The organism is Salinactinospora qingdaonensis, from assembly GCF_039539445.1.
GTDB lineage: Bacteria > Actinomycetota > Actinomycetes > Streptosporangiales > Streptosporangiaceae > Salinactinospora > Salinactinospora qingdaonensis.
Genome location: NZ_BAABDD010000002.1, coordinates 57,672 through 114,411, shown reverse-complemented (window position 1 = coordinate 114,411; position 56,740 = coordinate 57,672). Strand labels below are relative to the sequence as shown.

The window sequence follows — 56,740 nt, the reverse complement described above, 5'->3', positions numbered from 1 at the left end:
ACGAGTGCACCACCATCGGGCCGTCGCTGAAGTAGTGGATCTCGCTCAGGCACGCCAGATCCAACTGCATCCGGTACAGCGCCTCCGCGGGGGCGAGCATGGCGTTGCGCAGCAGCGACTTGATGGGGGTGACATGGCTGACGATGAGGATCGTCGCGCCGGCGTGGCGGGACAGGATGCGCTGCCGGGCCGCCTCGACCCGCCGCTCCACCGCCGCGAAACTCTCACCGTCCACGGGCGCGCTGCTGGGATCGCTCAGCCACTGGTCGAGCTGGCCGGGCCAGCGCTGCTGCACTTCAGCGAAAGTGAGCCCTTCCCACTGGCCGAAGTCGGCCTCACGCAGGTCCTCCTCGATCTCCACCGGCACCGACAGCGCCTCGGCGACCACCGCCGCGGTATCGCGCGCGCGCCGCAACGGCGAGCAGACGACAACCTGGACGGGGTCGCCGGCGCGGGCGGCGACCCGACGTGCCGCGGCTCGGGCCTGCTCGGTGCCGACCTCGGTGAGCGCAACATCGCCGCTGCCGGAAAACCGGCGCTGTATAGACAACGGGGTCTGGCCGTGGCGCAGCAGCAGCACCCGGGTGGGCTGGGTGTCGGGGGGTGCGGGCTGGGGCGCGGCGCGCGCGGGCGCGGCCGAGGCGGGTTCGTGGGAGGCGCTCGATATCGGCCGCCCCTGGGCGGCGGCGTCCATCGCGCGGTTGGCCAACTCGTCGGCGTGGGTGTTCTCGGCGCGCGGCACCCAGACGTAGCTCACCTTGCCCAAGCCGGCCGCGATGTCGTGGGCCTTGCGGGCCAGCGGGCGCATGTCGGGGTGTTTGATGCGCCAGCGCCCCGACATCTGCTCCACGACGAGCTTAGAGTCCAGCCGCGCTTCGACCAGCGCTTCCGGGTCGACGTCGGCGGCGGCGCCCAACCCTGCGATCAGGCCCTGGTACTCGGCCACGTTGTTGGTCGCACGCCCGATCGACTCGGCGATCTCAGCGAGGACCTCGCCCGTGTCGGCATCGCGCACGACCGCGCCAAAGCCCGCCGGCCCCGGGTTGCCGCGCGAGCCGCCGTCGGCTTCGACGACCAGTCGCCGGCTCATAGGCCCGACTCGGGGGTGCGGACGAGGATGCGGCGGCACTGCTCACAGCGCACGACCTCGTCGGAGAGCGCGGTGCGGATCTCGCTGAGCTCGGCGGTGCTCAAGGCGAGCTTGCAGCCCTCGCAGCGGCCCTGGCGCAGCGCCGCGGCCCCCACGCCGGCGTACTGGTCGCGGAGTTTGGTGTAGAGAGCGAGCAGGTCGTCGGGGATCTCGGCGGCGGCCTGCTCGCGCTGCTGCTGAAGCTCGGACTCCTCGGCCTTGAGCTCGGCCAGGGCTGCGGCCCGGCGTTCCTCGGCGGTGGCGCGGGTCGCGGTGGCCTCCTCCAGCTCGCGTTGCAGCCCCGAGCGGCGCTCCTCGGCCGCCTCCCGGCGCTCCATGATCTCCAAGACGATCTCCTCAAGCTCGCTCTGGCGCCGCCGCAGCGAGTCGATCTCGGACTGTAGGCTCTCCAGTTCCTTGGGAGAGGAGACCTGCCCGGCGTCGAGGCGCCGGCTGTCGCGGTCGGTCCGAGTCCGGACCTGCTCGACGTCGGACTCGGCCTTGCGCTGCTCGCGGTCGATGTCGGCAAGGGCCGTGTCGGCTGCGGCCAGCGCGTCGCGCAATTCGCTCAGCCGCGCGTCCAACTCCTGGACCTGGGTGGCCTCGGGCATGGTGCGCCGGCGGTGGGCGACGCGGCCCAATGCGGTGTCGAGATCCTGCACGTCGAGCAGGCGCCGCTGGTGAACGGGTTCGGCTTTCACGAGATCCTCAAGTTTTCTTTCGTAACGGGATCGACTACAGCAGCGGAGGCCAGGAACGTCACAACGCCTGCGACCAGGCGTCGGTGACGATCGTGGAGACGCGCGTCTCCACGTTAGTCGCTTGGCTGGCCAACACGTGGGTGAGTTGCTTGGCCGCCTCGGTCAGCCACGGCCATTCGCTGGCCCAGTGGGCGGTGTCGATGAGAGCGATGTCGCCATGCTCGACGAACTCCGAGGACGGGTGGTGCCGTAGATCCGAGGTGAGGTAGACGTCAACTCCGGCGGCGCGGGCGGTCTCAAGCAGCGAGTCGCCTGCACCGCCGGAAACAGCGACAGTGGCGACCCTGCGCTCGGGGTCTCCCGCGGCACGGACACCGGTAGCCGTGGCGGGGAGCCCGGCTCTGACCTGCTCGACGAAGGCACGCAGCGGCATCGGCTGGGGCAGCGTCCCGATGCGGCCGATGCCGCGTCGGCCCGTGGGGTCGGTGGGATCGGGGGCGAGCGGACGCAGGGAGGTCGGTTCGAGCCCGACGGCGGCGGCCAGGGCGTCCGAGACTCCGGGAGCGGCAGTGTCGGCGTTGGTGTGGGCGGTGTAGAGGGCAGTGCCGGCGCTGATCAACCGGTGGATCAATCGGCCTTTGGGGGTGGTCGCGGCCACGCTGCTGACACCGCGCAACAGCAGCGGATGGTGGGTGACGATCAGGTCGGCGCCCCAGTGGAGCGCCTCATCGACGACGTCGGCCACCGGATCGACCGCGAACACGATCCTGCGCACTCGTTGGGTGGGCTCGCCACACACCAGCCCCACCGCATCCCAGGAGGCGGCCCACGCGGGATCGTAGCTGCCCTCGAACGCCTCGATCACGTCGTGCAGTGTCAGGGGTTCCGGTGCGGTACTCACGCAGGGCAGGTTAGCGGTTCCCGACGATTCCGGCAGCGCGGACACGGGCCGATGGGCCAACGCGCGGTGCCCCGGCCGACACGGCACGGTTCGACAGTTAACGGCTACGTCCAGCAGCGGTGACGGCGCCGCAATACCCGCCCTTCACGATCAGGAACGAGCTTGGGAGGGAGATGCGCTGTGAAGGACGGAGAAACGATGACGGAGTCGACGGCCGTGGCGTCGGCGTCGGCCGCGTGGCCACCGGGGGTGCAGCGTCGGCAGCGGGTCGCTGTGGTGGGGGGCGGGGCGATCGGGACGATCGTGGCCCACGCGGCCCACCGGGCAGGGCACAAGGTGACGCTGTGCGTGCGCTCGCCTCTGGCAGAGGTGACGGTGGAACGCGAAGGCGCGCAGGAGAGGCTGTCGCTGCCCGCGGTGACGCGGCCCGACCGGCTGACCGCGCCAGTGGATTGGCTGTTCCTGGCCACCAAGACCTACGACACCCAGCAGGCGCTGGGCTGGATTCGGGCGTTGACTGGCCCGGCCACCCGGGTGGTGGCGTTGCAGAACGGGGTCGATCACCAGGAGCGTATCGGGCCGTTGTTGGTGGTGGGTGAGTTGCTGCCCGCGCTGGTTTACATCTCGGCGGAGCGGGTCTCGCGTACCCACGTGGTGCACCGGTGGGGGCGGCGGCTGGTGGTGCCCGACACCGCGGCGGGGTCGGCGTTGGCGGCCCTGTTCGCCGCAGGTGGCTCTGGCGGAGTGGACGTGGTGACAGCACAGGACTTCACAACCGCGGCGTGGCGCAAGTTCTTGACCAATGTGGCCGCCAATCCGCTGACCGCGCTCACGCTGCGGCGCATCGGCGCGCTGCAAGAGCCACGGCTGCGAGAATTGGCGCGGGGGCTGCTGCGGGAGGCGGTGACGGTGGGTGTGGCCGAGGGGGCGTCGCTGTCGGGCGACGACGTGGAGCAGACCTTGGATCTCTATGCTGCGATGCATCCGCACAGCGGCACGTCGATGCTGCACGACCGGCTTGCCCGCCGGCGCTTGGAGCATGACCTGATCACCGGTTCCGTGGTGCGTGCGGCCGAACGCCACGGTCTTGCCGTGCCGCTCAACCAAGCAATGCTGGCGCTGCTACAGACGGTGGAAGCCCAAAACGCGGTCGAGGCGTTGGAACGGCGCCCGGCCGTGGCCTAGCTCGCTGCTGCGGTGGCGGCTCTTGAGGGCTGCGGCGTCACGAAGACAGAAGGCGGGTTGGGCGCTCCCCCGTCGACAGCCCTGCCGGGAAAGGATGCTCTTGCTGGGCGGGCCGACATGGCGGGGACCGCTAGTGGTTTCGGGACAGGCGCATGGCAACGTAGCAGCCTCCCGCTCCGGCGAGGGCTCCCTGGAGGCATTGGGCGAGCAACACGGCGGGCGGGGCGAGGTCCATGGGGTTGAGCCAGGCGAGGAGCAGGTAGAGGACGACAGCCACGAGCGTGGCTGTGCCGGGACGGGGGATGCCCACCCGGCGCGCCAACCACCAGCCGAGGGCCGGAGTGGCGACGAGACGCAGGGCGAACAGGGCCAACCCCAGCCCGATGTTGGCGCCGATGACGGTCTCCCCCGTCCACGCGCTGATCGCCCAGGCCAGGCCGAAGGCGAGCAGTGAGACCGCCACGGTACAGCCGGCACCGATGACCGCTGCCTGGATCAGGTGTCCCAGCCCCGCGGCGAAGCGACTCCTCGTCATAGGACCATCCTGACAAACCCGGCCGGAGGGACGCTTGAGTCGGAATACTCAGCCCTACCTAGGTGCCATCCCCCAAGGCTGCAACAGCGGCCCCAGCGGCCGGGGAGAGAACCGCACCGGGCGGTGGAAACGCGCGGAGAGGCCCTAGGCTGGGGTGGTCATGTTCACCTCTCCCCCTCCCTCTTCGCCTGTCGGGGCGCACGTGCCGGTCTCGGGCGGGTTGGCGACCCGCGGACTCAGCTACGCCGACGAAATCGCAGCCGAGACGATCCAGGTGTGTGTCACCAACCCGCGCCAGTGGGCTCGGCCAGCCGGTGTGGCTGCTGAGGACGCACTGCTGCGCGAGCGCAGCCAGGCTCTGCCGGTGTTCGTCCATGCGCCGTACCTGGTGAATCTGGGGTCCTCCCACGCCCAGGTGCGGGAGAAATCGGTGGCCGCCGTGGCGCATGCGCTGCGGCGCGGGCAAGAGATCGGCGCGCGCGGCGTCGTGGTGCACACCGGTTCGGCGGTCGCCGGCACGCGGGCGCAAGGGCTGCGACGGATGCGCGAGGGGCTGCTGCCGATCCTGGACGGGCTAGGCGAGGACGCGCCGATGGTGCTGCTGGAGCCGATGGCGGGCCAAGGGCAGGTGCTGTGTGCCACCGTGGACGAGCTGGACCCTTATCTCGACGCGCTGGAGCGCCACCCCAAGGCCGGTGTGTGCTTGGACACCGCGCACGCTTTCGCCGCGGGACACGACATCGCGACTGTGACGGGGATGGCGGCGATGCTGGACCTGCTCGGCGAGGTGATCGGCCCGCAGCGACTACGGCTGATCCACGCCAACGACTCCAAGGTGGGCTGCGGGGCGAACAAGGACCGCCATGAAAACATCGGGGCAGGGTATATCGGTACCGATCCGTTCACCGCGCTGTTTGACCATCCGGTGAGCGCGGGAGTGCCGATAACGGTGGAAACCCCTGGTCTCTTGGGGCCCCACGCCGCCGATGTGGCAACGCTGAAGCGGCTGCGGGAGCGAGCCCGGCGTCGGGGACAAGGGGGCGTGACCGTTGTGGCCGACGAGCACTGCCCCGCTGCAAAGACTGCGGAGACGGATTTGTCGGCGATGGTGGGCGAGGGCGCGCGCCGCGCGGGTAGGCCACAATAAAGGAGTCACGGGCATGGAAGGGCGGTGCTATGGATGGAGCCGGTCAGTCTGGTTGTCGGCGCCTGTATCGCGCTGGGAGGCGTGGCCGTCGGGCGGATGATGTCCAACCGATCCGGGCGCAAGCAGGCGCAGCAAGCGGCAGTGGAACCCCCGCGCCAGCACACTCCGCAGCCCATCTGCGGGTGTGGGCACCATCTGGTCTTTCACGACACCGAGAACAAGGTCTGCCAGGCCCAGGTCGTGATCCCCGGCCGCTGGACCGGCCAGTCGAGCAACAGCTACCGCAAGTGCATGTGCCAGGGCTACCGTGGGCCGATGCCGGTGGACGAGTACTACGCTCCCGACCTGTTGGGTGGTGATTCCTAAGCGGGCCTTCGCGGTGGTGCCCGCCGCGGTGCCGGCAATTACCTCCCACCACCTTTACGCCGTAGATCATTGTAGTCGCCGATGCGGGAAGGCAACGGTGGCGGTGCGCTGGTACGCGCCGAACGGAAAGGGTGACGACGTGCCTCCAGCAGCCACCCCGGCGCCCGTGTGGGTCGTGGCCGGCGCACCCGGCGCGGGCAAGTCCACGGTCGCCGACCGCCTCCTGGCTCACGTGCGCCCCGTTCCGGCGCTGCTGGACAAAGACACCCTCTACAGCGGTTTCGTGGCGGCGATGCTGGCGGCCTACGGCCGCTCCGGCGGAGAGCGCGAAGGCGCCTGGTACGACGAGCACATCAAGCCTCACGAGTACGAGGGGATGACCGCGACCGCTCGACAGATCCGCTCCGGTGGGTGTCCGGTGCTGCTCGTGGCCCCCTTCACGGGACAGATTCGCTGCCCGCGCCGCTGGCACGCCTGGGTCACGGAGCTGGGCGGCGAGCCGGTGCGCCTGGTATGGGTGCGCTGCGACGAGGCCACACTGCGCGGGCGACTGACCGACCGGGGCCGCGCCCGCGACACCGGCAAGCTCGACGGTTTCGCCGAATTCATCCGGCGTACCCGCCCCGACGCCGCACCGCCGGTGCCCCACGTCGAGATCGACAACCGCGCTGGGGCAACCGCGCTGGAGCGCCAGATCCGCTCCGCCGTCGCCACGATCGGCTGACGCCAGCGCCCCGAGCGCGTTGTCACCAAGCCGTTCAGCTTCGAGGAGGCCATCGCCCACATCCGCGCGGCACTGCGGCGGATCGGCTTCCCCCACCCCGGCCGCCTGGCAGTCAGCGGCCTGGCACTGGACGAGGACAGCCACGAAGTGTGGCGGCTACGGCCGGTAGGGCACGTCCGATACCGGGTGCCCAGCGACAGTTCGGCGAGCAGGTGCCCACACGCCGAACACATCCTGCTGCTGGGGAAAAGCCAGGCGAGCACCACGGTGCGCCCGGCCCGGTGGGCCTTGTACTCCAACTGGCGGCGAAACTCGCCCAGGGCGGCGTCCAGGAACGCCCGGTTGAGCCCGGCCTTCGGGCACACCAGCCCGCCCGGGGCCTCGGCCGTACCGCTCGCCAAGGCGATCACGCCGGAGGCGTTGCGGTCTTCGATGGCGATCGTGGCGTGCTCGCCCACCAGTCGAGTCGTGGTCGTGTGCAGGAAGTCCCGCCTGGCGTGGCCGACCTTGCACCGGGCCACGGCGACCGTGCGTTTGGCCTTGCTCTGGTGGTTCGACCCGCGCTGCCTGCGCGCCATCAACAGCCGACGTCTCGCGCCGCGGGGCGCCGCGGGATCGACGGATACCGAGAGAACCGAACGTGGAAGCGGTTCGTTCGTCGCACTCCCGGCCCCAGCCACACCCCCAGCATGCGGCGAACTTCGCCGTAAAACCGTGTTGAGCTGCTGGAATGCGATAGATTCGGGTGACACCATCGCAGTAAGGGCACGCTCGCGCAGCGTCGCACGTATCCGTGGAGGTCTGTGCATGGGTGAGAAAGCGGACAACCCCTTCGACGGGAGACCAGTTTGGGCCGACCTCCCGACGCCTGACCTGGAAGCGGCGCAGTGGTTCTACGGGGAACTCTTCGGCTGGCAGGCCGAGCCCGGAGGTCCGGAAGTCAGCGGCCGGATAGTGTTCACCCTGGGGGGTCGCAGCGTGGCCACCGCAGGGCCGACGCACTCCGACCGGACGCCCCGGCTGTGGCGTGTCTATATCGGCACCAATGATGTGACGACGGCGGTAGAGCGAATCCGCGCCAACGGGGGGCAAGTGCTGCGCGGCCCGATGAACGCTATGGACGGCGGGCGTGTGGCGGTGTGCTCCGATTCCAGCGGCGCGGTGTTCGGCCTGTGGCAGCCCCGGTCGGGCCGGCAACCCAAGCGCCGCACCGGGCCGGGCGTGCTGGCCTGGCACGAGCTGGCCACGAGCGCGCCGAAAGAGGCCGAACGCTTCTACGGCGAAGTGTTCAACTGGGAGTTGACCCCCAACCCCCGGGCCCCCGAGGTCCACTTCGGCTGGCGGTTGGAGGGAGAACAGATCGCCGGATTGACACCGGTCACCGAGACCGACATATGGCCGCTACAGTCCTCACCGCACTGGCTGGTCTCCTTCAGCACATCCGACTGCGAGGCCGTGGCAGCTCGGGCCTTGGAGCTGGGTGGACAGGTGCCGATCGCTCCCACCGAGCTTGGGCCCTACCGCTTCGCTGTCCTCACCGACTCCCAGTACATCGCCTTCGGCATCATCGAAATCCCCCCAAACACGAATTGACAGCCGACCTGCTCGGCGCGCGGTAGCGATGGCGCAGGCAACCGGCCATGCGACCCACACGCCGCGGGCTCCTCGGAAACGGCGGGCTCTGCCACACGCACCGCCGCCGACGTCGAGCACGATCGAGCCGACGCTTGGCCGTGTCGGGGGGGCTCGCTCACCCGAGCCCAAGATCCACTGGGCCGCCTTTTCCTGCGAAGAAAGGACGAGCTTCAGCGGGGTAAGCGAAGCGGTGATTCATGGTGGCAAGAACACAGCCGGGGCGCGTCACGGTAAATGCAACGCTCCCACCCCTATTGAACTGCGAAAAAGCATTCACCGAGGGAACTTCGCCGATGTCGGAACCGTAACATGCCGATTATCCATAGTTATTTCGATTATTTCGACAAGTGACCCTACTTACCTAGAGATCGACGCATATCATATGCTTCCTCTAGATGAGGAAAACCGCTTAAGCGAACTACTGGCTTGGCCTTGGTGGAGAAGCGGCCACGCCGGAGTCGCAATCGAGCATCCCCCGCAGAAAGGCTTGAGCGGTGCGAGCGAGAAGGTTCCCCCCGGTTACCGACAGCGTCCGGCCCCCCGCGCCAGTCACCCTGGCGACGGCGGTCTTAGCCGCTGTCCAGCCGTATTCGAGCCCGGTCGTGCAGCATCGGCTCGCCATCGCCGGACGGACCGTTTCGACGGGACGCCAACAGTGACGCCCCCGCGCTTGCGAGGAGGGTCACCCGCCGTCGTCGGTCCCCTTCGCGGTCACTGTCCTTCCTGTACCTCCCGACAGTCGGCGGCCACCGCTGCTGGCACTGTTGAGCAACGGGGACCCGCCCCCCATCGAACTCCTACCGCGGTCGAGTACGCCGGCTCGCCGGCTCGGCAGCGATCCTGCCCGACCCTCCGACCTCGGTAGTAACCCCGCCGGTCATCCCGGCCCACACGGCTGAGGAACGGCCCCCGGCCCACCACCACACGGCGCCGGTGACCGCTCCTGTGCAATCCCCCGTCGACGCGCGTCCCCGTCTGGCCGTATGGGGCAACCGCGTCACCACACCAGAAGGAACCCAATGCGAAGAGGAATCGTCGCTGGGGTCGCGAGCGCGCTGATACTCGCGATAGCCCCCGGCGTCACCGAACCCGAAGTGGCCCAAGCGGCCCCCTCGGTCAGCGAGAACTACACGTGGGACAACGTTGAGATCGCCGGTGGCGGCTTCGTCCCCGGTATCGTGTTCAACCAGTCCGAAGAGGACCTGATCTATGCGCGCACCGACATCGGGGGCGCCTACCGCTGGAACCCCGACACCGAGCGCTGGATTCCGCTGACCGACCACATCGGCTGGGACGACTGGAACCTCACCGGCGTCGCCAGCCTGGCGACCGACCCCGTGGACACCGACCGGGTGTACCTCGCGGCCGGGACCTACACCAACGACTGGACGTCAGACAACGGCGCCATCCTGCGCTCCAGCGACCGTGGTGAGACCTGGGAGCGCACCGACCTGCCGTTCAAGGTGGGCGGCAACATGCCGGGACGCGGCATGGGCGAGCGGCTGGCCATCGACCCCAACGACAACAGCGTCCTGTACTTCGGCGCTCCCAGCGGCAACGGCCTGTGGAAGAGCACCGACTACGGGCAGACGTGGTCGGAGGTCACCAACTTCCCCAACCCCGGTAACTACGTGCATACTCCCGACGACCCCTACCTGGGTGACAACCAGGGTGTCGTCTGGGTGACCTTCGATCCGCGGACCGGCTCCTCCGGCAGCCCGACGCAGACCCTCTACGTGGGCGTCGCCGACAAGGAGAACTCCGTCTACCGCACCACCGACGGCGGCGCCACCTGGGAGCGCGTCGAGGGCCAGCCCACCGGCTTCCTGCCGCACAAGGGCGTGCTCGACGACGAGAACGGCTACCTCTACATCGCCACCAGCGACACAGGCGGCCCCTACGACGGCGGCAGCGGCGACGTGTGGCGCTACAACACCGCCGACGGCACGTGGACCCAGATCAGCCCGATCCCCTCCAGCAGCGAGGACAACTACTTCGGCTACAGCGGGCTGACTATCGACCGGCAGAACCCGAGCACGATCATGGTCGCCACCCAGATCTCCTGGTGGCCCGACGTGATCTTCTTCCGTAGCACCGACAGCGGCGAGACCTGGACCCGCGTCTGGAACTTCACGTCCTACCCCAACCGCAACAACCGCTACGAGATGGACATCTCCAGCGTGCCGTGGCTGGACTTCGGGCAGAACCCCTCGCCGCCGGAGCAAACCCCCAAGCTGGGGTGGATGACCGAGAGCCTGGAGATCGACCCGTTCAACTCCGACCGGATGATGTACGGCACCGGGGCCACGATCTACGGCACCAACGAGCTGACCAACTGGGACCAGGACGAGACGTTCACCATCGAGCCGATGGTGCACGGCCTGGAGGAGACCTCGGTCAAGGACCTGATCAGCCCACCCTCGGGCGCGCCACTGATCAGTGGGCTGCTTGACGTCGGCGGTTTCCGCCACGAGGACCTGAACACGGTGCCCGACGCCATGTTCACCGCCCCCAGCTTCGACGGCACAACCAGCCTCGACTACGCCGAGAACAACCCCAACGTCGTGGTGCGGGTCGGAAACTTCGACCGGGAGGAACGCCCCAACGACAGCAGCATCGCCTTCTCCACCGATAACGGAGCCAACTGGTTCCAGGCCAGCGAGCCCTCGGGCGTGACCGGCAGCGGCACGGTCGCCGCCGCGGCCGACGGCAGCAGCTTCGTGTGGTCGCCCGAGGGGCCGGGCGTGCACTACTCCGAGGGCTTCGGCAACTCCTGGACGGCCGCCACCGGTATCCCCGACGGGGCCCGGGTGGAGTCCGACCGGGTCAACGCCGACACCTTCTACGGTTACTCCGCGGGCACGTTCTACGTCAGTACCGACGGCGGCGCCACCTTCAGCGCCACCGCAGCGACCGGTCTGCCTAGCGAAAGCGTGCGCTTCAAGGCCGTACCTGGCATGGAGGGCGAGATCTGGCTGGCCGGTGGCACCACCGACGGCGAGTACGGCCTGTGGCACTCCAGCGACGGCGGCGAAAGCTTCACCAAGCTGTCCAACGTCGAGGAGGCCGACACCATCGGCTTCGGCAAGGCGGCCCCCGGTCAGGACTACATGGCGCTGTACACCAGCGCCAAGATCGACGGGGTGCGCGGGATCTACCGCTCCGACGACGCCGGCCAGAGCTGGGTGCGCATCAACGACGACCAGAACCAGTGGGGCTGGACCGGTGAGACGATCACCGGTGACCCCAACGTCTACGGTCGGGTCTACGTCTCCACCAACGGTCGCGGCATCATCTACGGGGAAACCTCCGCTACCGGCGGGGATGACACCACCGCGCCGAGCGTGCCGGGTGACCCCAGCGCCTCGAACGTGACCGCCACCGGCGCCACCCTGTCGTGGGACGCCTCCACCGACACCGGCGGCAGCGGCCTAGCCGGCTACGAGGTCTACCACGAAACCAGCAGCGGCGACGAACTGGTGGCCTCGCCCAGCACCACCTCAACCAACCTGAGCGGACTGGCCCCCGAAACCGAATACACCTACCACGTAGTCGCCGTCGACGGCGCCGGCAACACCTCCGAGGCCAGCGCCACGGTCACCTTCACCACCGGTGCCGATACCGGCGGGGATGACACCACCGCGCCGAGCGTGCCGGGTGACCCCAGCGCCTCGAACGTGACCGCCACCGGCGCCACCCTGTCGTGGGACGCCTCCACCGACACCGGCGGCAGCGGCCTAGCCGGCTACGAGGTCTACCGCGAAACCAGCAGCGGCGACGAACTGGTGGCCTCGCCCAGCACCACCTCAACCAACCTGAGCGGACTGGCCCCCGAAACCGAATACACCTACCACGTAGTCGCCGTCGACGGCGCCGGCAACACCTCCGAGGCCAGCGCCACGGTCACCTTCACCACCGAGGCGCAAAGCGGCGAGGGCGCCGTGTGCGCGGTGGACTACTCGGTGGCCAACGAGTGGAACAGCGGCTTCACCGGCTCGGTGACGGTGACCAACACCGGCGACACCGCGATCCAGGACTGGGAGTTGGCCTTCGACTTCACCGCCGGCCAGCAGCTCACCAACGGCTGGAGCGCTCAGTGGAGCCAAAGCGGCACCACCGTGACCGCCACCGCGCCCTCCTGGGCCAGTGGCGACCTGGCCCCGGGCGCCTCGGTCACCGCCGGGTTCAACGCCTCCCACAGCGGCAACAACCCGGTGCCCGAGGAGTTCACCGTCAACGGCACCACCTGCGACTAACACCAACCGTGACCTGAACCGGCCCCCGGTCAGGCCACACCAGCGACAAACGAACTGGGGGGCGTCGCACCGCGACGCCCCCCAGTCACGTTTGGGCCCGGATCGCACAGCACTACCGAGGAGCGCGTCGCCCGCCCACGGCGACTATCCCGCCGCGAGCGGGGACTTATGCGCAATTGGCGTAGGTCACACGGGTTGAGCACAATGACCATCGGCCACAACGAGAGGAACGGCGGCATGACCCTGAGAGTCGGACTTTTGGGAACGGGGTACTGGGCGGCGGAGACTCAGGGAGCGGCGCTGGCCCAGCACCACGAGGTCACCTTCGTGGGAGTGTGGGGGCGCGACAGCGCCAAAACAGGTGCTCTCGCCGAGCGCTACGGGGTCGGCGCCTACGACGACGTCGATGCGCTCATCGCCGATGTCGACGTGGTGGCCATCGCTCTGCCCCCCGATGTCCAGGCCGAGCTCGCGCTGCGCGCCGCAGCGGCGGGCCGTCACCTGCTGTTGGACAAGCCGCTGGCCCTGTCGCCCCTGGCCGCCGAGCGGATCGTGGCCGAGGTGGAGCGCCGGCAGGTGGCCTCGGTGATCTTCTTCACCAACAGGTTCTGCGACAACGTCGAGACGCTGCTCACCGAAGCGACGCACGAGGGTAACTGGGACGGCGCCCAAGCCACCATGTTCGCCTCGATCTTCCACCCCGGTAACCCCTTCGGTGTCTCACCGTGGCGCCGCGAAAAAGGCGGACTGTGGGACATCGGCCCACACGCCCTGTCGGTGCTGCTGCCGGTGCTGGGCCCCGTGACGGAGGTGAGCGCGATGGACGCCCCACGCGACACCGTTCACGTACTGGCACGCCACAACAGCGGCGCGGTCAGCACCCTGTCGCTGACCCTCGACGCCGCGCCGGCGGCGACCCGTAGCCAGTTCCTGTTCCACGGCAGCGGTGGGTTGCTACCCGTTCCCGACGGTGACCGGGACCCCGTGGCGGCGTTCGAGGTCGCGGTCGGCCAACTGGTGCACAACGTCGGGCAGGCCACCATCAACCACCCGTGCGATGTGCGGTTCGGCCGTGAGGTCGTGGCTATCCTCGACGCCGCCGACACGGCCCGCCGCGAGGGGCGCACGGTGCGCGTGGCCGGCCTCGGCCGCTGAGGCGACCGCCTCCCTCCCTGCGGCCAGGGCGGCGACCCCGCCCCTGGCCCCCGCACCCCCTCCCCCGCCGGGCCATCCCGCTTTGGCGGGAGCGGCGCCACAGGCCATAGCGCGGGCGACACCGGGCCGACTCCTTGTGCCGACACGAGATCCAGCCTTGCGGTATAAGGAGGACAGCGACCGGAAAAACCCTGGACCAGGGCGCTCGCCACGGCACTGCTCCACCAAGAGGCGCGGGCCTGGGCTCGCGCGGGAAACTGCAAGGGGCCACACGCCGGAAGGGAGGCGCTTATGGGCCGGGTCACGACCCGCGAGAAAATCGTCCAGATCCGCGAGGGGGCGTCAGCAGGGCGAATCGACACAGTGGTCGTCGAAGAGCCACTGGAGATCCGGCTCAACGGGCAACCGCTGACCGTGACGATGCGCACTCCCGGAAACGACTTCGAACTCGCCGCGGGGTTCCTGGCCACCGAGGGGGTTGCCGCGCAGGCGGACGACATCGCGACGATCCGCTACTGTGCCGGGGCCACCGAGGAGGGCGCCAACACCTATAACGTGCTGGATGTGGTTCTGGCTACGGGCCTGGCGACGCCGGACACCTCGCTGCAACGCAACTTCTACACCAGTTCCTCGTGTGGGGTGTGCGGCAAGGCGAGCCTGGACGCCGTCCGTACCGTCTCACGCTGGTCCGTGGCGGCTGACGCCGTGGAGTTCTCATGCGAGACGGTGAGCGCGCTGCCTGAGCGGCTGCGTGCGGCTCAGCGGGTGTTCGACCGTACCGGGGGGTTGCACGCGGCAGGGCTGTTCAACGCCTCCGGTGAGCTGCTGGCCATCCGTGAGGACGTGGGCCGTCATAACGCTGTGGACAAGCTGGTCGGCTGGGCCGTGTACCAAGACCGTCTCCCGCTGCGGGAGACGGCGCTGCTGGTGTCGGGGCGGGCCTCGTTCGAACTGGTACAGAAGGCGGTCATGGCCGGCGTGCCGATGCTGGCCGCCGTTTCGGCTCCCTCCTCGCTGGCGGTCGACCTCGCCCAGGACTCCGGGCTGACCCTCGTGGGGTTCTTGCGTGGTTCCTCGATGAACGTCTACACGGGCCACCCCCGTGTCTTCACCGGGCAGGCGCCGGCCGGCCGCCCTCACTGACATCCTCACCGCCGGGCGGCCGGCACGGGTGGTCAGGAGTGCTTGGCCACAGTCAGCAGCACCACGGCGTCTTCCAGCGCCTCCAGAGTGTGCCGGGAGTCGGGCACGATGATGAAGTCTCCCGGCCTGCCCTCCCATGAGGCGTGCTCGGCGGCCAAACGTACCCGACCGTGGAGCACGTGCACGGTGGCCTCGCCCGGGTTCTCGTGCTCGTCGAGCCCTTGACCGGAGGTCAGGGCGATCACGGTTTGGCGCAGGACATGCTCGTGTCCTCCGTAGACGGTCTTGGCGCTGCGGCCACTCGACGCGCGCTGCGCGGCTTCGAGCCGCTCGCGCGCCAGAGCGGTCAACGACGACTTCTCCATGAGCGGTCCCCTCATCCAACTGAGTCACGGTGCCGGTCGCGAACGGTAGGCGCCCTCGGGAACATCACCCACTGTTCGCGGGTACCAGGAATACCACTCTTCCCATCATGCTTTTCTCCCGCCGCCTCCTCCTCAAACGACCCTGGGAGCGGGGCGGGCAGCGGACACACGCGATGGCGATGAGGCACGCCAACGGTGCCCGCCGCGCGGCAGTCACTCGGCAGCGCTTCGCGACGCGCTCCGTGGGAGCTGACCTCGCGTGGGGCAACGACTCCTGGAACCCACGTGGAAAACAGCCGGAAAACCGGTTGGGGTCACCTGAACGTATCGAGTGCGCACGCACGACAAAGCCCCGCCGGATGTGGCGACATCCGGCGGGGCCGCGTGACTGAGATGGCTGGTCAGCTTAGACGAAGTTCACGTCGCTGCAAATGTAGTAGTTCTGGTCCATGTGGCCGGCCTTCCAGATCGTGTAGATGATGTGGTGGCCGCTACGTCCAGAGACGTTGATGTCGACGTAGTAGTTCGAAGCGGACCCGTAGTAGCCGGTCTCCTCCACCAGCTCCAGGTCGTTCCAGCTCAGCGCCTCGGTAGTGGGGTCGTAGCCCTGCTTGGTGACGTAGACCTGGAAGTAATCGGCGCCGTGCTGGGCCTGGTCGTAGAGGTTCAGCGTGATGTTGCCGTTGCTGACGTCGGTGGTCTTCCACTCACCGGGAACATCCAGCGACTGGTAGCGACCGTTTTGGGCATGACCACCACTGCACAGTTGGCCGTCGGGAACGGCGGCCTGGTGGTTGTCATTGACGTTGTTCTGGTACAGCCCCATCCAGTTCCACATGGCGTTGGCGTTGTCCTGCCACGCCTGCCAGCACATGGGGTCTTCCTGCTGCATGTCCGGGTTCTGGTGGTCGTCGCCCCAGCGCTCCCAGCAACTGTAGTTACGCGAGGGCGGGTCGACGATCGTGCCATGGGCGGAGGCCGTGCCGGTCCAGGTGGTCAGGCCCACCGCTGCGGTGCCTACCAGGGCCAACGCGCGGAGCGCCCAGCGGGAAACCCCGCTGTGATCATGAGAACGCATCACGTGATCTCCATCGTCCAATTGGGGGATGTCGAGAGCGCGGGAGCGCTCCCGAGTTAACGACAGATTACCCAAAGCAACCAAGCAAAAACTTTCAGTCCCATATAGGGACAGACCACGGATATATCTACGCAGCAGGACAAAACACCTAAACAGCGGACATGCTCCCTTCGCCAACCACTCACCCATCGTCACTGACCGGCAACCTAGTAAATCCTCACGAGTTACGTAATCATCACGCTACCGATAGCAATAGCGCTGTCTCTGTTGGCCGTGCGGAGGCGGGGCACCACCACCTGAGCCGCCCCCGCCGGGAAAACGGGAAAGGCGTATCGTGGCTGCGAGCGCGCCACTCAACCGGTGACGTCGGCGAGCGGCGCCCCCTTGGGGGTGCGGAATCCGGGGTGGCGGCCACGGTGAGCGTGGCTTCCCAAAGCCGAGCCGCGGCTTCCCCGCGAGGCACGTGGGAGATGACCGGGCCGAGATGACCAGAGGCGGCCCCCACCTGTGCGCAGTGGTGGGGGCCGGTGAGGTTATAGGGCGTATTCGAGGTTGTGGCGCATGGAGATGCGGCGCCAAGCGGTGGCCCAACGCTGGCACTCGTCCTTGTCGCCGCCGCAGGCGGTGACGAAGGCATACACCAGCGAGAGCTTGGGCAATTCGAGGCGTTTGGGATTCATGGCGTTACAGAAAGTCGAGGCGGCACACACCCCGCCGCAGCGGCGCTGCATCTGCCGGTAGGAAGGCTGGCCGGCCCACAGGCGAAAGTCGCGCATGGCCTCCAGGAACAGGTGGACGGTGGTGGCCTCCAGCGGGTCGGGGCGCATGTCGTAGCCCTCGATGTCGCGCATCATCTGGGAGCGGTTCATGGTCTCCAGCGACGCCTCATGCCAGTCCTCCCAGTCGTGGAGCTGGATATAGCCAGGACGCACGCCCGACTCCTCGGAACTGGGAACGTCGTCGTCGGGGACGAGTCGAACTTCCCCGTAGATGGCGCCGTCGGGGCCGCGGCGGATACGTCGCGGCGAGGCATCCAGCGGAATCCGATAGATCGTGGGCCGAGATCCGGCGCTGCGCTGGCGGGGTTCGGCGGCGAGCACGTCAGCGGTGGTCACGGCTCACCTCCGGCAGAATCCGGCGGGCCGTCTCGGTGCCCAGGGCGACGATGGCCGCGCTGAACAGGAGGGCGGTCGCCACATCGTGACCGCGGTAGAGCAGCACACAAACCACCGCGATGACACACACGACCACGAGGAGGCGGCCGGCGGAGCGCTTCGCGCTGAACGCAAGAAGCATAAGTGTCCTTATTTTCGAATTCAGTGTCGACCGTTACGAAGCACGCCCGGCCACTCGAGAGCGAATAGCGGGTGAGGGAAGCACCTGCCATAGGAGCGGGGTAGGGCGTGGGGACGAAAGTATCGCATGCTTGGCACGGGTTTGGACGCATGCGTATCGCAGGTTCAGGCATAACCTAACCAAAATCCCGCAGCTTGAGTGATCGCTGTTCACAGCCAACTCTGTCCAGATATGACCGGAGATGCATGGTGTTGTTCAGCAGCGTTCATGAGTGTTTTGATGCGTACGCTTCCGTTTCGATGAGTATCGGAAGGTTGGCAGTTTCTCAGATTTCCCCTTACCCTCATACACGTAATGAGAGCAAGGCACGCAGGAGATTGGTAATTACAGTCTCTTCGGCGGAGCTCTTCGCCACGACCAAAATCGTGGAATTGCATGGTGCCCCGGAATCAGGGTGTCGACCCGGGCAAGCATGGCGGGCCGGGGATAGGGAAGGTCCCCGACAGGTCATATGTCCGACCTGACAGGGAAGCAGCAGGATCACCTCCCGGCGGGCCTACCGTCGGGAGGAACGATCCCTCGGGGGTAGCTGCACCCCGTCTCTGCTATGGCAGAACTGTGGCATGGCCCGCACAGCACCACTGGCCGGCCACGCCGGAATCTAGTGGCAGCGAATTCCACAGCCGCCGAGGTATTCGTCGCTTGCCGTACCGAGGGCAAAAGACCCAAAAAGACGAGCAGGGGCGCCTGTTCGTCGGCGTCCATGGCAGGCCGCTGGCGACCATCACCTACCGGCGCGCCTGGCGCTACGCCCGCAAGCAGGCACCCACCGCGAGCGAGTGCCGCACTCCCCTGGCCGGCACCCCCTGCGCCCTGTGCCACACCTGCGTCTCCACCTGGCTCAACGCCGGAGTCTCCGAGACGCTCATAGCCCAGTGGGCCGGCCACAGCGTGGCGGTACTGAAGAAGATCTACGCCAAGTGCTGCCTTGTCGGCGAGGAGGAATGAGCCAAGAAGCAGATCGAGGAAGCCATGACGCGCGGACGGGCTCCCAGAGAGCGCTGATCCTTCAGCACGTATTCAGCACAGTCGCCCGCCACAAGCCGGATACCGCCGCAACCAGCCGGACACGCCCTAAGACGCCCCCTAACCTGTTCTTGCAGGTCAGGGGGCGTTTTCCGGGCTCACGAAACGTGGGCGCGAGAGGACTCGAACCTCCGACCACCCGCTTGTAAGGCGGGGGCTCTGACCAACTGAGCTACACGCCCCTGGAAATGGCGCGCTGGCGCGCGCCGATCCGCCGGTGTGGACACCCGGCGGCTGAAGGAAATGATACCGGCTTTCAGCGTGCTCGTGGGGTGGGTGTACGTGCCAGGCCACCAAGAACACGTGACAGCGCCTGCTCAACCTCATTGGTGAGGGCTGCGTCACGTTGCTGGACGGGTTGAGACGGCTCGGGTGAGGTGTGCGAGCGAACGTGACCGCAGCTATGGCACTCGATCTCGCCCAGCCGGGAGAGCAGGAACGTGGAGCGGCACCGGCCACAGCGGTCGAGGTCGGCCTTCCAGTCCTGAGTGAGCTGACAGTCCGGGCAGATCAGCACCTGACGCTCGTGGCGCACGCCGCGTTTCCACGGCTGTGCACCACGGGCCGGGTCACTCTGCCTCGCCCCGCACAGGTAGCAGGGCATGGGCCTCCTCCGGGTACATCTAACTCAACTCGGCGAGCGCCTTGCGGTAGTCGGCGAGGTCGCGCGCCTCGGGAACGGGGTTGACGACCGTCCAGCGGACGACGCCCTCTTTATCGATGAGGAAAGTGCCGCGCAGCGCGACGCCCTTGGTGTCGTCGAAGACACCATAAGCCTGGGCGACCTCGCCGTGCGGCCAAAAGTCCGACAACAGCGGGTAGTCGAGGTTCTCCTGCTCGGCCCATGCGCGGTGAGCGAACATCGAATCAACCGACACGGTCAACAGTTGCACGGTGTCGTTTTGGAACTCATCGATGTTGTCGCGCAGCGCACCCAGCTCACCACTACACACTCCGGAGAAGGCCAGAGGGTGGAACACGAGTATGACGTTCTTCCGTCCCCGGAAGTCCGACAGCTTGACCCGTTGGCCGTGCTGGTCGGCAAGCTCGAAATCCGGCGCCTTCTGACCAACCTCGATGGACATGTTCGTCCTCTCCTGATTTCGCCGTTGCCCACGACCGTGCCGCCCGCCGAGGTGGCGGTCGGACGGCACGGGTCGCTGCGATCTTCGCTGAAGATCACCCTAGGGCAGGCGCCTCCCGCGATGGTGCCGGAGGTACGGGAAGGGGATCAGTGGTGCGCCTTCGGAGCGACGAGGCGGGTCCCCGACCAATCGGGCCCCGCGCTGACGGCGCTGGTCTGCGACAGGCCCGAGGTGGTCGCCGCTTCGGCTACGTCACTGGGCGCCACGTGTCCCTCGCGTCCGGCCTTGGGGGTCAGCACGAGGATGATCCCGCCGCCTTCGATGGTGGTCTGCACATCGACCAAGACGTCGGTGAGGTCGTCTTCCTCGTCGTCGCGCCACCACAGCAGCGCAGCGTCTACGACGTCGCCGTAATCCTCATCGACCAGCTCACTGCCGGTGCATTCGGCGATCGACGCGCGAAGCTGCTCGTCCACGTCGTCGTCGTAACCGAACTCTTGCACCACCTGACCCGATTTGAAACCGAGTCGTTCGGCCAGGCCGCGTTCGCTCTGTGCCTGGCCCGCGGTCGCGCTCACGAAAGTCCTCCTCCAACTTTGCTGATGCCCGCTTATCGCGGGGCTGGGCCCGGAGAGGCCCGGTTCTATGCCGCTGTTGTGGGCTAAGTTCACACGCTGGGAGCCGCCTACGTCAACGAATCGCCGCGGCTGGCGATCCCGCGCTGTTGTGCTCTCTCCCATCCTGCCCGCTAGGAAGAACTCGTCAAGAACGACAACCGCACCTGACGGCTCGGATTGTCGACGTTGATATCGACGATGGCGATAGATTGCCATGTTCCTAGGGCCAGCCGCCCGGAAACCACGGGAACGGTCGCATAGGGAGCGATGAGCGCCGGCATCACGTGGGACCGACCGTGCCCTGGTGAACCGTGCCGATGGCGCCACCGCTCGTCGGGCGGCAGGGTGTCTCTGAGGGTGGCCAGTAGGTCGTCGTCAGAGCCCGCCCCCAATTCCATGATCGCCACACCGGCGGTGGCGTGCGGGACGAACACGTTGAGCAAGCCGTCGCCGCCGGTCTCGGAGACAAATCCCGCGCACTCGGCGGAGATGTCGATGACCGTGTCCGAGTGGCCGGTGTGCAGATCGATGAGTTTTGTCCGCATGCGGCAACGGTTACCCAGGTTAAGGGGCGTTCCAACCTCTCGTTGGGGATCGGTACGTGTCGGGCCTGACTCCCCACAGGGCGACGAGAGGACCATACTGTGCAGCAAGCCTTGGGACACGAAGGCTGCGCCGGACGGTCCGGCGCCGTGCCCTGGGCGACGCTGACCGGATGGGACTGGTGTTGACTGTGCGTTCCCGACTGCGCCTCGGCCCGATGCTACGGCACGTGTCGGAGACGAGTGCGACGATCTGGGTAGAGACCGAGGCCCCCGGCAGCGTCACTGTTGTGGCAGGTGAGCAGACAGCCCACGCTGACACTTTTACCGTGCACGGGCACCACTACGCGCTGTGCGACGTCGAGGGCCTGCCCCCCGCTTCGGGGGTGGCCTACCGGGTGCTGGTGGACGGCACCCAGGTGTGGCCCGAACCCGATTCGCCGCACCCGCCCAGCCTCATTCACACCATCGACTCGGCCGCGCCGACGCGCCTCGTGTTCGGCTCCTGCCACACCCCCACCGACCACTCCACCAAAGCCATCCTGCGCTACGGGGTGGACATGGTGCGCGCCTACGCACTGCGACTGGCCCAGCAGCGCCAAGCCCAAGGCGCGGCAGCCGCGGGCGATCAGGAACCCACCGTGCTGTTGCTGATCGGCGACCAGGTCTACGCCGACGAACTCCAGCCGCAGATGGTGAATTACCTCGCCGAACGGCGCGCGGGCCGACGCAGGGAGCACGCCACCGCCCAGGCCGGCAGCGCCGGCGAAGCCACCGCCCCCGCAGCCTCCCAAGCCGGCGACCCACTCGCCGATGCGCCCGAGGACGAGGTGGTCTTCTTCGAGGAGTACGCCGAGCTGTACCGGCAGGCGTGGGCCGACCCGGACATCCGCTGGCTGCTGTCGACCGTGCCGACGCTGATGCTGTTCGACGACCACGACATCCGTGACGACTGGAACACCTCAGGGGCGTGGCGCCGCGCAATGGAGCGCTCCCCCTGGTGGCGCCAACGGATCACCTCTGGGCTGAGCGCCTACTGGGTCTACCAGCACGCCGGTAACCTCTCCCCCGCAGAGCGGGCGGTCGACCCCGTGTTCGCCGAGGTGAGCACCACGGCCGGTGATGCGGGCGAGCAGCTTGACGCCTTCGCCTGGCGGGCCAACGAGGACCCCACCAGTTATCGGTGGAGCCACAGTCACGACATCGCGGGCAGCCGCATCGTCATGGTGGACAACCGCTGCGCGCGGGTGGTCGACGACGACCGGCAGCGCACCATGCTCGACGCCGACGAGGCCGCCTGGCTGGATGAACGACTGACCGGTGATGTCGACCACCTGGTATTCGCCAGCACGCTGCCGTTCCTCATGCCGGCGGGGGTGCACTATCTCGAAGCGTGGAACGAGGCGGTGTGCGCGGGGGCGTGGGGCCAAGCGCTGCGCGGCCCTGGCGAGAAGATGCGCCAGGAGGTCGACCTGGAGCACTGGGCCGCCTTCCAACACTCGTTTCGGGCGGTCAGCGACGCGGTGCTGCGGGTGGCCGCGGGAGAGCGCGGCGCAGCCCCGGCGAGTGTGCTGTTCCTCGGTGGCGACGTGCATTTCTCCTATCTGGCGCGCGCTCAGGCCCGCGACAGCGACCACCCGGCGCGGGCATCGAGGACCCAGATCGCGCAGTTGGTGTGTTCCCCCGTGTGCAACTGGATGCCGCCGATGCTGCGGCGCATGGTGTGGATGCTGGTGCGGGGCATCACGGCGGTCGTGTGCCGCACGCTGGCGCGCATGGCGGGAGTGAGCGCGCCGGCTCTGGCCTGGCGGCTGGCGGGCGGCCCCTGGTACGACAACACGCTGGCCACGCTGGTGCTCGATGGCCGCACCGCCGAAGTGAAGTGGGAGCATTCGCCGGTGCGGGTCAGCGTGCTGCGGCGGTTGGGCTCTGACGAGCCGGAGCAGCCACAGATCCGCGAGGCCGTACGCTACCCGCTGGCCTGAGCGCTGATGTGGCGGGGGGAGGCGTGGAAGCGCAGCCGGGCGCCGGGGCGAGCTTGGGCGGCGTGGCCGACGTCGGCGCTTCGTACCACCGCGATAACCGGGTAGCCGCCGGTCACGGGGTGGTCGGCGAGGAAGAGCACCGGCTGGCCGCTGGGGGGGACCTGGAGCGCGCCGGGCACCATACCTTCGCTTGGCAGTTCGCCGGTGTGGCGCCGGGGCAGATGGGGGCCGATGAGGCGGATTCCCACCCGGTCGCACTGGTCGCTCACCTGGTAGGAGCGGCTGAGGAGCGTCGCGATCGCCTCGTCGTGGAACCAGTCGTCGCGGGGGCCCAGGGTGACGCGCAGGTCGATGTCCTCGCCAGGCGGCGGTGCCACGGGAGCGAGGTCGGTTACCGGCCAGGCGTGAGGGGCTGGGCCGACCGGGAGCACGGTGCCGGGGGTGAGGGGGGCGGGCCCTAACGCGGCGAGGGTGTCGGTGCTGCGGGAGCCCAAGACGGGGTCGACAGCGACGCCGCCCCGTACGGCCACATAGGTGCGCAGACCGCGCTCAGGCCGGCCGAGTCGCAGGTGGGAGCCGCTGGGCAGGGGCAGGACGCTGTGGAGCGCTGCCGCGCGGCCGTCGATCGTCACTGTGGATGTGGCGCCCGTGATCGCGATCGTGAGGTCGCTGAGCGCGCGGGCACGCAGTCCGCCGAGGGTGACTTCCAGCGCCGCGGCTCCGGCGGGGTTGGCCACCATGCGGTTGGCTAGGGCGAAGGCGGGCGGGTCGGCGGCTCCCGAGACGCCCACCCCCAGCGCCGCATGCCCGTGGCGTCCGCTGTCTTGCACTGTGGTCAGCGGCCCGGTGTCGAGTACTTCCAGCGCGCGCATCGGCCGTTGTGTCATCGGTGGTGGTGGCGTGGCCCCTGGGGCCGCGGGCCGCGGGGGTGACGCCGTCCTTCCTACGTGCTGTGAGGTTACCGGGATAGTGCTCGGTGGGGGGAGGTGCTAACCGGGTGGGAGCGGGAAACACCGAGGCCACCCTCGCTCTGGGCGAGGGGCTGGCTGCTTTCCGCGGGGAGGCTTTCAGCACTGCCGGAATCGGACACGCACGCCTGGCCGTAACACGGCGGGCGGGTCGGCGTCGAGGTCCCAGATGACGGTGTCGGTGCGGCCGATGAGCTGCCAGCCACCGGGGGACACGCGGGGGTAGACGCCGCTGAACTCCCCGGCTAGGCCCACCGAGCCGGCTGGGACGCGCGTGCGCGACTCCGCGCGGCGGGGCACGTGCAGGCGGGGGTCGTCACCGACGAGATAACCGAAGCCGGGGGCGAACCCGCAGAAGGCGACCAGCCAGGTGGCGCTGGTGTGGGCGGTGACGACCTCGCGCTCGGTCAGGCCGGTGTGGGCAGCGACGTCGGCGAGGTCGGCGCCGTCGTAGCTCACCGGGATCTCCACTTCGCCGGCATCGGGGCGGGCGCCGGGGCGGGGGCGGAGCCGCTGGAGGGAGGCGGCCACGGAGGTGACGTTGTCGGCTCCGGGACCCAAGCGCAGCAAGATGGTGCGGGCGGCGGGCACGATCTCGGTCACACCGGGCGGGGGCTCCTCGACCAACGCCGCGTACACCGAAAAAACTTCGTCGAGGTCAGCGAACTCCACGAGAAGCCCGGAGTCGGCGCATGTGAGGATTCGCACCGCTTCCTCCCGGAGGGTCGGAAACTACAGCCGTAGGTGAGCGGCGCTGCTCGCCCGTGCCCCGGCGCCGGCAGGGTGGCACCGAGGTTACCTCCTCACGCTGGGAACCGACGGGCTGAGGGGAAGGCAGCAGCCGTTGCGGTGTGCGCAGTCTCAGGGGAGCGAGGAGTCGCCGGTGAAGGGCTTCAATTCGACTCCTGCGGCGCGTAGGCGCTCGGCGACGGTGGCGGCGATGCGCACCGCGCCGGGGGTGTCGCCGTGCACGCAGATGGAGTGGGCCTCGATGCGCACGGTGGAGCCGTCGACGGCCGTGATGCCCTCGCCGCGGGCCAGACTGAGACAGCGGCTGGCCACCTGTTCCGGTTCGTGCAACACCGCCCCGGGTTCGCGGCGCGGCACCAGCCGCCCCTCAGGGGTATAGGCGCGATCGGCGAAAGCCTCGTGGACAACGCACAGCCCGGCGGAGGCGGCGTGGCGCAGCCAGGCCGAGCCGGGCTGGCCCAACACCGGTAGCTCGGTGTCATAGCAGCGCACCGCCTCGACTACGGCTGCGGCCTGCTCCTCGTGGTGGGCGATGGCGTTGTAGAGAGCGCCGTGGGGCTTGACGTAGCGCACGCGGTCGCCTGCCAGACGGGCGAAGGCGTCGAGGGCACCGAGTTGGTAGATGACCTCGTTGGTGAGTTCTTCGGGGGCGACGTCGATGAAACGGCGGCCAAACCCGGCGAGATCGCGGTAGCTGACTTGGGCGCCGATGCGCACGCCGCCGGCGACGGCACGCGAGCAGGTGCGGCGCAGCACGGTGGGGTCTCCGGCATGGAAGCCGCACGCGACGTTGGCGCTGGTGACGATGGCGAGCATGGCAGAGTCGTCGCCCAGTTCCCACTGGCCGAAGCTTTCCCCCAGGTCGGCGTTGAGATCGATGCGCATCGTGCCCCTCTCCAGCGTGGCTGCGCGTGCGGTCGCGCCGGGCCGCTCCTTTCTCCCATCCTGCCTGCCTGCGGTGATGGTGGGCACGCTGGGCGCTGCTGGGTGGGGATGGCGTGTCCGAGCCATCCCCACCCAGCTCAGTTTTTGGCTTTAGGTCGCCCGGAGCGGCGCGAACGCGGTGTGGGGCGGGTGGCTTCCTGGCGGCGCCGCGCCACCGGGCGCGACGACACCTCGGCCGAACCGGTGGGAAGGATGGGCAGCCCCGGAATGAGAGACGAGGAGGAGGCGGGGGGCGTGGGTGGGGAGGGCTCGCTCTCCCGTGGGGAGTCTTCGGCGGTCTCGGCGGGTGGGGCGTCGGTGGCGCCGGAGTCGGCGGTGTTCTCGGAGGTGGGCGGGGTCGACGCGGTTGCCGCGGCACGCAGCCGGGCCAGGAGCGCGCGAGCTCGGAGCAGCCATGCCTGTAGGCGGGGACGGAGCCAGGTAATCAGCGGCCACCGCACTGAGGTTGGCAGCGCGAGCCCAGCCCACAGGTACGCCTTGGTCCCCCAGGCCTCCATGCTGTGGCGGGCACGAGAGACGGTGAAGTAGCCGGGCAGCGCGAGCAGCAGTTGAGGCCAGTACAGCGTGACCGCCGCGGCCAGCGGCAGCATGCCCCCGCCGACCAGGGAGGCGGCGGCCCCGACCAGAACCGGGACCGCGGACAGGCCGATGCGCAGCGCGGTGATTTGACGGAAGCGGTGCAGCGAGCGACGTACCGAAGCCTCGGGCGAGAGGTTCTCCGGCAGTGGTGTGGGCTGCACGATGCAGGCCATGAGCATGGAGGCGACCGCGACCGAGAGAGCGAGCAGGACGGTCCATCCCGAGGCCGACAGTTGCCCGCCAACCAGCAGGGCGACGACAGCGGCCACCGGTAGGGGCAAGGGGGCGAAGAACAGAACTTGGCGTCGCAGATGCCCTGCCATCGTGGGACTTCGGATCGCCCCCACCACAGTCGTATACAGCCTACGGAAGCTGTGCGCAGCCATGGCACCCCCAGTCGAATTGATTGACCCCATCATGGCGCAGCCCACCGTCAGCTAAAGCCGGGAACGTGACAGCACCCCATAGGACACTAAATGTCACTAACACGGTACAGTTCGGAACTCGTCCTCACACGTGCTTTTGGCGGGCCGTGACCCACTCCCCCGGTAGACGTCCGCGCTTTGACATTGGTTCACGGTGTGACCGGATTGTCAGCGAACAATCACGGTAACGGCGGTAGCGGCCGGCGCCTCGTCTGCTGTGGGCGTGGCCGAGGCGCGATGCCGACAGTACCGACCACGGCGACACCGTAAACTCCTGCTGTCGTTTCGGAGCGCGCGACTTGTGCAACCGCGGCAGGCGGCACCGGCTACTGCCCGTCGCCGGAACAGACCTCAAAGCGGACTGTCAGCGCCCTGGTCGCGTTCAGCCAGGCGCCCCAGGGTGACGCCAAGGCGCAGGGCGAAGGCCCCCCGGCCGTCGGCGGGGGTGAAGCCGGTGAGTTCGGCGACACGCCCCAGCCGGTAGCGCACGGTATTGGGGTGGACGAACAGCATCCGCGCCGTGGCCTCCAGCGAGGAGGCGTGCTCTAGGTAGACCGACAAGGTGTCGAGCAGGGGCGAACCGGCGCCGCGCAAAGGGAGGTAGACCTGCTCGACGAGCCGCCGGCGGGCGTGGGTGTCACCGTCGAGGGCACGCTCGGGCAACAGCTCCTCAGCGTGCACGGGGCGGGGGGCGTCCACCCAGGCCACGGCGGCGCGCAGCCCGTTGGTGGCGGCCATGGCCGAACGCCCGGCCGTCTGGAGGTCGGTGACGGGAGGCCCCACGACGACCGGCCCGGGACCGAAGGTGTCGGCGAGCGGGGTGACGGCGCTGAGCGGATCGTCGGCGGCGACCTTGTCGTTGACTCCGATGACGGCGACGAGTCGCTCCCCCTGCACCCCGGCGAGCACGTCGTGGCCGGCGCGGCGGGCCAGCACTCGGATGTCGTCCATGGCCGTCTCAGCGTCGACGTCGGGAAGGTGACCCGCGACGACGACCACGGGGCTGCGCGACCAACCCAGCGCCGAACTCCATGTTTGCAGCCCCTCTTCCCGATCGCCGTGCAGCAGCGCGTCGACGACGAGGGCTTCCAACCGCGCGTCCCAGGCCCCGCGGGCCTCAGCCGCGCGCGCGTAGATCGTAGCCGTGCTGAAGGCGACCTCTCGGCTGTAGCGCAGCACCGCCTCGCGCAGGTGCTGCTCGCCTCCGGGGGCGGCCAACTCTTCGAGCTGCGCCTCGACGACGTCAATGACGACCCGGGTCATTTCCACGGTCTGCTGGAGGGTGACCGATCGGGTGAGCTCGCGGGGGGCGGTTCCGAACACCTCGACGGCGATAGCCGGCCGACTACGGCGCGGGCTTTTGAACCAGTCGACGAAGGCCGCCACGCCCGACTGGGCCACGAGCCCCACCCAGGAGCGGTCCTCTGCCGACATCGCGCGAAACCACGGCAGTCGACGTTCCATGCGCGCCACCGCGGCGGTGCCCAGGGAACCCATGGCGCGCTCAAGGCGGCGTACCGTCTCGGCGTGTACGGCGTCAGGATCGCTTAGCGGTGCAACGTGGCTGTCGGTAGATTCAGTGGAGTCCGTGGTCACATCTCCTAGCGTGGCATCCGGTGCGTTCCCCTGGGGACGCGCACCTGGTATTAGGCTCACTACCAGCGAAGGGGTGGTTTTGTCGGTGTCGACACGACCCGAAAAACACCCTCCGTTTTCCACAGTGTGGCTTAGGGGTTGTAGGAGATATACAAAAGGTCGCTCCTAAACTTCGTGTCTGTCCGCACCTAGCCGGGGATGTTCTCCAGGGCAGGCTGGGTGTCGTGCTTGTGATTGTCGCTCCTGGCCAAGGTGCCCAAGTTCCCGGTTTCCTCGCCCCATGGCTCGAACTGTCCGGAATGTCGGAACTGTTTGAGCAGTGGTCATCGGTCGTAGGAATCGATCTGAAGCGTTACGGCGTCACCGCCGACCAAGAGGAGATCCGCGACACGGCCGTCGCCCAGCCGCTGTTGGTCAGTGCAGGACTGGCCGCGGCCACCGCTTTACTGGGCGAACTCGACCGCGTTCCCGAGTCGGCCGACGTCGTGGCCGGCCACAGTGTCGGCGAGATCACCGCGGCGAGCCTGGCCGGCGTGCTGTCCCCCGAAGAGGCGCTGCTGCTCATCCGCGAGCGCGGCCTTGGCATGGCCGAGGCGTCAGCGGCGACGTCGACGGGCATGACCGCGGTATTGGGGGGTGACCGCGACGAGGTACTCGCCGCGGTCGAGGCGGCGGGGCTGACCGCGGCCAACGACAACGGCGCGGGGCAGCTCGTCGTCGCCGGCACGCGAGAGCAGCTCGACGCGTTCGCCGCGGCTCCGCCGGCACGTGCGCGGCTACGTTCCTTGAGCGTGGCGGGTGCCTTCCACACTCACCACATGGCGCCCGCCGTGGACCGGGTCCGCACCGTGGCCGATACCCTTTCCCCTACCGCTCCCCGAACCCGGCTACTGTCGAACCGCGACGGCGCCGAGGTCGCCAGCGGCAGCGGCTGTCTTGACCGCATTGTCACCCAAATCAGCACGCCCGTGCGGTGGGATCTCTGTCAGGAGACGCTGATCGAACTGGAGGCCACCGCTTTGATCGAACTCCCTCCCGCCGGCACCTTGACGGGGCTGGCCAAGCGGACCATGCCCGGCGTGCAGCGACTGGCGGTCAAAACCCCCGATGATCTGCCCGCGGCCCGGGAGCTGATCAAGGAACACGCGAGTCAGCCCGAAGCTGACGTGAAAGGGCGTGCGTGATGAACCTCTCCTCGACTCCCGCGGGTGCCCGTGTCCTCGCCTTCGGCGAGTACCAGCCGGCTCACGTCGTGACCAACCACGACCTCGCCAAGCGGGTCGACACCAATGACGAATGGATTCAAAGCCGGGTCGGTATCCGGGAAAGGCGCTTCGCTGAGAGCGAGGAAAGCGTGGTCGACATGGCCGTTGCCGCCGGCGGCAAGGCTCTGGCCACCAGCGGACTCCCCCCCGACGAGATCGATCTCGTGATCGTCGCCACCTGTACCCAGACCGACCAGATCCCCAACGCTTCGGCCTCGGTGGCCGCACGGCTGGGCATCGCGGCCCCCGGCGCCTTTGACGTCAACGCCGCCTGCGCCGGCTTCTGCTACGCGCTGAGCCTAGCCTCAGACGCGGTACGCTGCGGCTCCGCGCACCATGTGCTCGTCATCGGCTCGGAGAAACTCTCCGACTGGCTGGACTGGGACGACCGCTCCACGTGTGTGATCTTCGCCGATGGCGCCGGTGCCGCGGTCGTGGGACCTGCCGATCCCCCCGAGATCGGCCCCGTCGTCTGGGGAAGCTCCGGGGAGAACGCCGACAAGATCTACCTGCGAGAGAACAAGTACCTCTATCAAGAGGGACAGACCGTCTTCCGGTGGACCACCACCGAGCTTTACCCGGTGGCCATAGCCGCGCTGGAGCGCGCTGGAGTGGCCCCTTCCGAACTCACCGCGTTCGTGCCCCATCAGGCGAACCTCCGCATTGTCGAGGCCATCGCCCGCAAACTGGATGCGCCGCAGGCCATCATCGCCCGCGATATTGTCACCTCGGGCAACACTTCGTCCGCATCCATTCCTTTGGCGCTCGCGCGCATGATCGGACGAGGGGAACTGCCATCGGGCAGCACTGTGCTTGCCTTGGGATTCGGCGCTGGCCTGACCTACGCGGCACAGGTACTGCGGATTCCCTAGATCAATGCCCGGGGCCCACGCGCCGCACGCTTGGGCCCACGGCGACCGACCATCAGGCGTAAGGAGAACTCACATGGCGCACTCCGAGCAGGAGATCCTGGCCGGCCTCGGCGAGATCATCGACGAGATCGCAGGCGTCCCCGCCGACGACGTCAAGCCCGAGAAAAGCTTCGTCGACGACCTCGACATCGACTCGCTGTCGATGGTCGAGATCGCCGTCGCCGCCCAGGACCGCTTCGGTGTGGAGATCCCTGACGACCAGCTCAAGGACCTCAAGACGGTCCAAGACGTGATCAACTTCATCCAGAAGTAGCCGCAGCGCGGGCGGGGACACCCCCGCCCGCTTCACCCGAACCCATTCAGTATCTACTCGTCCGTATCCACCGGCGCCCACGTTCGGGGATCGGCCGCGACACGAGAAGGGGCGATCGGCCGTTGAGTAACACCGATGTCGTCGTCACTGGCCTTGGCGCTACCACTCCTCTGGGAGGTGACCTGGCCACGACCTGGTCCGCGCTTCTCGAAGGCCGATCGGGCGTCCAGACCATCGAAGAGGACTGGGTCTCGGAGCTGCCCGTCCATTTCGCCGGACTCGCCGCCGAGGAGCCTTCGACCAAGCTGGCGCGCCACCGCCTGCGCCGGCTCGACCGTACTCAGCAGTTCGCTTTGATCTGTGCCCACGAAGCCTGGGAGGACGCTGGTTCGCCCGAGGTCGACCCGGTGCGGCTGGGAGCTGTCGTCAGCAGCGGTATCGGGGGCATCCTGACCACCCTCAACCAGTACGACGTCTTCCGGGAGAAAGGCTGGAAGCGCGTCTCGCCCTTCACCGTGCCGATGTTGATGCCCAACAGCTCCTCGGCTGCGGTCGCGCTGGAATTCTCCACCCAGGCCGGTGCGCACGCCCCGGTCAGCGCGTGCGCCTCCAGCGCCGAGGCCATCGGTGACGCGGTGGCGATGATCCGTTCCGGGCGGGCCGACGTGGTGCTGGCCGGCGGGACCGAGGCCGCCATCCACCCGCTCAACATCGCGGCCTTCGCCTCGATGCGGGCCCTGTCGACACACAACGAGGACCCGCAAGGGGCATCACGGCCGTGGGACGTCAACCGTGACGGCTTCGTCATGGGCGAAGGCGCCGGGATGGTGGTCTTGGAGTCGGCCGAGCACGCGGCAGCGCGTGGGGCACGGGTCTATGCTGTGGCCGCCGGCTCCGGCTACTCCAACGATGGCTACGACATCGTGGCTCCCGACCCCGAGGGTGAGGGCCAAGCCCGCGCCATCGCCAACGTGCTGGCCGACGCCGAGCTGCGGCCGGCCGACATCGCTCACATCAACGCCCACGCCACCTCGACCCCTATGGGCGACGTGGGCGAGACGGTCGCCATCCGCAAGGCGTTGGGAGACAGCGCCGATCAGGTAGTGGTCACCTCGACCAAATCTATGACCGGCCACCTGTTGGGCGGCGCGGGAGTCGTGGAGTCCATCGCGACCATCCTGGCTCTTTACCACGGCCAGATCCCGCCCACCATCAACATCGATGAGCTCGACGAAGGCGTCGTGGTCGACATCGCCCGTGACAAGCCGCGCGAGCTTTCCGCTGGCGCCATCGCCGCCATCAACCAGGGGTTCGGGTTCGGAGGACACAACGTCGCCCTCGCCTTCCGGCGTCCCTAGATCCCGAAGAGCGCGTAGCCGGCGGAACCTGAGAGTGCCAGCCGGGTGAGCCCGGCCGGCACTCTCAGGTTTCGAACCGCAGTCGCGGCACAGCCTCTCCCGCTTCACCGCGCAACCGAGTGCCCCCTTACGTCTGAGGAGTTAGCCGGTGTCGCCTCGGCTGCGGTGACAACGGGAGTGCAAGCAGCGTCATCCACGGGCCACTCCCCCTCCCGGTTCGCCTGGCCGTCTCGTTACGGGGTATGGCTCGCCGCTGCTGTCGACTGGGCCACGGGGCAAACGAGAGCCGCCGTTGTCACCGTGACACGGCCAGTGATGACTGGCACAGCAGATTTCGTGCCATTGATGGTGTGATTGCGGTGGCGATCACCGTCAAAATCCAGCAAAATGGGTTTTTGTGTCTCGCAGGCGGTAGGGACGCGCCTACAGTCCGCCCTGCCCGGTTCCGGGCCGCTGCCCCAGCGTGAATAACGGATCGCGCGCGACCGAAGAGCGTCTGAACTTCCGCGCACCCCCCTCTACAAGAACAGGGGGCGACGCCAAGATGGGGAAGTGTCCCCGCAGCAAGATTTCCTTCAGAGCGGCGAGCGCTCCGGAACCGCCCTCGCCACTGTCAATGCCCCCAGTGACGAACCGAAGGATGGCGCTCCCCCGTTCCACCCCATCGTCGACCTCGACTCCGGTGAGGTCCTCGCCATCGAGGTGGAACGGCCTGTGGAGGGGGGAAGCGTCTCCAGTGACCCTGAGACCGACGCCGAGGTCGTGTCGCGGCTCGTGCGCCGCGTCGCGGCCTACCAAACATCCTTGCCACTGGTACTGCCCATAGCGGCCAGCACCCTGCTGTCCGGGCTTGGCCCCCTCGCCCTAGTGGAAAAGACCGTGCGGCGCATGGGGAGACGGCCCCGCGAGATCACGTTAGTCATCGACACCGATCTGCGCACGTTGCCCCGCGAACAGCTCCTCCAGAGTCTGGGGCAGGTACGCGAGTTGGGTTTCCGATTCGCGTTCGGCACCGGACAGATCGCCCCTGACCTCCTCCTAGAGACCAACCCCTTCCTGTTTCGGATCGACGCCTCGCTCGTCGCGGGAATCCCCGATGATACGCGCCGCAGCGCCGTCGTCGAGGGACTGGCCCGGATGGGGTGCGGCAGCGGAATCTTCCCCCTGGCCAGTGGGGTGGACACCTCGGCGCAACTCAACCGGCTACGGCAGGTCGGAGTGCGCCTGGCGCAGGGGCCGCTGTTCGCCGGGCCGGAGTGGCTGCCCGGCGACCGGGTCAATCCGCTGCCGGCGCCGCCGATGTTGGACGGCGGCATGGCCACCGACACCAGCACGACCGTCGCAGAGTACATGGTCCCGCCATTCACCATGGCTGCGGATGCCAAATGCGAGGACGTCCTCGACAGCTTCACCGAGAACACCGCCCTCAACAGCATCATCCTGCTCGACCACCGGGACCGGCCGGTGGGGTCAGTGGACCGTTCCCGGTTCTTGTTGGCCATCACCGGCCCCTACGGACACGCACTGCACGCTAAGCGACCGGCCCGGCGGCTCGCCGACGAACCGCGTACCATCGCGCGCCAGATGCCGGCGCTCGCCGCTTTGCGCGTCGCCGGTGTCGACCAGAGCCGAGAACGGATCTACGACGACCTGATCGCAGTCAACGAGTTCGGCCAGTGCATCGGCGTGGTGCACGTGAGTGACCTGATCCGGGGGCTGTCTCGCTAGCCGACTCCGCTCGGTCCCCCCCGGCCCGGCGGGCACCGGTGCCCGCCGGGAGCCCTCACTGGTGCGGCTCGTGTTGCGGTGAGGACTGCGCCCTGGTCGTTTCGGTGACGGTGGCTTCGGGGCGTGCGGGCTCGGCGGGAGTCACCGGTGAGACTGGGCTCACCGGGGTGAGTTCGGGACGCTTGGGGGCGAGGCCGTCGCCAGAGGAGCGCCCGAGTGCGCGCCGGCCAAGCCAGGGGATCAGGTGCCGACGCGCCCAGCGGAAGTTCTCCCTGCGTTGCAGGACGCGCGGCAACTGAGGAAGCGGAGTGGTCCAAGGACGCGCCCAGACGTCGCGCTCGCCGAAAGGGTAGTCCAAAAGGTCGGCGATGCGGGCGGCGACGATGTGGTGGCCTGCTGCGTTGAAGTGCAACCGGTCGGGGCTCCAGGCACGGGGATCGTTGAGCGCCTCCATCGACCACAAGTCGACGATGTCACTGCCGGTGCGCTCGGCGATGGCGCGTAGGTGCATACTGAAGACCGCGATCCGGCCGCGGTAGACCCGCAGTATCGGAACCCAGCCGGTGTCGTGGCCGGAGAGGATGACGACGCGGATGCCGGCCTCGCGCAGGCGGCGAATGGCGGCTTCGTACCAGTCCGCTAACCGATCGAGGTCGGTGTTGGGGCGCAGCACGTCGTTTCCCCCCGCGTACACGGTCGCCAGGTGGGGAGCGAGTTTGAGCGTCTGCTCCAACTGCTCGCCGAAGATATGACGCATGCGACGCCCTCGCACCGCGAGGTTGGCGTAGCGAAAGCCGGGGATGTGGGCTCCCAGATGTTCGGCGAGCCGGTCAGCGAAACCACGGTAGGAGCCGTCGGGGCCGGTGTCTTCGAGCCCTTCGGTAATGCTGTCCCCGAGCGCCACGTAGGAACGTATGACCGCCGGGCTCTCCGCCTGAGCGCGGTCAGGGGGATTCATCTCCAGGTCAGTCACGATCACCCATCATCCAGCTCGTCCGCTCGTGCACATCACACCGCTCGCTAGCGCATCGCGGGACGACTCGCGTGCGCGCATCGCTGCGCCGGGGGTTGGGGCGCCGGGCCTGCGGAGCACAAGCACGAGACTTTACAAGCATACCGCCGGATACGTGCCAAGCCCACGCCGGACACCGCGCGAGAAACGAGGCGGCCGTAGGGTGTGGCCACCGACGCCGTGGGGCAGGGAAAGAACGGAACACCAGCAGTTGTGGACGGGTCTCACCTCCTGCTTTACACTGTGACGTGACTCACACACGCGCATGACGATCTTTGTGGAAATAGCGTGCCCACCTGGCGCGCGATGGGGCCCCTGCTCCGTTCTCACTCCCAACCGAGAGCGGGACTACCCATGTAGGACAACCGCACGTACGATCAGCGGGAAGTCCTATCGCTTTACCGGAAACCGGCCCCCCACCGGCGTGCCGGAAAGCATGCCTGCCCGTGTGAAAGTGCGGTAGCGCGCAGAATCGGCGCTTACCATCCGTACCCGCGCGCGGGCGCGTAGGGTGGAAGGTGCAACCGAGCGCCAGCACCGTTTTGCCCGCGCGCCGCGAGCCGTATGCCAGGAGGTCGAGGTCCCCAGCAGATGAACGCCGTCTCCCCGATCTGCCTCACCGACCTCGCCCCCGCCCTCCGCTGGTGCAAAGCCGCCGATGTGGAACACATCCTGGGGCACCAGCGGCTTGTGGAGGGGTGGTGGCGCTCCCTGCCACTGCCCCGGGTTCTCGATATCGCCGGCCCCACCTGGCTCGCCCACTGCCTGGCGCGACTGGCCGTGGAACAGTGGGACCATCTGGCGTTGGAGGAGTTCCTCCCTACCCTGCGCGCACTGCCCGTGGAGCTCGACGAGATCGCCGAGCCGGTGCGCGGAACCGTCCTGGCTACCGCCGGCGGTTGGGAGAACCTGGTGGCGACCTCCCCCAAGGCGATGCGGGAGTGGGGTTTTCCCGACAATTGCGGGCTGGTCGAGGTCGTCAGCACGGTGATGTGGCGGGCCGTCCACCCCTTCACCCGCGACACCACCACCGGCCCCGCTCCCTCTCCCGCGCTCATGGTGGAGGCGGTGCGCACGATCGCCAACTGGATACCGGCCTCGGCTCCCGAACACGTGCACAACGCGCTGTCTTACCTCACCAACGCCACGGGCGCTGGGGCCGCCACCGACACCCCCGCCGAGGAGACGCCGCCGCAGAGTCCGGCCACGCGGGCGATCCGCACACTGCGGGCACTGCGCGCCAACCGTGACGATTCCCAACTCGAATCGCCGGCTGAAAGCCCGCGTGCCCCGGAACGCTCCTCCGCCGGCCTGACCAAGCGGGCGGGCAGCTCCCTGATCGGGCCTGGGCGCACGCTGCGCCGGCCCGCTTTCGGACCGCCCAAGGGGATGCGCGACCACGCCGAAGGGCACGGCGAGAGTGAAGCGGCTCCACGGACTCCCCCCGCGGGCGAGCGCCCGCTGGTCGATCTGCTCGACCAACTATTCGCCGGATGGAACGATCTAGAGCGCACCGTGGCCGCTGAGCGCCTCTTCGCCGCCGACCCCATCAGCATCCGGGTCATGGCCGACCAACTGGGGGTCGACATCGGCGAGATCCGCAACGCCCAACGCAGTGTCGAGGAACGGCTGCTGCAATGGCTGCACTCGACAGCGGGGGCACCGGTCACCGCTCACCTGCGCGATATCTCCGAGCAACTGGGCATCGCCGCCACCATCGACCACCTCATCAGCGCCCATCCCGAGCACTCCGTGGAGATCCCGTCACTGAACACGCCACTGTGGCGGGTCATCATCACCCTGTTCACCGACCGCCGGATGGACAACGGCTGGCTCGTGGCCACCGACCCGCACCAACTGCGGTGGCAAACCCGAGAGATCGTCTCCAGCCAACCCAGCGTCGAAGAAGCGGGGACGCAACTGTCGCGCCTGGGGATACGCCCGCAGGCGCTGCGCGCCTGGCTGCTGAGCACCCCCGGCGTGAGCATCCACGACAATCAGGTCTTGGTCGACTCCTCGGTCACGATGGAGACACCGCCCCCCTCGCCGGGGCTTGCCGCGCACGCGGCGCTGGCCCAAGAGGCACGCACGGCGACCGCGATGGGGACCACCACGGCCAACGGGCTGCCCATCCGCAAACGCAGCGGTGCCGCGCCCTCGCCCGCTCAGGAATCCTCGCCCGATGTCGCGACCTCAGCGCGCTGCTTCCGCGCCCCTGACGGACGCTGGTGGCACCGGGTCGACGTCACCGCCGACCATCTCAACGGCGCTCCCGTCAGCGTCCCACCGGGGTATGCCACCTACCTGGGACTGCAACCGGGACGGCTGTTGTGCCTGACGGCGCCGGGGGCGGACCTGCTCGTCTTGGTCTGGCGTGACCAGGCGGCGTTCGACTCGTTGCGCCCCCTCCTCAAGCGGCAAGGGGCCCAGCCCGGTGACCGTGTATTCATCACGGTCCAGGGGGACCGTCTCGACGCCCGCCGGCTGCCTGGAACCGACCTGAGCGACCACAGCCCCACGAGCCGGGCGCTGCATCTGATCGGCTATACCGCCCCGGCGTCGACCGAGGAAGCGCTGGAGATCATCGCGCGGCGCATCAGCGCCGACGGAGAGGGCCACACCGACACCGCGCACCTGATGGAGCTGCTGAACAAGCGGGGCGACACCGACATCGTCAGCGAACTACGGCCCACCCTCTACGCTGCGCACTAGGGGAGCTCCGCAAGGGACGCCGTGGCGGCCCCGGCAGCCCCAGGAAAACACGGCAGCGTTTCGGCTCCGGTGGGGCCACCGGAGCCGAAACGGACCGCTAGACGTTGAAACCGAGCATCCTGAGCTGGTCGCGCCCGTCCTCGGTGATCTTGTCGGGGCCCCACGGGGGCATCCAGACCCAGTTGATCTTGACTTCGCGCTCGTAGTCGGCCAGAGCGCTGGCCGCCTGGTCCTCCAAGACGTCGGTCAGGGGGCAGGCAGCACTGGTGAGCGTCATGTCGATCGTGACGGCCTCGTCATCGGCGTTGATCCCGTAGACCAGGCCGAGGTCCACCACGTTGACGCCGAGTTCGGGGTCGATGACGTCCTTCATCGACTCGGTGATGTCCTCCAGCAGCGCCTCGTGGCTCTGCTGCGGGGCGGCCGTCGCCGTCTCGTTCTCACTCATGAGGCGCCCTCCTTGGTCGATTCCGCTGATTGGGCCGCCAGTGACTTGACGGTTGCGTCCTTCCACGCCATCCAGGCGAGCAGGGCACACTTGATACGGGCAGGGTATTTCGACACGCCGGCGAAGGCCACCGCGTCCTCCAACACATCCTCGTCGGGCTCGGTCTGGCCCTTGGAGTGCATCAGCTCGGTGAACTCGTCCAGCATGCGCATGCCCTCGTCAACGGTCTTGCCGATGAGCAGGTCGGTCAGTACCGAGGCACTGGCCTGGCTGATGGAGCAGCCCATGCTGTCGTAGGAGACGTCGCTGACCGTGGCGGAGCCATCCAACTCCTCGGCGGCCGGTTTGAGCGTGACCCGCAGGGTCACCTCGTCTCCGCAGGTGGGGTTGATGTGGTGGGACTCGCCGTTGTAGGGCTCGCGCAACCCCTTGTTGTGCGGGTTGCGGTAGTGGTCCAGGATGATCTCCTGGTACATCGCGTCCAGTTGCATCGCAAGCTGCCCTCCTAGGCGGTACCGAAGAACCGCTGCGTGGCCCGAATACCCGCCACAAGAGTGTCGATATCGGCGAGGGAGTTGTATAGGTAAAACGATGCGCGCGTCGTGGCAACCGTGTGGAAGCGGCGGTGCAGCGGCCACGCGCAATGGTGGCCCACCCGTACCTCAATGCCCTGGTCGTCGAGGACCTGACCGACATCGTGGGGGTGGATGTCGTCGACGACGAACGACACCGCGGCGCCCCGATCCTCTGGCGTGGCCGGGCCGACGATGCGTACCCCGTCGATCGCGGCGACCTGCTTGAGCGCGTACTCGACGAGCGCGTGCTCGTGGGCGGCCACCCGATCCATGCCGATACTGCTCAGGTAGTCGCAGGCCGCGGCGAGCCCCACCGCCTGGGGCGCCATCGGCACCCCCGCCTCGAAACGCTGCGGCGGGTCAGCCCAGGTGGCGTGGTCGATGTGCACGACACCGATCATGGAGCCACCGGTGATGAAGGGAGGCATGGCCTCCAGCAGCTCGCGGCGCCCCCACAGCACACCGATCCCGTTGGGTCCGCACATCTTGTGCCCGGAGAAGGCCACGAAGTCGACGTCGAGAGTGGCCACGTCCACCGGCATGTGGGGCACCGACTGTGCGGCGTCGAGCAGCACCAACGCACCGACCTGACGCGCCCGGGTTGCGACCGTCTCAACCGGGGTGACCGTGCCAAGCACATTGGACTGATGGGTCAACGCCACGACCCGAGTGCGCTCGTTAACCACCTCGTCGAGGGTGGAAAGGTCGAGTCGACCGTCCTCGGTGACACCGAACCAGCGCAGGGTGGCGCCGGTGCGCCGGCACAGCTCCTGCCATGGCACCAGGTTGGCGTGGTGTTCCATCTCGGTGACCACGACCTCGTCGCCGGGGCCCACCCGGAACCGCTCGTACTCGGCGCCGGCGGTGGCGGCGTTGCTCATGGCGTAGGCGACGAGGTTGATGGCCTCGGTGGCGTTTTTGGTGAAGACCACCTCGCCGGGGTCGGCCCCGATGAAAGCCGCGATCGTTGCGCGCGCGCCCTCGTAGGCGTCGGTGGCCTCCTCCGCGAGCTGGTGCGCGCCCCGGTGCACAGCGGCGTTGTGCCGCTCGTAGAATTCCCGCTCGGCGTCAAGAACCTGCCGGGGCTTCTGTGAGGTGGCTCCGGAGTCGAGATACACCAGCGGCTGCTCGGCGCGCACGGTCCGGGCCAGGATCGGGAAATCGGCCCGGACCGTGTCGACGTCGAGCAGCCCTGGGAGCGCGCTGGTAGTCACTGGGACGCGCCCGCCTTCGCGAACTGCTCGTAGCCCTGCTCCTCCAGCCGGTCGGCCAGCTCGGGACCGCCGGACTCGGCGATGCGACCACCGGCGAAGACGTGGACATAGTCCGGCCGCACGTGTTGCAGGATGCGGGTGTAGTGGGTGATGAGCATGACCCCGACGTCGCTGGCGGAGCGGGCCCGGTTGATGCCCTCCGAGACCACCTTCAGCGCGTCGACGTCGAGACCGGAGTCGGTCTCGTCGAGGATGGCCATCTTCGGCTTGAGCAACTCAAGTTGCAGGATCTCGTGACGCTTCTTCTCACCGCCGGAGAAACCCTCGTTGACGCCGCGGGCGGCGAAGGAGGCGTCGATGGAGAGGTTGCCCATCGTCTCCTGCAACTCCTTGGAGAAGGTCCGCAGCTTCGGGGCCTCGCCGCGCACAGCGGTGACCGCGCTGCGCAGGAAGTTCGACATGGAGACGCCCGGGACCTCCACCGGGTACTGCATCGCCAGGAACAGACCGGCGCGGGCGCGCTCGTCGACGCTCATCTCCAGCACGCTCTGGCCGTCGAGGAGGACGTCGCCCTCGGTGATCTCGTACTTGGGGTGGCCGGCGATCGCGTAGGCAAGGGTGGACTTACCCGAGCCGTTGGGGCCCATGATGGCGTGGGTCTCACCGGAGTTGATGGTGAGGTCGACGCCTGTGAGGATCTCCTCGCGCTTCTCCTGGCCGATGAGGACGTCGGCGCGCACGCCGCGGATCTCGAATGTGGTCATTTCTCTTGTTGCCTCAGGAATCCTTCAGGAAGTCTTTTGGTCCAGCGACACGTAGACGTCGTCGCCCTCGATCTTCACACCGTAGGTCGCTACCGGTTGGGTGGCCGGAGGGTTGATCGCCGCGCCCGAACGCAGGTCGAAGCAGGAGCCGTGCAGCCAGCACTCGATGGTGCCCTCCTCGACCTCTCCCTCGGAGAGGTTCACCTCGGCGTGGGAGCAGATGTCATTAACGGCGAACACCTCTCCCTCGCTGCGCACCACCGCCACCGGGGTGTCGTCGATCTCCACACCGAGCGCTCCCTCATCGGGGATGTCGCCCAGCGAACAGACCTTGACGAATCCGTCACTCATGCTGTTTCCGTCACATGCTGTTGTGGGTTGATTCGGTTACTGCCGCGACCGGATGGCTTTTTCCGGTCACTCGTGTTGGGCCAGCTTCTCCTCGACCTCGTCCATGATCCGGTCCCGTAGCTCCGGCACCTCAATCCTGCTGAGGAAGTCGGCGAAGAAGCCACGGATGACCAGCCGGCGGGCCTCCTGCTGGGGCACTCCCCGCGACATCAGGTAGAAGAGGTGGATCTCATCGAGGCGGCCACTGGCGCTGGCGTGGCCGGCGCCCTCGACTTCGCCGGTGAAGATCTCCAGGTTGGGCACGGAGTCGACCCGGGTGCCGTCGGTGAGGACCAGGTTGTGGTTGTGCTCGTAGGAGTCGGTGCCCTCGGTGCCTTCGCCGATGATGACGTCGCCGATCCATACCGCGTGCGCGTCTTCGCCACTGAGCGCGCCCTTGTAGTCGACCCGGCTGCGCGTCTTGGAGACGTTGTGGTCGATGAGGGAGCGGTGTTCGTGGTGCTGGCCCCCGCCGGTGAAGTACAGCCCGTGCAGTTCGGCGTCGCCGCCGGCAGCGTCGTAGCGCACGCTGGGCGAAAGGCGCACGAGGTCGCCGCCGAGGGTGACCACGAAGCTCTTGAACTGGGCGTCGCGAGCCAGCCGCGTGTACTGGTGCGAGACGTGCACGGCCTCATCGGCCCAGTCTTGCAGGCTGACCACGGTGAGCCGGGCACCGTCCTCGACGACGAATTCGACGTTGTCGGCGTAGACGCAGTTGCCGGCGTACTCCAGCACGACGGTGGCCGAGCTGTGGCGCTGGGCGTGGATGAGGATGTGGCCGTAGGCGTGGCCGTCCTCGACGCCGTTGACACGGACGAACACCGTGTCGTCGACCTCGGTCTCCTTGGGCACCGTGACGACGGTGGCCTGTTCGAAGGAGGTGTAGGCCAAAGCGCTCACCCGGTCGTTGGGCAAAAACGAACGGGCGAGCCGCTCGTCGTCGCGGCCGACCGTCTCGACCGAAACCGCCTCCGGCGCGGTGGTTTCGACCGAAACCGCGCCGCGTTCGTCCGCTGAACTGGCCGTACGGTCGTGCAGGCCACGCAGCCGCCGCAGTGGCGTGAAACGCCACTCCTCCTCACGCCCGGTGGGCTTGGGGAAGTCCGCCGGGTCGAAGGACCCGTGGACGTCGACCCGGGAGATGGGGACGTCCCCGCCCCCGTGGCTGTGCTCCTTGATGCCGAGATTGGGGCTGGCCATGCCTAACCGACGGCTCCTTCCATTTGCAGTTCGATCAGCCGGTTCAGTTCGAGGGCGTACTCCATGGGCAGCTCGCGCGCGATGGGCTCGACGAAGCCGCGCACGATCATGGCCATAGCCTCGTCCTCGTCGAGGCCGCGGCTCATGAGGTAAAAGAGCTGGTCCTCGCTGACCTTGGAGACTGTGGCCTCGTGCCCCATCTCGACGTCGTCTTCGCGGATGTCGTTGTAGGGGTAGGTGTCGGAACGGCTCTCGGTGTCGATGAGCAGCGCGTCACACTTGACGGTGGACTTGGAGTGGTTGGCGCCCTCCTGCACCTGGACCAGCCCCCGGTACGAGGCCCGACCACCGCTGCGGGCGACCGACTTGGACACGATGGTCGAGGAGGTGTTCGGCGCGCAGTGCACCATCTTGGAGCCGGCGTCTTGGTGCTGGCCCTCGCCGGCGAAGGCCACCGACAGGGTCTCGCCCTTGGCGTGCTCGCCCATGAGGTAGACGGCGGGGTACTTCATGGTGACCTGGGAGCCGAGGTTGCCGTCGATCCACTCCATGGTGGCGCCCTCGTAGGCGACGGCACGCTTGGTGACCAGGTTGTAGACGTTGTTCGACCAGTTCTGGATGGTCGTGTACCGGCAGCGGGCGTTCTCCTTGACGATGATCTCCACCACCGCCGAGTGCAGCGAGTCGGACTTGTAGATCGGGGCCGTGCAGCCCTCGACGTAGTGGACGTAGGCGCCCTCGTCGACGATGATCAGCGTCCGCTCGAACTGGCCCATGTTCTCGGTGTTGATCCGGAAATAGGCTTGCAGCGGGATCTCCACGTGCACGTTCGGCGGCACGTAGATGAAGGACCCGCCGCTCCACACGGCGCTGTTGAGCGAGGCGAACTTGTTGTCACCGGGCGGGATGACCGTGCCGAAGTACTCGCGGAACAGTTCCGGGTGCTCGCGCAGGGCGGTGTCGGTGTCGAGGAAGAGCACGCCTTGGGCCTCCAGATCCTCGCGGATCTGGTGGTAGACGACCTCCGACTCGTACTGCGCGGCGACCCCGGCGACGAGACGCTGCTTCTCCGCCTCGGGGATGCCCAGCTTGTCGTAGGTGTTCTTGATGTCGGCGGGCAGATCGTCCCAGGAGGTGGCCTGCTCCTCCGTGGAGCGCACGAAGTACTTGATCTGGTCGAAGTCGATACCGGAGAGGTCAGCGCCCCACGTGGGGATCGGCTTCTTGTCGAACAGCCGCAGGGCCTTGAGACGAAGGTCACGCATCCACTCCGGCTCGCCCTTCTGCGCGGAGATGTCGCGGACGACCTCCTCGCTCAGGCCACGTCGCGCGGACGCGCCGGCCACATCGGGGTCGGCCCAGCCGTATTCGTAGTTGCCGAGCCCCTCAAGCTCGGGGTGGGCGATAGACGTCATTACGCGGATCCTCCTGGACGAGACGTCCCTGTATGTGATGGCCCGCCGGCACTGGCTGCCGGTCGGGTCGCTGTTTCTTTCTCGAGTTCGCTGGTACTGGTTGACGTGGCCTCGACGGCGGCGGAGTCGGGCTCGCCCGCGGTGGCGCCCGAGGCGGCGAGGTCGCGGGGGCTGACGTGGGTGGTGCAGACACCGTCGCCGTGGGCGATGGTGGCCAACCGCCGTACCGGTGTTCCCAGCAGCCTGGCGAACAATTCGACCTCGGCCTCGCACAGTTGCGGGAACTCGGCTGCCACGTGGGCGACGGGGCAGTGGTGCTGGCACAACTGCTGTCCCCCGCCGGGGGCCGGCGCCTCTCCCACGGAGGCGGCGTAGCCGTCGGAGGAGAGGGCCTCTGCGAGCAGGCGGACACGCTGGTGCGCGGGCACCTTGGCCAGCAGGGGCCGGTAGCGGCGTTCGAGTTCGGCTACCTGGCGGCGCGCGAACTCGCCGATGGCCTCTGGGCCCGCGGTTTCGGCGAGAAAGCGCAACGCGCTGGAGGCGAGATCGTCATAGCCGTGCACGAAGGCATCGCGGCCGGCGTCGGTAATAGCGAACACGCGGGCGGGCCGGCCACGCCCCCGACGCCCGCGCGGACGGGCGTCGCGCGCCTGGACCATGCCCTCGGCGATCAAGTTGTCAAGGTGGCGACGGATGGCCGATGGCGTGAGCCCGAGTCGCTCCCCCAGCGCAGAAGCCGTGATGGGCCCCTGTTCCAGGATGAGGCGCGCCACCTGGGCCCGAGTGCCGTTCTCCGCCCCTGAGTCGAGCCCAGCGGGCAGGCGGGGCGCGCCTACGGCGACTCCACCTGTCTTCTGGTCACGGCTCATGTTTTTCACAACATCAGTGTGGCGTAAATCAGTCCCGACGGGCAAACCGGCACTGGTGCCTTACATCACGCAGGCAAGGCTTTCCTTACAGGGAATTCATCCGCACGTTACGGCGGGAGCGGCCAGCGACTCCCCACCGAAACACCCACAAGCATCTCAAATAGCGAGAACTATGACCATTATATAAGACACACGTGGACGCGGGCGGCGGAGAAGGCCGGGGCCCATGGCGTGCGGGACCAGAAGCAGGACAGGAGTTGAGGCGCCCCGTAGGGCCGGAGAGACCGACAGCGACGCCAGACACGCGGGCACAGGGGACAGGACTGCAACGCAGCAGCGTGGCAGGTGGCATCGCTGGACTGGGGCGCTCGCGGTGACCATCGCGGGCGTGCCACCAGCGCCCCTGTGTAAGGAGCGCGCCGGCCGGGCCTAGACTTTGCGCCATGGGTACAGCCGCGGTCGAGGTCGAGAACGTGGTCAAGCGCTATGGTCGCGCACCAGCCACCGCCGCGGTGGACGGCCTTTCCTTTCGGGCGGCCCACGGCGCGGTTACCGCCCTGTTGGGCCCCAACGGCGCGGGCAAGACGACCACGGTGGAGATGTGCGAGGGCTTCCGCTGCGCCGACAACGGGCGGCTCCGGGTCCTCGGACTCGACCCCGTCGCCGACGCCGGAGCCCTCAAGCCCCGTGTGGGCGTCATGCCCCAGTCCCAATCCGCGGGCGTGCCCACCGGCGCTCGCGCCGGGGAGTGGCTGCGGCTCATGGCCGCCTTCCACCACGACCCGATCCCGCCGCAGCTCCTGCTGGAGCGGCTGGGCCTGCGCTCGGTAGCCACGACTGCCTTCCGGCGACTGTCGGGGGGCCAACAGCAGCGGCTATCGCTGGCCGCGGCCGTCATCGGCCGCCCCGAGCTGGTCTTCCTCGACGAGCCCACCGCCGGACTGGACCCGCAGGCGCGCCGCGCCGCCTGGGACCTCGTGGCCGAACTGCGCGATGCGGGGGTAGGCGTGGTGCTGACCACCCACCACATGGACGAGGCCGAACGCTTGGCCGACCACGTGGTCATCATCGACCGAGGGCGGGTGGTAGCCGCCGGCACCATCGACGAACTGACCGCGCCTCACCAAGAGCTGCGGTTCCGCGCCACGCCCGGCCTGGACACCGCCGGCCTGATGGCGACGCTGCCGGACGGCTGCGGCGTCGAGGAGGCCCCCAGCGGCACCTACACGGTCACCGCGCCCGCTCCGGCCACCCTGGTGAGTACGGTCAGCGACTGGTGCGCCGACAACGGCATCCTGCCCGCGGAGTTGGGGGTGCGGCGGCGCACCCTCGAAGAGGTCTTTTTGGAAATGACCGGACGAGAGCTGCGCGACGGATGAGCGAGGCCATGCAGCGAGTCGAGCACGGCGGCCACCGGCGGGGGCTGCAAGGTGGGCACAGCGACACCGAACCGCCCACGGCGGTCTCCTTCGCGCCGCGGCCGGCAGCCGCGCCGCTGCCGCGGATGATCGCGGCGCAGGCGGGGATGGAACTGCGGGTCATGCTGCGCAACGGGGAACAGTTACTGCTGACCATGGTCATCCCGGTGCTGCTGCTCATCGGCTTCTCGTTGACGTCGCTGGTCGATGTCGGCAGCGGTTCGCGTGTGGAGTTCCTGACTCCCGGCGTACTCGCGTTGGCGGTGCTGTCGACGGCGTTCACCGGACAGGCCATCGGCACCGGCTTCGAGCGCCGCTACGGCGTCCTCAAGCGACTCGGCGCGACTCCGCTGCCACGGTTCGGGCTGGTGGCGGCGAAGACGCTGGCGGTGCTGACGGTGGAGGTCCTCCAGATCACGCTGCTGTGCGCGGTCGCCGTCGCGCTGGGGTGGTCGCCGCGGCTGAGCGCACTGGGAATAGCCACGGCGGTGGTGCTGGTGCTGCTGGCCACCGCCGCTTTCGCCGCGCTGGGCCTGCTTCTAGCAGGAACGTTGCGGGCGGAAGCGACCCTGGCCGCCGCCAACCTCGTCTACGTCGTCCTCCTGGGGCTGGGGGGCGTGGTGTTTCCCGTCACCCGGTTCCCCACGGCAGTGGAGCCACTGCTGCACGCGCTGCCGATCACGGCGTTGACCGATGGTCTGCGCTGGGCGCTGGCCGGTTCGCAGGTGGGGGCCGGCTCGCCGCTGCCGGCCGTGATGGTGCTGGCGGTGTGGACGGTCGTGGCGACCGTCCTGGCGAGCCGGCTGTTCAAATGGGAGTGAGCGCTACCGCTCAGCGCCCAGCGTGGCGACCATGACGGCCTTGATGGTGTGCATCCGGTTCTCCGCCTGGTCGAAAACGATCGAGGCCGCCGACTCGAACACCTCGTCGGTGACCTCCAATTCCGCCATTCCGGTCTTGGCGTGGACGTGCTCGCCGACCTCGGTCTCCCGGTTGTGGAATGCGGGCAGGCAGTGCATGAACCTGACCTCGGGGTTGCCGGTGGCGCGCAGCGCCGCGGTGTTGACCTGATAGGGCCGCAGCAGTTCGACGCGCCGATCCCAGACCTCGGCCGGCTCGCCCAGCGAGACCCACACGTCGGTGTAGACGAAGTCCGCCCCGTGCAGCCCGGCCTCGATGTCCTCGGTGAAGGTCACCGCGCCGCCGGTGCGCTGGGCGAGGGCGTGCGCCGGCCGGGCGACGGTCTCCTCGTCGGGCCATAGCTCCTTGGGGGCCACCATGCGCACGTCGAGGCCAAGCATCGCAGCGGTCACTGTCAGGGAGTGCCCTAGGTTGTTGCGCGCGTCGCCCATGTAGGCGAGGGTGACTTCGCTCAGCGGGCGGTCGCTGTGCTCGCGCATGGTGAGGAAATCGGCCAGTGTCTGCGTGGGGTGCCACTCGTCGGTGAGGCCGTTCCACACCGGCACGCCGGCGTGGCGGGCGAGCTGTTCGACCACGCTTTGGTGGAAGCCGCGGTACTCGATGCCGTCGTACATCCGCCCGAGCACGCGGGCGGTGTCCTTGATGGACTCCTTGTGGCCGATCTGCGACCCGGTCGGGTCCAGGTAGGTGACGTGGGCCCCCTGGTCGTGGGCGGCGACCTCGAAGGCGCACCGGGTGCGGGTGGAGGTCTTCTCGAAGATCAGCGCGATGTGCTTGCCCGTGAGGTGGCGCCGCTCGGTTCCCGCGTATCGGGCGGCCTTGAGCTCGGCCGAGAGGTCGAGCAGGAACCCGAACTCCTCCGGGGTGAAGTCGAGCTCCTTGACAAAACTGCGGTTACGCAGATCGAACGCCATTGCGGCGGTCCCCCTTGCTTTCCTTTCCTCACGTGCGGCGCGGCGAGCCGCCCCATTTGCCCTACGATTGTCGCGTGCACGCCTCCGCCCGAACCGATACAGGTCGATTGTGGCGGGCGGTGGGGTGAGCGCGCGACTCGCCCCACCTTGGCCGTGGCGCTTTCACCCGTCCCGGTCGATAGGGCAGGTCATGCAGTGTGGGCCGCCTCGCCCTCGGCCGAGTTCGCTGCCACGGATGGGGATCACCTCGACACCGTTGTCGCGCAAACAGGTGTTGGAGGTGACGTTTCGCTCATACGACAGCACCACCCCCGGCGCGACCGCGAAGACATTGCACCCGTCGTCCCACTGCTCACGTTGGGAGGAGAACACGTCCTGGGTGGGGGTGAGGACCTTGATGTCGTCGAGGCCGGCCGCCGCGGCGATGGCCCGATGCATGTCCTCGGGCGGATGGTCGGTGACCTTCAGTTCCTTGTCGTTGTCGCCGGGCTCGATGGTGTAGGAGGGCAGCATGCCCAGGCCGGAGTATTTGGTGAACACGCCATGGTCGACGTTGGTCATGACGGTGTCGAGGTGCATCACCGCGCGTGCCTTGGGCATCCACACGCCGAGGATTCGCTCAGCGCCACCCTTGGCGAACAGGGCGCGCGCCAGCAACTCCACCGCTTGGGGGCGGGTGCGCTCACTCATCCCGATCAGTACCGAACCGTTGCCGATGGGCATGACGTCGCCGCCTTCGATGGTGGCCGGAGCGGTGGTGCCGCCGGGGTTCCAGATCTCGAATTCGGCCGAGGCGAACATCGGGTGCCAGCGGTAGATGGCCTCGTAGTGGATGGTTTCGCGGCGGCGCGCCTGCTTGCTCATGGGGTTGATCGCGACCCCCTCGGACAGCCAGCAGGAGGTGTCGCGGGTGAAGAGGTGGTTGGGCAGCGGACTGAGGACGAAGTCGTCAAGCCCGAGCGTGTGCAGCCATACCGACATGGGTTCGGCCACGCGCTGTAGCAGCTCCCGCTTGGTGATGCCGCCGACCAGGTAGCGGCCCAACTCGGCGGCCGGCATGGCGTCGAAGGCGTTGCGGATGGCGTCGATGGCCAGCGGCCCGTAGAAACGCTCGTCGAGAACGTGGTCGAGGAGATAGGCACGCGCCTCGGGGATGTCGAGCGTGTCGCGGAGCAACTCGTGGAACAGGTACACCTCGACGCCACGGCCGTGCAGGCGCTCCACAAAGGCGTCGTGCTCCTCCTGGGCCCGCTGCACCCACAGCACGTCGTCGAAGAGCAGGTCGGCCTTGTTGCTCGGGGTGAGGCGCTTGAGCTCCAGATCCGGGCGATGCACGATGACCTTGCGCAGCGGGCCGATCTCAGAACGGACCGAAAATGTCAATGGCCCTCGTCTCCTCCTTGAGTGCGGCGGCCGCGTGGCGGTGGACGGGACGCGACCCCGGCGGTTGACGGCGGGAGCGCAACGGTCACCGGGACGGGAGCCGGTCGAAAGCTCACCCCCACCTTGCCTCACCCAGGCAACGGGGGCGGCACCGCGAGCGTTCCCACCGGCACGGGCGGAAAAACGGCAAGGAAGCGGGGACAGGCCGGCGCACCGGGGCAACGCGCACACGGGCAGCGCTCCTAAAATGAGGGGCCGTGAGGCTCCGTCCCGTCGTCGGGCGTACGCTGTCGTCGCTGCCAACGCTGTCGAGCCGGGCCCAGGCGCTGCTGGGCGGTACCGCAGCCACAGTCCCCCCGAGTTGGCTCGTGCTCATCGGCATCCTGTCGGTGCAGTTCGGGGCGGGGGTGGCCAAGAACCTGTTCGGGGTGCTGCCGCCCAGTGCCGTGGTGTGGCTGCGACTGCTGACTTCGGCGCTGGTACTGCTGGCGCTGACCCGGCCCCGCCTGGTCGGGCGCACACGCGGCGACTGGCTGACCGTGGTGGGGTTCGGAGTGGCGCTGGCCACGATGAACTACGCGATCTACCAGGCGTTCGCGCGCATTCCCTTGGGGATCGCGGTCACCATCGAGTTCCTGGGGCCGCTGGCGGTGGCCGTGGCTGGTTCGCGCCGCCGCCTTGACCTGCTCTGGGTCGCGCTGGCCGGCGGTGGGGTGGTGCTGCTGGGGCGCGACGAGGGCGCCGTCACGGTGGCCGGGGTGGCGTTCGCGCTCTTGGCGGCGGTGGCGTGGGCGGGCTACATCTTGTTGAGTGCGGCCACGGGGCGGCGGTTCTCCGGGGCCTCGGGGTTGGCTATCGCCAGCGCCGTTGGGGTGGTGATGATCGCTCCGGCCGGAGTCGCCGCGGGTGGGACGGCGCTGCTAGCCCCCGAGCTGCTGCTGGTGGGGGTGGCGGTGGGCCTGCTGTCATCGGTGGTGCCCTACACCCTGGAATTGGGGGCGCTGCGCCGGATGCCGCCGCGGGTTTTCGGCATCCTCATGAGTCTGGAGCCGGCGGCAGCCGCGCTGATGGGGCTGATTTTGCTGGGCGAGGTGTTGAGCCTGGGGCAGTGGCTGGCCGTGGGCTGCATCGTGGCCGCGAGTGTAGGGGCGGCGCGTTCGAGTGAGGCGCGGGAGCGCCACGAGCGTGCGACTCCGGGCCGGCAGCCGCCTGAGGCGAAGACGTGACGCGGGGCCGGCCCGGGCGGTGGACCTCGGGCTTTCCTGCGACAAACCGTCTACTACGATCTGTCGTATGCGTGGAGTCCCGGGTCCGGACGCGTTCGCGGCGGACAGCATCGAGATCGTGCACCTGCCGTTGTGGATGTGGCAGATCGTCGTTACCGGCGCGGTCATCGTGGCGTTGGCGCTGCTGGCACCACGAGTGATCCGGCGGCCCACCACAGGTTCGCTGCGCTGGTGGGCGCTGGGAAGCGTCGTGGTCAACGCGGGGATCGCCGTCACCGGGGCCACGGTACGGGTGACCTCCTCTGGGCTGGGGTGCTCCGAATGGCCGCGGTGCACCCCGGAGAGCTTCGTACCCGTCGGCACCGAGCACGCGGCGCTGAACGCGGCCATCGAGTTCGGCAACCGCATGCTGACGTTCCTGGTGCTGGCGGTGGGGATCATCGTGTTCCTGGCCACCCTGCGGCTGCGGCCCCGCCGCCGCGACCTGCTCGTGCTGGCCACGCTCATCCCGCTGGGCGTGCTCGGCCAGGGGGTCGTCGGCGGGATCACCGTCTGGAGTGGACTGCACCCCGCGTCGGTGGCCACGCACTTTTTGCTCTCGACGTTCGTGGTCATCGGGACCGTGGCCTACTACGTGCGCTGCCGCGAGCCGCGGGGAGTGCTGCGGCTGACCGTGTCACCACCGGTGCGCCGGCTCGCCACCGCCCTGCTGCCGGTGGGGTTCGCGTTGCTCGCAGCGGGCACGGTGGTGACCGGCACGGGGCCCCACGGTGGCGACGCCGAGGCCCCGCGCTTCGGATTGGATCTCGTGCTCGTCACACGGGTGCATGCGGTGCTGGCCTGGCTGACGGTGCTCGGAGCGGTGGCGGTGGCCGCGCTGGTGCGCAAGGGGGCGGCGCCCCGAACGGTGCGGGTCCAGGCGTGGCTGTTGCTGGCGGCGCTACTCGCTCAGGGCGCGCTGGGCTATACCCAGTACGCGCTGGGGCTGCCCGAAGGGCTGGTGGTGCTGCACGTGCTGGGGGCGATGGTGGTGTGGATCGCCCTGCTGCGGCTGTACTTCGCCACCGCCGAACGTGTCGCCCCCACCGGAGTGGAGGGGGAGCGCGCCGCTACGGCCCAGGCCGCCGGCCGTTAGGTTCCGGGGCACCGAAGGGCTATTCGGTCTGCCGCTGCTGCTGCGCCCGTTCGATGACGTGGGCGAAATCGGCCCGGTTGAGGAAGCCGGAGTCGGTGGACTGCGGCGCCCACGACGGGTGCAGCGGCTGAGCGGCCCGCCCTGCGAAGGCTTCGCGCGCGACATGCATCAGCGCCAGGAAGGAGTCACGGCGATGCCACCACTGCGGCCGAGCGACCCCGCGATCAAGGCGCTGGTGCAAAAGCGCGAGTTCGGTCGCGGCGAGCTGGTAGTCCTGCATAGCCCTACGACCGCGGCTGCCGGCGTTACGTCTGGCCCACTCGCGGGCCCGGCGCCTGCCCCCGATGGAGCTGAGCATCTGGATGTCGGCCGGGGCGACCAAGCCGGTGGCCACATACGGCGGCAGGTAGTAGGCGATCGCGGCGACCTGCCGGCGACGGTCTTGCACCGCGATGATGATGATCGCCACGAGCACGAAGAACAGCGCGACGTAGGCCACACCCAGACCGTAGTAGCCAAAGATCGTGGAGCCGTTCCACAGGGCGTGCAGCAGCACCGCCGCGAACCACCCGGCCACGGGCGCCAGGAAACGGCTCCCGCCGCGGTTGATCGCGGCATGGGCGACCCCGATGCCGATCATGGCGGTGTAGATGGGGTGGCCAAACGGCGAGATCACACCGCGCAGGACGAACGTGAACGCCAGGCCGGCAAAACCCTGGTCGGCCAGCGACTGCAAGAAGTAGGAGATGTTCTCGATGAAGGCGAAGCCGGTGGCCACCATGGCGGCGTAGATCACGCCGTCGGTGTAGGAGTCGATCTCGTGACGATGCCGAAACAGCAGGATCAGCAGTGCGATGCCCTTGGAACTCTCCTCGACGAGCGGCGCCCCCACGGCAGCGCTGACATAGGAGCCCCAGTCCGCGCCGAAGGTGGGGATCGCATACACCTCCATGCCCAGCGTGTTGAGGACGATGGAGACGAGCACCGCCACCCCCGCGCCCCAGAGGAAGGCGAACAGCAGCATCGACCCGGGTTCTGGCTCCAGACGGTCGAGCAGCAGGATCAGGGGGATGAGGATGCTGACCGGCACGATCGCCGCCACGAAGCTGATGACGAATCCGAGTACCCCGGCCGTGCCGCTCCCGGTCACTCCGCCAAGCAGTAGGTAGCCGAGCATCAGCAGCATACACAGCACACTGATGACGATGCCGACCGTGAGTCCAACGGAGTGACGCCCTGGTCTGCGCCCTTCGAGGATGGCTTTGGTGTCGAGAGCAGGCATAGCTTCAGATCGTAACGGTTTCCCGATTACACGATTATCGGGATTTCGCCACCGTGCTACATCCGGTGACGGGATGAATCGTGTGTCCGTCATGGGTGGCTGCCGGGTTCAGCGATCGGCCCGGCCGCTGCCACCTCGCACCTCGGTAGCGGAGCAACACTGGATGGCGCGCCGACAGCGCCGCCTACAGGAACAGCGGCACGGGCCACGGCGCCTTCGTGTTTTGCGAACGGCTGGGGTGTAGGGCCGTAGAGGTGTTCTTCGTCCGCTCGCGCCTCGATCGCTGCGCGATCTCAGCAGCCCGCGGGAGTGGCTGACGCCCTCACCCGCCCCGCTAGAGTGCGGGACCGGGAGGGTGCTCTCCTTTCACCCGCGCCCCGACTACCTCCGAGCCTCGCCACCCTTGCCCAAAACAGAACCTAACCGCCACAGCCGTCACGGCTGATGCACCGCACCTTGACACGACCGCGCTAACCGCCACCGGACCAGAGAGACAACGCGGTGCGACGCCCCGACATCCAGCCTCGTGAAGCTGACGATCCAGTCGTTTCGCTACGTTTCGGGCTTGGACGATCTTCGGAACTCGACGGTGAGCGCGTCGTGGGCTTCGGCTATGCGTTTCTATGCCCTTCGGGCTTGGACGGCCTTCGGAACCCTGCCGGTTTTTTGGGCGGCTTGACCTGCGTGGATGATGTCCGATTGCACGCGATCACGGCCACCCCCACCACAGCGACGGAGACCCACCTCACAAACCAGCCGGTCGCCATATTTGAGCTGCGAAAACTCGCTGCACGCGATCATGGGTTCTCGGCCTTAACCGCACGGGGCTGTACAACAGCACCGGACGAGCCCTCATCTTGTCACAACAGGCAGTACCGAGTAAGGGGGCTCACATCTCTCCTCGCCCACGGCCCAGCCGACCGCAAGCCAGCACCTAGGCCAACACTGCGGCGAGCAGCGGGTCGATGGTCACCGCCGCGAACAGCAACGCAAGATAGGCGTTGGACAGATGGAAGAAACCCATCGTCTTCAACTGCGGTCCAGACACCCCCGCACGGACCCGGCGCAACAGGCGATGTGCCTGTACCAGCAGGATCGCCCCCAAAGCGACAGCCACGAGCGGGTAGAACAGCGTAGTCGCGGCCACCGGCCACAGCACCACCGACACTACGACCGTGGCCCAACTGTAGAGCACGCACTCCAGGGCGACCCGATGGTCACCGGCCACGACCGGCAGCATCGGCACATTGGCCGCGGCGTAGTCCTCGCGGTAGCGCATCGCCAGCGCCCAGGTGTGCGGCGGGGTCCAGAAGAACACGACGAGGAACAGCACGAAGGGGGCCCAGTCCAGCGAACCGGTGATGGCCGCCCACCCGATGAGGACCGGCATGCAGCCGGCGATGCCGCCCCAGACCACGTTTTGGGCGGTGCGCCGCTTGAGCAGCAACGTGTAGACGAAGATGTAGAACAGGATCGCGAACAGCGACAGCGCCGCTGAGAGCCAGTTGACCAGCGCGGCGAAACCGACCGTGGAGGCGACGGCGAGCACGAGGCCATAGAGCAGCGCCCCGCGCGGGGTCACCTGGTCCATGGCGACCGGGCGGCGCCGGGTACGACGCATCTCGGAGTCGATGTCGCGATCGATATAGCAGTTGATCGCGTTGGCGCTGGCCGCCGACATCGTGCCGAACACCAAGGTAGCCACCGCCGTCCACAGCGGCGGCACTCCCTGAGCGGCCACGAACATCACCGGGATGGTGGTGATGAGCAGCAGTTCGATGACGCGCGGCTTGGACAGGGCGATGTAGGCGCGCGCGTGGGCGAGCACGGAGCGAGCGGGAGGCGCACTGTTGAGACGCTCCTCGGCCGCTTCGGTGCTGTCGAGGCTGGGGGCGCCGGTGTGGGGGGAGCGGTTCAGCGGTGTCATCTACAGCCGTCGCGTTCCCAGCCGTTTCCCGCGGATCTCGCCGCCCACGGCGCAGTCTCGCCGCACACCACCTCTGGCTTCGCACTCGCGTCGCCGGTCGCGCGGCACGCAACGCACGGCGAACCGCGTCGGCTCTCCGGACACAGACACGCTGAACCTCAAAAGAATGTCGGGCCTACTGGACTGAGCGAACACTGGCGGGGCACCGACGGCGCCGTGCCTGCTCACCGCAGTGTTGACCGCGGTGGGACCGCAGCCTCGACGTCGCGGCACAGTCACGTGGGCGCTGCTGTGCGCACCTCACCTGTGGCCGTGCAACCGTACCCCGGTGACCCGAGATCCGCGGAACCCGTTCAACGACATACTGTAGTACTTGCCCGGCCCACCTCAGCGTGGGGCTCCCCCATTGTCGTGGCCGGCCAAGGCAGTGGCGGCGAGCGAGCCGTGTCCAGGCGCGGCGTGGGACCGTTACCAAGCAGCGGCCCCGCCACCCGAGGCTCCTCTCCCCCGCACCACGGTTGGAGCGTGTCGCTGCCCGGAGACCGGGTGGGTGAGAAGCGCACCCGCGGCGCAACGGCCCGGGGCCAGGGGCTCGCGAGGCGGACGGCGTGGCCGCCGGGCCGCCCCCGCGGTTGCCGCCGGCCCCAGGGAAAGGCCGCGTGCACAGAACAGACTGGGATGTTTTCAACGGGCGGCGGGGATGGGCGATGGGTGACGGTGGACGCATGCGTCCACCGTCACCCATCGGGCTGCCGAGATCGCGCAGCGATCGAGGCACGAGCGAACGGCGAACACCCCTCCAGCCCTAGCCGTCCGCAGACCAGAATCTAAAGCTGGCCTGCGGAAAGGACCAGGCCCTGTTAACCCGCGTTATCCACACCCGCTTCTCGGGCTATAGCGGCGCGAACACCGCCCCCGTGGGGCAACGAGGCCCATCCGCCGGCCATGCGCCACCACCAAGCCGGGCAACACCCTCTTTCCGGAAAACGCGATCCAAACTTCCGGAAAAGAGGTATAGCTCACGCTTGCCCGATCGACCTGGTCAGGCCGCGCGCGAAGCCGACGCTCCGAGATGAGGTATGCCGGGTATTCTGGCCGGCCACGTCAAAACGATAGGCTCACAGGAGGCCACTACTGCCGTGGTCATCGTCCAAAGGTACGCATAACCCCATCGCGTGTCTTTTCCCAACAGCCACCGCCTGGGGCGGCGGGCGCGGCAGGTGGATAGGCGTGCCGTTGGCCACCGCCATCGGGGCGCCATTCGGTCAGGACGATGCGATCTCGCTGTGACCCCATAACACCAGATCCAGACGGCGACGCCCGTCAGGTATGGATGCGCGAAAGGAGCCCTGAGCCCGCGTGAACATCGACACCTCGACTTCCCTGGAGTGGTCGGAGACGGACCGCCGCGCCGTGGATGTGGCCCGCGCCCTCGCGATGGACGCGGTCGAGGAGGCGGGCTCCGGCCACCCCGGTACCGCCATGAGCCTCGCCCCGGCCGCTTACCTGCTGTTCCAAAAGATCATGCGCCACGACCCGAACGCGCCGCAGTGGGAGGGCCGCGACCGCTTCGTGCTCTCGTGCGGGCATTCGAGTCTGACGCTCTACATCCAACTCTTCCTCGCCGGCTACGGGCTGAGCCTGGACGAGCTGAAGCGGCTGCGCCAGTGGGACAGCCTCACCCCCGGCCACCCCGAGTACGGCCACACCGCCGGTGTGGAGACCACGACCGGCCCGCTTGGGCAGGGGTTGGGCAACGCGGTGGGCATGGCCATGGCCGCCCGCCGGGAGCGCGGCCTGTTCGATCCGGACGCGGCCACGGGCGAAAGCCCCTTCGACCACTTCATCTACGCCATGTGCTCCGACGGCGACGTGCAGGAGGGCATCTCGCACGAGGTGAGCGCGCTGGCGGGGACCCACGAGCTGGGTAACCTCATCGTCCTCTACGACGACAACCACATCTCCATCGAAGACGACACCGCGATCGCCTTCTCCGAGGATGTCGGCGCCCGCTACGAGGCCTACGGGTGGCACGTCCAAGAGATCGACTGGACCGACGGCGGCGCCTACAAGGAAGACGTCGAGGCGCTCTACGACGCCGTCATCGCCGCTCAGGCCGAAACGGGGCGTCCCTCGCTCATCAGGCTGCGCACGATCATCGGCTGGCCGGCCCCCAACAAGCAAAACACCGGCGCCGCCCACGGG

The 56,740-nt window shown here is 68.3% G+C and carries 52 protein-coding genes, 1 tRNA gene and 1 pseudogene (2 of these 54 only partly in view); 21 read left to right on the top strand and 33 right to left on the bottom strand.

Features of this window, described 5'->3' with window-relative positions; genetic code table 11:
• The 3 genes in view from ABD848_RS02735 to ABD848_RS02725 are tightly spaced (at most 58 nt apart) and all read right to left on the bottom strand, a layout consistent with a single transcriptional unit that may run on beyond the window.
• A protein-coding gene (locus tag ABD848_RS02735; protein WP_344966919.1) for a bifunctional RNase H/acid phosphatase crosses the window boundary here: on the bottom strand, window positions 1–1,090 show its 5' portion. It extends 26 nt beyond the left edge of the window; the window shows 1,090 of its 1,116 coding nt (coding positions 1–1,090); its start codon is at window positions 1,088–1,090; the stop codon falls past the left edge of the window.
• A complete protein-coding gene (locus ABD848_RS02730; protein ID WP_344966917.1) occupies window positions 1,087–1,830 on the bottom strand; it encodes a zinc ribbon domain-containing protein in 744 nt (247 codons plus the stop codon). Before ABD848_RS02730 ends, ABD848_RS02735 begins: the two co-directional genes overlap by 4 nt.
• 58 nt (window positions 1,831–1,888) lie before the next feature.
• Entirely contained in the window at window positions 1,889–2,710 is an 822-nt protein-coding gene (locus ABD848_RS02725) for a Nif3-like dinuclear metal center hexameric protein (RefSeq protein ID WP_344967310.1), read from the bottom strand.
• Window positions 2,711–2,929: 219 nt separating this feature from the next.
• Here ABD848_RS02725 and ABD848_RS02720 point away from each other — a divergent pair, with 219 nt between their 5' ends.
• Window positions 2,930–3,916: a 2-dehydropantoate 2-reductase gene (locus tag ABD848_RS02720; RefSeq protein ID WP_344966915.1), complete on the top strand. Its 987-nt coding sequence runs from the start codon at window positions 2,930–2,932 to the stop codon at window positions 3,914–3,916.
• A gap of 130 nt (window positions 3,917–4,046) precedes the next feature.
• On the opposite strand, the gene ABD848_RS02715 is transcribed toward ABD848_RS02720, so the two are convergent.
• Window positions 4,047–4,451 carry a hypothetical protein gene (locus ABD848_RS02715; protein ID WP_344966913.1) on the bottom strand — a complete coding sequence of 135 codons (405 nt, stop codon included), beginning with the start codon at window positions 4,449–4,451 and terminating at the stop codon, window positions 4,047–4,049.
• A 160-nt stretch (window positions 4,452–4,611) separates the two neighbouring features.
• Here ABD848_RS02715 and ABD848_RS02710 point away from each other — a divergent pair, with 160 nt between their 5' ends.
• The 3 genes from ABD848_RS02710 (at window position 4,612) to ABD848_RS02700 (ending at window position 6,688) form a co-directional block, all read left to right on the top strand.
• Window positions 4,612–5,598 (top strand): deoxyribonuclease IV, encoded by a 987-nt coding sequence (locus tag ABD848_RS02710; RefSeq protein WP_344966911.1) that lies wholly within the window; start codon window positions 4,612–4,614, stop codon window positions 5,596–5,598.
• 33 nt (window positions 5,599–5,631) lie between these two features.
• On the top strand, window positions 5,632–5,964 hold the full coding sequence (locus ABD848_RS02705) for a hypothetical protein (protein WP_344966909.1): 333 nt from the start codon (window positions 5,632–5,634) through the stop codon (window positions 5,962–5,964).
• 139 nt (window positions 5,965–6,103) lie between these two features.
• Entirely contained in the window at window positions 6,104–6,688 is a 585-nt protein-coding gene (locus ABD848_RS02700; RefSeq protein ID WP_344966907.1) for an AAA family ATPase, read from the top strand.
• A 176-nt stretch (window positions 6,689–6,864) separates the two neighbouring features.
• Here the strand turns inward: ABD848_RS02700 and ABD848_RS02695 are convergent.
• Window positions 6,865–7,266 (bottom strand): annotated as a pseudogene (locus tag ABD848_RS02695) (zinc ribbon domain-containing protein); the annotation flags it as partial.
• A 229-nt stretch (window positions 7,267–7,495) separates the two neighbouring features.
• On the opposite strand from ABD848_RS02695, the gene ABD848_RS02690 reads away from it, so the two are divergent.
• From ABD848_RS02690 to fdhD, 4 genes are all read left to right on the top strand, one after another.
• Window positions 7,496–8,281 (top strand): VOC family protein, encoded by a 786-nt coding sequence (locus ABD848_RS02690; RefSeq protein ID WP_344966905.1) that lies wholly within the window; start codon window positions 7,496–7,498, stop codon window positions 8,279–8,281.
• A 1,061-nt stretch (window positions 8,282–9,342) separates the two neighbouring features.
• A complete protein-coding gene (locus ABD848_RS02685) occupies window positions 9,343–12,579 on the top strand; it encodes a cellulose binding domain-containing protein (protein ID WP_344966903.1) in 3,237 nt (1,078 codons plus the stop codon).
• A 237-nt stretch (window positions 12,580–12,816) separates the two neighbouring features.
• A complete protein-coding gene (locus ABD848_RS02680; protein ID WP_344966901.1) occupies window positions 12,817–13,734 on the top strand; it encodes a Gfo/Idh/MocA family protein in 918 nt (305 codons plus the stop codon).
• 291 nt (window positions 13,735–14,025) lie between these two features.
• The gene (fdhD, locus tag ABD848_RS02675; protein ID WP_344966899.1) at window positions 14,026–14,877 is read left to right on the top strand and encodes a formate dehydrogenase accessory sulfurtransferase FdhD; all 852 of its coding nucleotides are present in this window, start codon (window positions 14,026–14,028) and stop codon (window positions 14,875–14,877) included.
• 32 nt (window positions 14,878–14,909) lie between these two features.
• On the opposite strand, the gene ABD848_RS02670 is transcribed toward fdhD, so the two are convergent.
• From ABD848_RS02670 to ABD848_RS02655, 5 genes are all read right to left on the bottom strand, one after another.
• The gene (locus ABD848_RS02670) at window positions 14,910–15,242 is read right to left on the bottom strand and encodes a cupin domain-containing protein (RefSeq protein WP_344966897.1); all 333 of its coding nucleotides are present in this window, start codon (window positions 15,240–15,242) and stop codon (window positions 14,910–14,912) included.
• 406 nt (window positions 15,243–15,648) lie between these two features.
• A complete protein-coding gene (locus ABD848_RS02665) occupies window positions 15,649–16,320 on the bottom strand; it encodes a lytic polysaccharide monooxygenase auxiliary activity family 9 protein (protein WP_344966895.1) in 672 nt (223 codons plus the stop codon).
• 235 nt (window positions 16,321–16,555) lie between these two features.
• The gene (locus ABD848_RS24970) at window positions 16,556–16,957 is read right to left on the bottom strand and encodes a mycothiol-dependent nitroreductase Rv2466c family protein (protein ID WP_425567399.1); all 402 of its coding nucleotides are present in this window, start codon (window positions 16,955–16,957) and stop codon (window positions 16,556–16,558) included.
• The gene (locus ABD848_RS02660) at window positions 16,854–17,435 is read right to left on the bottom strand and encodes a hypothetical protein (protein WP_344966893.1); all 582 of its coding nucleotides are present in this window, start codon (window positions 17,433–17,435) and stop codon (window positions 16,854–16,856) included. The genes ABD848_RS24970 and ABD848_RS02660 overlap by 104 nt, the downstream gene beginning before the upstream one ends.
• Window positions 17,422–17,616 carry a hypothetical protein gene (locus tag ABD848_RS02655; protein WP_344966891.1) on the bottom strand — a complete coding sequence of 65 codons (195 nt, stop codon included), beginning with the start codon at window positions 17,614–17,616 and terminating at the stop codon, window positions 17,422–17,424. Before ABD848_RS02655 ends, ABD848_RS02660 begins: the two co-directional genes overlap by 14 nt.
• Before the next feature lie 702 nt (window positions 17,617–18,318).
• Here ABD848_RS02655 and ABD848_RS02650 point away from each other — a divergent pair.
• A complete protein-coding gene (locus ABD848_RS02650; RefSeq protein WP_344966889.1) occupies window positions 18,319–18,624 on the top strand; it encodes a hypothetical protein in 306 nt (101 codons plus the stop codon).
• A gap of 186 nt (window positions 18,625–18,810) precedes the next feature.
• On the opposite strand, the gene ABD848_RS02645 is transcribed toward ABD848_RS02650, so the two are convergent.
• The 5 genes from ABD848_RS02645 to ABD848_RS02625 all read right to left on the bottom strand — a co-directional run bounded on the left by ABD848_RS02645 (window position 18,811) and on the right by ABD848_RS02625 (window position 20,949).
• A tRNA-Val gene (locus ABD848_RS02645) sits at window positions 18,811–18,884 on the bottom strand.
• A gap of 74 nt (window positions 18,885–18,958) precedes the next feature.
• Window positions 18,959–19,237 carry a hypothetical protein gene (locus ABD848_RS02640; protein WP_344966887.1) on the bottom strand — a complete coding sequence of 93 codons (279 nt, stop codon included), beginning with the start codon at window positions 19,235–19,237 and terminating at the stop codon, window positions 18,959–18,961.
• A gap of 88 nt (window positions 19,238–19,325) precedes the next feature.
• Complete coding sequence (locus ABD848_RS02635) at window positions 19,326–19,787, bottom strand: peroxiredoxin (protein WP_344966885.1); 462 nt, start codon at window positions 19,785–19,787, stop codon at window positions 19,326–19,328.
• Window positions 19,788–19,933: 146 nt separating this feature from the next.
• Window positions 19,934–20,365: a DUF3052 domain-containing protein gene (locus ABD848_RS02630; protein WP_344966883.1), complete on the bottom strand. Its 432-nt coding sequence runs from the start codon at window positions 20,363–20,365 to the stop codon at window positions 19,934–19,936.
• A gap of 170 nt (window positions 20,366–20,535) precedes the next feature.
• Window positions 20,536–20,949: a secondary thiamine-phosphate synthase enzyme YjbQ gene (locus tag ABD848_RS02625; RefSeq protein WP_344966881.1), complete on the bottom strand. Its 414-nt coding sequence runs from the start codon at window positions 20,947–20,949 to the stop codon at window positions 20,536–20,538.
• Between the two features lie 170 nt (window positions 20,950–21,119).
• Here ABD848_RS02625 and ABD848_RS02620 point away from each other — a divergent pair, with 170 nt between their 5' ends.
• The gene (locus ABD848_RS02620; protein ID WP_344966879.1) at window positions 21,120–22,931 is read left to right on the top strand and encodes a DUF7800 domain-containing protein; all 1,812 of its coding nucleotides are present in this window, start codon (window positions 21,120–21,122) and stop codon (window positions 22,929–22,931) included.
• On the opposite strand, the gene ABD848_RS02615 is transcribed toward ABD848_RS02620, so the two are convergent.
• From ABD848_RS02615 to ABD848_RS02595, 5 genes are all read right to left on the bottom strand, one after another.
• The gene (locus ABD848_RS02615; RefSeq protein WP_344966877.1) at window positions 22,916–23,803 is read right to left on the bottom strand and encodes a 5-oxoprolinase subunit C family protein; all 888 of its coding nucleotides are present in this window, start codon (window positions 23,801–23,803) and stop codon (window positions 22,916–22,918) included. The genes ABD848_RS02620 and ABD848_RS02615 overlap by 16 nt on opposite strands.
• A gap of 195 nt (window positions 23,804–23,998) precedes the next feature.
• Complete coding sequence (locus ABD848_RS02610) at window positions 23,999–24,607, bottom strand: 5-oxoprolinase subunit B family protein (protein ID WP_344966875.1); 609 nt, start codon at window positions 24,605–24,607, stop codon at window positions 23,999–24,001.
• A 153-nt stretch (window positions 24,608–24,760) separates the two neighbouring features.
• Window positions 24,761–25,534: a LamB/YcsF family protein gene (locus tag ABD848_RS02605; RefSeq protein WP_344966873.1), complete on the bottom strand. Its 774-nt coding sequence runs from the start codon at window positions 25,532–25,534 to the stop codon at window positions 24,761–24,763.
• A 137-nt stretch (window positions 25,535–25,671) separates the two neighbouring features.
• A complete protein-coding gene (locus ABD848_RS02600) occupies window positions 25,672–26,496 on the bottom strand; it encodes a hypothetical protein (protein WP_344966871.1) in 825 nt (274 codons plus the stop codon).
• A 453-nt stretch (window positions 26,497–26,949) separates the two neighbouring features.
• Entirely contained in the window at window positions 26,950–28,194 is a 1,245-nt protein-coding gene (locus tag ABD848_RS02595; protein WP_344966869.1) for a PucR family transcriptional regulator, read from the bottom strand.
• A 224-nt stretch (window positions 28,195–28,418) separates the two neighbouring features.
• Here ABD848_RS02595 and ABD848_RS02590 point away from each other — a divergent pair, with 224 nt between their 5' ends.
• The 5 genes from ABD848_RS02590 (at window position 28,419) to ABD848_RS02570 (ending at window position 33,730) form a co-directional block, all read left to right on the top strand.
• Window positions 28,419–29,378, top strand: coding sequence for an ACP S-malonyltransferase (locus ABD848_RS02590; protein WP_344966867.1), 960 nt, complete (start codon window positions 28,419–28,421; stop codon window positions 29,376–29,378).
• Complete coding sequence (locus ABD848_RS02585; protein ID WP_344966865.1) at window positions 29,378–30,331, top strand: beta-ketoacyl-ACP synthase III; 954 nt, start codon at window positions 29,378–29,380, stop codon at window positions 30,329–30,331. The genes ABD848_RS02590 and ABD848_RS02585 overlap by 1 nt, the downstream gene beginning before the upstream one ends.
• Window positions 30,332–30,404: 73 nt before the next feature.
• Window positions 30,405–30,644, top strand: a complete 240-nt coding sequence (locus ABD848_RS02580) for an acyl carrier protein (RefSeq protein WP_344966863.1) — start codon at window positions 30,405–30,407, stop codon at window positions 30,642–30,644.
• 122 nt (window positions 30,645–30,766) lie between these two features.
• Window positions 30,767–32,002 carry a beta-ketoacyl-[acyl-carrier-protein] synthase family protein gene (locus ABD848_RS02575; protein ID WP_344966861.1) on the top strand — a complete coding sequence of 412 codons (1,236 nt, stop codon included), beginning with the start codon at window positions 30,767–30,769 and terminating at the stop codon, window positions 32,000–32,002.
• A gap of 552 nt (window positions 32,003–32,554) precedes the next feature.
• Window positions 32,555–33,730, top strand: a complete 1,176-nt coding sequence (locus ABD848_RS02570; RefSeq protein ID WP_344966859.1) for an EAL domain-containing protein — start codon at window positions 32,555–32,557, stop codon at window positions 33,728–33,730.
• A gap of 55 nt (window positions 33,731–33,785) precedes the next feature.
• On the opposite strand, the gene ABD848_RS02565 is transcribed toward ABD848_RS02570, so the two are convergent.
• Window positions 33,786–34,634, bottom strand: coding sequence for an SGNH/GDSL hydrolase family protein (locus ABD848_RS02565; RefSeq protein ID WP_344967308.1), 849 nt, complete (start codon window positions 34,632–34,634; stop codon window positions 33,786–33,788).
• 699 nt (window positions 34,635–35,333) lie between these two features.
• Here ABD848_RS02565 and ABD848_RS02560 point away from each other — a divergent pair.
• Window positions 35,334–37,454, top strand: a complete 2,121-nt coding sequence (locus ABD848_RS02560; protein WP_344966857.1) for a hypothetical protein — start codon at window positions 35,334–35,336, stop codon at window positions 37,452–37,454.
• Window positions 37,455–37,551: 97 nt separating this feature from the next.
• Here the strand turns inward: ABD848_RS02560 and ABD848_RS02555 are convergent, their stop codons facing one another.
• From ABD848_RS02555 to ABD848_RS02520, 8 genes are all read right to left on the bottom strand, one after another.
• The gene (locus tag ABD848_RS02555; protein WP_344966855.1) at window positions 37,552–37,902 is read right to left on the bottom strand and encodes a metal-sulfur cluster assembly factor; all 351 of its coding nucleotides are present in this window, start codon (window positions 37,900–37,902) and stop codon (window positions 37,552–37,554) included.
• Window positions 37,899–38,393 (bottom strand): Fe-S cluster assembly sulfur transfer protein SufU, encoded by a 495-nt coding sequence (sufU, locus tag ABD848_RS02550; RefSeq protein ID WP_344966853.1) that lies wholly within the window; start codon window positions 38,391–38,393, stop codon window positions 37,899–37,901. Before sufU ends, ABD848_RS02555 begins: the two co-directional genes overlap by 4 nt.
• 14 nt (window positions 38,394–38,407) lie before the next feature.
• A complete protein-coding gene (locus tag ABD848_RS02545; protein ID WP_344966851.1) occupies window positions 38,408–39,691 on the bottom strand; it encodes an aminotransferase class V-fold PLP-dependent enzyme in 1,284 nt (427 codons plus the stop codon).
• Window positions 39,688–40,455 carry a Fe-S cluster assembly ATPase SufC gene (gene sufC / locus ABD848_RS02540; RefSeq protein WP_344966849.1) on the bottom strand — a complete coding sequence of 256 codons (768 nt, stop codon included), beginning with the start codon at window positions 40,453–40,455 and terminating at the stop codon, window positions 39,688–39,690. Before sufC ends, ABD848_RS02545 begins: the two co-directional genes overlap by 4 nt.
• 24 nt (window positions 40,456–40,479) lie before the next feature.
• On the bottom strand, window positions 40,480–40,806 hold the full coding sequence (locus tag ABD848_RS02535) for a non-heme iron oxygenase ferredoxin subunit (RefSeq protein ID WP_344966847.1): 327 nt from the start codon (window positions 40,804–40,806) through the stop codon (window positions 40,480–40,482).
• 66 nt (window positions 40,807–40,872) lie between these two features.
• Window positions 40,873–42,045, bottom strand: a complete 1,173-nt coding sequence (gene sufD, locus ABD848_RS02530) for a Fe-S cluster assembly protein SufD (RefSeq protein ID WP_344966845.1) — start codon at window positions 42,043–42,045, stop codon at window positions 40,873–40,875.
• Between the two features lie 2 nt (window positions 42,046–42,047).
• On the bottom strand, window positions 42,048–43,460 hold the full coding sequence (sufB, locus tag ABD848_RS02525) for a Fe-S cluster assembly protein SufB (RefSeq protein WP_344966843.1): 1,413 nt from the start codon (window positions 43,458–43,460) through the stop codon (window positions 42,048–42,050).
• Window positions 43,460–44,329: a helix-turn-helix transcriptional regulator gene (locus tag ABD848_RS02520; RefSeq protein WP_344966841.1), complete on the bottom strand. Its 870-nt coding sequence runs from the start codon at window positions 44,327–44,329 to the stop codon at window positions 43,460–43,462. The genes sufB and ABD848_RS02520 overlap by 1 nt, the downstream gene beginning before the upstream one ends.
• A gap of 443 nt (window positions 44,330–44,772) precedes the next feature.
• Here ABD848_RS02520 and ABD848_RS02515 point away from each other — a divergent pair, with 443 nt between their 5' ends.
• Together ABD848_RS02515 and ABD848_RS02510 are read left to right on the top strand one after the other, a co-directional pair.
• Window positions 44,773–45,708, top strand: a complete 936-nt coding sequence (locus ABD848_RS02515) for an ABC transporter ATP-binding protein (RefSeq protein ID WP_344966839.1) — start codon at window positions 44,773–44,775, stop codon at window positions 45,706–45,708.
• A gap of 125 nt (window positions 45,709–45,833) precedes the next feature.
• Window positions 45,834–46,568, top strand: a complete 735-nt coding sequence (locus ABD848_RS02510) for an ABC transporter permease (RefSeq protein WP_344967306.1) — start codon at window positions 45,834–45,836, stop codon at window positions 46,566–46,568.
• Between the two features lie 3 nt (window positions 46,569–46,571).
• On the opposite strand, the gene argF is transcribed toward ABD848_RS02510, so the two are convergent.
• On the bottom strand, window positions 46,572–47,582 hold the full coding sequence (gene argF, locus ABD848_RS02505) for an ornithine carbamoyltransferase (RefSeq protein ID WP_344966837.1): 1,011 nt from the start codon (window positions 47,580–47,582) through the stop codon (window positions 46,572–46,574).
• 162 nt (window positions 47,583–47,744) lie between these two features.
• A complete protein-coding gene (locus tag ABD848_RS02500) occupies window positions 47,745–48,965 on the bottom strand; it encodes an arginine deiminase (protein ID WP_344966835.1) in 1,221 nt (406 codons plus the stop codon).
• A gap of 296 nt (window positions 48,966–49,261) precedes the next feature.
• On the opposite strand from ABD848_RS02500, the gene ABD848_RS02495 reads away from it, so the two are divergent.
• Together ABD848_RS02495 and ABD848_RS02490 are read left to right on the top strand one after the other, a co-directional pair.
• Window positions 49,262–50,191 carry an EamA family transporter gene (locus ABD848_RS02495; protein WP_425567418.1) on the top strand — a complete coding sequence of 310 codons (930 nt, stop codon included), beginning with the start codon at window positions 49,262–49,264 and terminating at the stop codon, window positions 50,189–50,191.
• A gap of 67 nt (window positions 50,192–50,258) precedes the next feature.
• Complete coding sequence (locus ABD848_RS02490; protein WP_344966833.1) at window positions 50,259–51,326, top strand: COX15/CtaA family protein; 1,068 nt, start codon at window positions 50,259–50,261, stop codon at window positions 51,324–51,326.
• Window positions 51,327–51,345: 19 nt separating this feature from the next.
• Here ABD848_RS02490 and ABD848_RS02485 read toward each other — a convergent pair whose 3' ends face one another.
• Window positions 51,346–52,608 carry a PrsW family intramembrane metalloprotease gene (locus tag ABD848_RS02485; protein ID WP_344966831.1) on the bottom strand — a complete coding sequence of 421 codons (1,263 nt, stop codon included), beginning with the start codon at window positions 52,606–52,608 and terminating at the stop codon, window positions 51,346–51,348.
• A 934-nt stretch (window positions 52,609–53,542) separates the two neighbouring features.
• The gene (locus ABD848_RS02480; protein ID WP_344966829.1) at window positions 53,543–54,535 is read right to left on the bottom strand and encodes a heme o synthase; all 993 of its coding nucleotides are present in this window, start codon (window positions 54,533–54,535) and stop codon (window positions 53,543–53,545) included.
• 1,359 nt (window positions 54,536–55,894) lie between these two features.
• On the opposite strand from ABD848_RS02480, the gene tkt reads away from it, so the two are divergent.
• A protein-coding gene (gene tkt, locus ABD848_RS02475; protein ID WP_344966827.1) for a transketolase crosses the window boundary here: on the top strand, window positions 55,895–56,740 show its start. The gene runs 1,275 nt beyond the window's last position; the window shows 846 of its 2,121 coding nt (coding positions 1–846); its start codon is at window positions 55,895–55,897; the stop codon falls past the right edge of the window.

Excerpts from the sequence above, each read along its gene's own strand:
- ABD848_RS02720 (WP_344966915.1), top strand. The coding sequence starts at position 2,930 with ATGACGGAGTCGACGGCCGTGGCGTCGGCGTCGGCCGCGTGGCCACCG.
- ABD848_RS02715 (WP_344966913.1), bottom strand. The coding sequence starts at position 4,451 with ATGACGAGGAGTCGCTTCGCCGCGGGGCTGGGACACCTGATCCAGGCA.
- ABD848_RS02710 (WP_344966911.1), top strand. The coding sequence starts at position 4,612 with ATGTTCACCTCTCCCCCTCCCTCTTCGCCTGTCGGGGCGCACGTGCCG.
- ABD848_RS02705 (WP_344966909.1), top strand. The coding sequence starts at position 5,632 with ATGGAGCCGGTCAGTCTGGTTGTCGGCGCCTGTATCGCGCTGGGAGGC.
- ABD848_RS02690 (WP_344966905.1), top strand. The coding sequence starts at position 7,496 with ATGGGTGAGAAAGCGGACAACCCCTTCGACGGGAGACCAGTTTGGGCC.
- ABD848_RS02685 (WP_344966903.1), top strand. The coding sequence starts at position 9,343 with ATGCGAAGAGGAATCGTCGCTGGGGTCGCGAGCGCGCTGATACTCGCG.
- ABD848_RS02680 (WP_344966901.1), top strand. The coding sequence starts at position 12,817 with ATGACCCTGAGAGTCGGACTTTTGGGAACGGGGTACTGGGCGGCGGAG.
- fdhD (WP_344966899.1), top strand. The coding sequence starts at position 14,026 with ATGGGCCGGGTCACGACCCGCGAGAAAATCGTCCAGATCCGCGAGGGG.
- ABD848_RS02670 (WP_344966897.1), bottom strand. The coding sequence starts at position 15,242 with ATGGAGAAGTCGTCGTTGACCGCTCTGGCGCGCGAGCGGCTCGAAGCC.
- ABD848_RS02665 (WP_344966895.1), bottom strand. The coding sequence starts at position 16,320 with ATGCGTTCTCATGATCACAGCGGGGTTTCCCGCTGGGCGCTCCGCGCG.
- ABD848_RS24970 (WP_425567399.1), bottom strand. The coding sequence starts at position 16,957 with ATGCCTTCGTCACCGCCTGCGGCGGCGACAAGGACGAGTGCCAGCGTT.
- ABD848_RS02655 (WP_344966891.1), bottom strand. The coding sequence starts at position 17,616 with ATGCTTCTTGCGTTCAGCGCGAAGCGCTCCGCCGGCCGCCTCCTCGTG.
- ABD848_RS02635 (WP_344966885.1), bottom strand. The coding sequence starts at position 19,787 with ATGTCCATCGAGGTTGGTCAGAAGGCGCCGGATTTCGAGCTTGCCGAC.
- ABD848_RS02625 (WP_344966881.1), bottom strand. The coding sequence starts at position 20,949 with ATGCGGACAAAACTCATCGATCTGCACACCGGCCACTCGGACACGGTC.
- ABD848_RS02620 (WP_344966879.1), top strand. The coding sequence starts at position 21,120 with ATGGGACTGGTGTTGACTGTGCGTTCCCGACTGCGCCTCGGCCCGATG.
- ABD848_RS02615 (WP_344966877.1), bottom strand. The coding sequence starts at position 23,803 with ATGCGCGCGCTGGAAGTACTCGACACCGGGCCGCTGACCACAGTGCAA.
- ABD848_RS02605 (WP_344966873.1), bottom strand. The coding sequence starts at position 25,534 with ATGCGCATCGATCTCAACGCCGACCTGGGGGAAAGCTTCGGCCAGTGG.
- ABD848_RS02600 (WP_344966871.1), bottom strand. The coding sequence starts at position 26,496 with ATGGCAGGGCATCTGCGACGCCAAGTTCTGTTCTTCGCCCCCTTGCCC.
- ABD848_RS02585 (WP_344966865.1), top strand. The coding sequence starts at position 29,378 with ATGAACCTCTCCTCGACTCCCGCGGGTGCCCGTGTCCTCGCCTTCGGC.
- ABD848_RS02580 (WP_344966863.1), top strand. The coding sequence starts at position 30,405 with ATGGCGCACTCCGAGCAGGAGATCCTGGCCGGCCTCGGCGAGATCATC.
- ABD848_RS02560 (WP_344966857.1), top strand. The coding sequence starts at position 35,334 with ATGAACGCCGTCTCCCCGATCTGCCTCACCGACCTCGCCCCCGCCCTC.
- ABD848_RS02555 (WP_344966855.1), bottom strand. The coding sequence starts at position 37,902 with ATGAGTGAGAACGAGACGGCGACGGCCGCCCCGCAGCAGAGCCACGAG.
- sufU (WP_344966853.1), bottom strand. The coding sequence starts at position 38,393 with ATGCAACTGGACGCGATGTACCAGGAGATCATCCTGGACCACTACCGC.
- sufC (WP_344966849.1), bottom strand. The coding sequence starts at position 40,455 with ATGACCACATTCGAGATCCGCGGCGTGCGCGCCGACGTCCTCATCGGC.
- ABD848_RS02535 (WP_344966847.1), bottom strand. The coding sequence starts at position 40,806 with ATGAGTGACGGATTCGTCAAGGTCTGTTCGCTGGGCGACATCCCCGAT.
- sufD (WP_344966845.1), bottom strand. The coding sequence starts at position 42,045 with ATGGCCAGCCCCAATCTCGGCATCAAGGAGCACAGCCACGGGGGCGGG.
- sufB (WP_344966843.1), bottom strand. The coding sequence starts at position 43,460 with ATGACGTCTATCGCCCACCCCGAGCTTGAGGGGCTCGGCAACTACGAA.
- ABD848_RS02520 (WP_344966841.1), bottom strand. The coding sequence starts at position 44,329 with ATGAGCCGTGACCAGAAGACAGGTGGAGTCGCCGTAGGCGCGCCCCGC.
- ABD848_RS02515 (WP_344966839.1), top strand. The coding sequence starts at position 44,773 with ATGGGTACAGCCGCGGTCGAGGTCGAGAACGTGGTCAAGCGCTATGGT.
- ABD848_RS02510 (WP_344967306.1), top strand. The coding sequence starts at position 45,834 with ATGATCGCGGCGCAGGCGGGGATGGAACTGCGGGTCATGCTGCGCAAC.
- argF (WP_344966837.1), bottom strand. The coding sequence starts at position 47,582 with ATGGCGTTCGATCTGCGTAACCGCAGTTTTGTCAAGGAGCTCGACTTC.
- ABD848_RS02490 (WP_344966833.1), top strand. The coding sequence starts at position 50,259 with ATGCGTGGAGTCCCGGGTCCGGACGCGTTCGCGGCGGACAGCATCGAG.
- ABD848_RS02485 (WP_344966831.1), bottom strand. The coding sequence starts at position 52,608 with ATGCCTGCTCTCGACACCAAAGCCATCCTCGAAGGGCGCAGACCAGGG.
- ABD848_RS02480 (WP_344966829.1), bottom strand. The coding sequence starts at position 54,535 with ATGACACCGCTGAACCGCTCCCCCCACACCGGCGCCCCCAGCCTCGAC.